This is a genomic window from Marinobacter sp. L-46, from assembly GCF_056859535.1.
In genome coordinates this window covers 1-47,446 of record NZ_JBSXOP010000075.1, presented here as the reverse complement: position 1 = coordinate 47,446, position 47,446 = coordinate 1, and the positions used below count along the sequence as shown (strand labels likewise).

At 58.5% G+C, this 47,446-nt stretch carries 45 protein-coding genes and 1 pseudogene; 28 read left to right on the top strand and 18 right to left on the bottom strand.

From position 1 onward, the window contains the following. Positions 1–126: 126 nt before the first annotated feature. A pseudogene (locus AC13DJ_RS12565) lies at positions 127–324 on the bottom strand (TetR family transcriptional regulator); the annotation flags it as partial. Positions 325–569: 245 nt separating this feature from the next. Between AC13DJ_RS12565 and AC13DJ_RS12560 the strand changes: the two are divergent. From AC13DJ_RS12560 to AC13DJ_RS12540, 5 genes are all read left to right on the top strand, one after another. After that, a complete protein-coding gene (locus tag AC13DJ_RS12560) occupies positions 570–1,838 on the top strand; it encodes an efflux RND transporter periplasmic adaptor subunit (RefSeq protein WP_482933144.1) in 1,269 nt (422 codons plus the stop codon). After that, positions 1,835–5,017 carry an efflux RND transporter permease subunit gene (locus tag AC13DJ_RS12555; protein WP_482933143.1) on the top strand — a complete coding sequence of 1,061 codons (3,183 nt, stop codon included), beginning with the start codon at positions 1,835–1,837 and terminating at the stop codon, positions 5,015–5,017. The genes AC13DJ_RS12560 and AC13DJ_RS12555 overlap by 4 nt, the downstream gene beginning before the upstream one ends. A gap of 80 nt (positions 5,018–5,097) precedes the next feature. Beyond that, positions 5,098–5,769, top strand: coding sequence for a hypothetical protein (locus AC13DJ_RS12550; protein WP_273133083.1), 672 nt, complete (start codon positions 5,098–5,100; stop codon positions 5,767–5,769). Positions 5,770–5,802: 33 nt separating this feature from the next. Continuing rightward, on the top strand, positions 5,803–6,426 hold the full coding sequence (locus tag AC13DJ_RS12545) for a TetR family transcriptional regulator (RefSeq protein WP_482933142.1): 624 nt from the start codon (positions 5,803–5,805) through the stop codon (positions 6,424–6,426). 104 nt (positions 6,427–6,530) lie between these two features. Next, a complete protein-coding gene (locus tag AC13DJ_RS12540; protein ID WP_482933141.1) occupies positions 6,531–8,108 on the top strand; it encodes a phospholipase D family protein in 1,578 nt (525 codons plus the stop codon). Between the two features lie 253 nt (positions 8,109–8,361). On the opposite strand, the gene AC13DJ_RS12535 is transcribed toward AC13DJ_RS12540, so the two are convergent. Further along, complete coding sequence (locus tag AC13DJ_RS12535; RefSeq protein ID WP_482933140.1) at positions 8,362–9,594, bottom strand: tyrosine-type recombinase/integrase; 1,233 nt, start codon at positions 9,592–9,594, stop codon at positions 8,362–8,364. Between the two features lie 246 nt (positions 9,595–9,840). After that, complete coding sequence (locus AC13DJ_RS12530; RefSeq protein ID WP_482933139.1) at positions 9,841–10,710, bottom strand: YicC/YloC family endoribonuclease; 870 nt, start codon at positions 10,708–10,710, stop codon at positions 9,841–9,843. Between the two features lie 148 nt (positions 10,711–10,858). Between AC13DJ_RS12530 and rph the strand changes: the two genes are divergently transcribed. Beyond that, positions 10,859–11,575, top strand: a complete 717-nt coding sequence (rph, locus tag AC13DJ_RS12525) for a ribonuclease PH (RefSeq protein WP_482933138.1) — start codon at positions 10,859–10,861, stop codon at positions 11,573–11,575. A gap of 147 nt (positions 11,576–11,722) precedes the next feature. On the opposite strand, the gene AC13DJ_RS12520 is transcribed toward rph, so the two are convergent. Continuing rightward, the gene (locus AC13DJ_RS12520; RefSeq protein ID WP_288371229.1) at positions 11,723–12,529 is read right to left on the bottom strand and encodes an exodeoxyribonuclease III; all 807 of its coding nucleotides are present in this window, start codon (positions 12,527–12,529) and stop codon (positions 11,723–11,725) included. Positions 12,530–12,611: 82 nt separating this feature from the next. Between AC13DJ_RS12520 and pyrE the strand changes: the two genes are divergently transcribed. Continuing rightward, entirely contained in the window at positions 12,612–13,250 is a 639-nt protein-coding gene (gene pyrE / locus AC13DJ_RS12515) for an orotate phosphoribosyltransferase (RefSeq protein ID WP_482933137.1), read from the top strand. 3 nt (positions 13,251–13,253) lie between these two features. Beyond that, entirely contained in the window at positions 13,254–13,946 is a 693-nt protein-coding gene (locus AC13DJ_RS12510; RefSeq protein ID WP_058339919.1) for a DUF4124 domain-containing protein, read from the top strand. A gap of 31 nt (positions 13,947–13,977) precedes the next feature. On the opposite strand, the gene AC13DJ_RS12505 is transcribed toward AC13DJ_RS12510, so the two are convergent. Both AC13DJ_RS12505 and AC13DJ_RS12500 read right to left on the bottom strand, forming a co-directional pair. Further along, complete coding sequence (locus AC13DJ_RS12505) at positions 13,978–14,394, bottom strand: hypothetical protein (protein ID WP_288371233.1); 417 nt, start codon at positions 14,392–14,394, stop codon at positions 13,978–13,980. Between the two features lie 143 nt (positions 14,395–14,537). After that, positions 14,538–14,888, bottom strand: a complete 351-nt coding sequence (locus AC13DJ_RS12500) for a DUF2782 domain-containing protein (protein ID WP_288371235.1) — start codon at positions 14,886–14,888, stop codon at positions 14,538–14,540. An 85-nt stretch (positions 14,889–14,973) separates the two neighbouring features. Here AC13DJ_RS12500 and polA point away from each other — a divergent pair, with 85 nt between their 5' ends. Then, a complete protein-coding gene (gene polA, locus AC13DJ_RS12495; RefSeq protein WP_482933136.1) occupies positions 14,974–17,703 on the top strand; it encodes a DNA polymerase I in 2,730 nt (909 codons plus the stop codon). Between the two features lie 86 nt (positions 17,704–17,789). Next, complete coding sequence (locus AC13DJ_RS12490) at positions 17,790–18,152, top strand: hypothetical protein (RefSeq protein WP_482933135.1); 363 nt, start codon at positions 17,790–17,792, stop codon at positions 18,150–18,152. On the opposite strand, the gene AC13DJ_RS12485 is transcribed toward AC13DJ_RS12490, so the two are convergent. The 3 genes from AC13DJ_RS12485 to AC13DJ_RS12475 form a co-directional block, all read right to left on the bottom strand. After that, positions 18,153–19,574 carry an OmpP1/FadL family transporter gene (locus AC13DJ_RS12485; protein ID WP_482933134.1) on the bottom strand — a complete coding sequence of 474 codons (1,422 nt, stop codon included), beginning with the start codon at positions 19,572–19,574 and terminating at the stop codon, positions 18,153–18,155. A gap of 155 nt (positions 19,575–19,729) precedes the next feature. After that, positions 19,730–20,851: a PilT/PilU family type 4a pilus ATPase gene (locus AC13DJ_RS12480; protein ID WP_022987596.1), complete on the bottom strand. Its 1,122-nt coding sequence runs from the start codon at positions 20,849–20,851 to the stop codon at positions 19,730–19,732. A gap of 17 nt (positions 20,852–20,868) precedes the next feature. Then, positions 20,869–21,903, bottom strand: coding sequence for a type IV pilus twitching motility protein PilT (locus tag AC13DJ_RS12475; RefSeq protein WP_288371310.1), 1,035 nt, complete (start codon positions 21,901–21,903; stop codon positions 20,869–20,871). Between the two features lie 52 nt (positions 21,904–21,955). Here AC13DJ_RS12475 and AC13DJ_RS12470 point away from each other — a divergent pair, with 52 nt between their 5' ends. The 10 genes from AC13DJ_RS12470 to AC13DJ_RS12425 all read left to right on the top strand — a co-directional run bounded on the left by AC13DJ_RS12470 (position 21,956) and on the right by AC13DJ_RS12425 (position 31,029). Beyond that, on the top strand, positions 21,956–22,669 hold the full coding sequence (locus tag AC13DJ_RS12470) for a YggS family pyridoxal phosphate-dependent enzyme (protein ID WP_482933133.1): 714 nt from the start codon (positions 21,956–21,958) through the stop codon (positions 22,667–22,669). A 61-nt stretch (positions 22,670–22,730) separates the two neighbouring features. Beyond that, positions 22,731–23,564 carry a pyrroline-5-carboxylate reductase gene (gene proC, locus AC13DJ_RS12465; RefSeq protein ID WP_482933132.1) on the top strand — a complete coding sequence of 278 codons (834 nt, stop codon included), beginning with the start codon at positions 22,731–22,733 and terminating at the stop codon, positions 23,562–23,564. A 22-nt stretch (positions 23,565–23,586) separates the two neighbouring features. Further along, positions 23,587–24,171, top strand: a complete 585-nt coding sequence (locus AC13DJ_RS12460) for a YggT family protein (RefSeq protein WP_022987592.1) — start codon at positions 23,587–23,589, stop codon at positions 24,169–24,171. Between the two features lie 218 nt (positions 24,172–24,389). Then, complete coding sequence (locus AC13DJ_RS12455) at positions 24,390–26,354, top strand: dynamin family protein (RefSeq protein WP_482933131.1); 1,965 nt, start codon at positions 24,390–24,392, stop codon at positions 26,352–26,354. 173 nt (positions 26,355–26,527) lie between these two features. After that, on the top strand, positions 26,528–27,676 hold the full coding sequence (metX, locus tag AC13DJ_RS12450; protein WP_023011736.1) for a homoserine O-succinyltransferase MetX: 1,149 nt from the start codon (positions 26,528–26,530) through the stop codon (positions 27,674–27,676). After that, complete coding sequence (metW, locus tag AC13DJ_RS12445; protein WP_288371301.1) at positions 27,673–28,275, top strand: methionine biosynthesis protein MetW; 603 nt, start codon at positions 27,673–27,675, stop codon at positions 28,273–28,275. The genes metX and metW overlap by 4 nt, the downstream gene beginning before the upstream one ends. Continuing rightward, entirely contained in the window at positions 28,272–28,721 is a 450-nt protein-coding gene (locus AC13DJ_RS12440; RefSeq protein ID WP_232902354.1) for a DUF4426 domain-containing protein, read from the top strand. Before metW ends, AC13DJ_RS12440 begins: the two co-directional genes overlap by 4 nt. A 4-nt stretch (positions 28,722–28,725) precedes the next feature. Further along, a complete protein-coding gene (rdgB, locus tag AC13DJ_RS12435; protein ID WP_288371297.1) occupies positions 28,726–29,325 on the top strand; it encodes an RdgB/HAM1 family non-canonical purine NTP pyrophosphatase in 600 nt (199 codons plus the stop codon). Between the two features lie 4 nt (positions 29,326–29,329). After that, positions 29,330–30,478, top strand: a complete 1,149-nt coding sequence (gene hemW / locus AC13DJ_RS12430; protein ID WP_482933130.1) for a radical SAM family heme chaperone HemW — start codon at positions 29,330–29,332, stop codon at positions 30,476–30,478. Next, on the top strand, positions 30,478–31,029 hold the full coding sequence (locus tag AC13DJ_RS12425; protein ID WP_022987585.1) for a hypothetical protein: 552 nt from the start codon (positions 30,478–30,480) through the stop codon (positions 31,027–31,029). The genes hemW and AC13DJ_RS12425 overlap by 1 nt, the downstream gene beginning before the upstream one ends. Positions 31,030–31,062: 33 nt before the next feature. Here the strand turns inward: AC13DJ_RS12425 and trmB are convergent, their stop codons facing one another. The 3 genes from trmB to AC13DJ_RS12410 all read right to left on the bottom strand — a co-directional run bounded on the left by trmB (position 31,063) and on the right by AC13DJ_RS12410 (position 33,751). Then, positions 31,063–31,788 (bottom strand): tRNA (guanosine(46)-N7)-methyltransferase TrmB, encoded by a 726-nt coding sequence (trmB, locus tag AC13DJ_RS12420; RefSeq protein ID WP_482933129.1) that lies wholly within the window; start codon positions 31,786–31,788, stop codon positions 31,063–31,065. Between the two features lie 97 nt (positions 31,789–31,885). Further along, the gene (locus tag AC13DJ_RS12415) at positions 31,886–33,415 is read right to left on the bottom strand and encodes a YifB family Mg chelatase-like AAA ATPase (RefSeq protein ID WP_482933128.1); all 1,530 of its coding nucleotides are present in this window, start codon (positions 33,413–33,415) and stop codon (positions 31,886–31,888) included. Positions 33,416–33,499: 84 nt separating this feature from the next. Next, entirely contained in the window at positions 33,500–33,751 is a 252-nt protein-coding gene (locus AC13DJ_RS12410) for an accessory factor UbiK family protein (protein ID WP_022987582.1), read from the bottom strand. 350 nt (positions 33,752–34,101) lie between these two features. Between AC13DJ_RS12410 and glnK the strand changes: the two genes are divergently transcribed. Together glnK and AC13DJ_RS12400 are read left to right on the top strand one after the other, a co-directional pair. Continuing rightward, on the top strand, positions 34,102–34,440 hold the full coding sequence (gene glnK / locus AC13DJ_RS12405) for a P-II family nitrogen regulator (RefSeq protein ID WP_011784068.1): 339 nt from the start codon (positions 34,102–34,104) through the stop codon (positions 34,438–34,440). 73 nt (positions 34,441–34,513) lie between these two features. Then, positions 34,514–35,785 carry an ammonium transporter gene (locus tag AC13DJ_RS12400; protein WP_482933127.1) on the top strand — a complete coding sequence of 424 codons (1,272 nt, stop codon included), beginning with the start codon at positions 34,514–34,516 and terminating at the stop codon, positions 35,783–35,785. A gap of 72 nt (positions 35,786–35,857) precedes the next feature. Here AC13DJ_RS12400 and AC13DJ_RS12395 read toward each other — a convergent pair whose 3' ends face one another. Further along, positions 35,858–36,052 (bottom strand): DUF6316 family protein, encoded by a 195-nt coding sequence (locus tag AC13DJ_RS12395; protein WP_288371285.1) that lies wholly within the window; start codon positions 36,050–36,052, stop codon positions 35,858–35,860. A gap of 91 nt (positions 36,053–36,143) precedes the next feature. Next, positions 36,144–37,025: a polyamine aminopropyltransferase gene (gene speE / locus AC13DJ_RS12390; protein WP_482933126.1), complete on the bottom strand. Its 882-nt coding sequence runs from the start codon at positions 37,023–37,025 to the stop codon at positions 36,144–36,146. Between the two features lie 139 nt (positions 37,026–37,164). Between speE and speA the strand changes: the two genes are divergently transcribed. The 3 genes from speA (at position 37,165) to AC13DJ_RS12375 (ending at position 40,449) form a co-directional block, all read left to right on the top strand. Beyond that, positions 37,165–39,075 carry a biosynthetic arginine decarboxylase gene (speA, locus tag AC13DJ_RS12385; RefSeq protein ID WP_482933125.1) on the top strand — a complete coding sequence of 637 codons (1,911 nt, stop codon included), beginning with the start codon at positions 37,165–37,167 and terminating at the stop codon, positions 39,073–39,075. Positions 39,076–39,211: 136 nt separating this feature from the next. Next, a complete protein-coding gene (locus tag AC13DJ_RS12380) occupies positions 39,212–39,814 on the top strand; it encodes a sigma-70 family RNA polymerase sigma factor (protein ID WP_288371112.1) in 603 nt (200 codons plus the stop codon). Next, positions 39,811–40,449 (top strand): ChrR family anti-sigma-E factor, encoded by a 639-nt coding sequence (locus AC13DJ_RS12375; RefSeq protein WP_482933124.1) that lies wholly within the window; start codon positions 39,811–39,813, stop codon positions 40,447–40,449. Before AC13DJ_RS12380 ends, AC13DJ_RS12375 begins: the two co-directional genes overlap by 4 nt. Before the next feature lie 43 nt (positions 40,450–40,492). Here the strand turns inward: AC13DJ_RS12375 and AC13DJ_RS12370 are convergent, their stop codons facing one another. Further along, positions 40,493–41,230 carry an SDR family NAD(P)-dependent oxidoreductase gene (locus tag AC13DJ_RS12370; RefSeq protein WP_482933123.1) on the bottom strand — a complete coding sequence of 246 codons (738 nt, stop codon included), beginning with the start codon at positions 41,228–41,230 and terminating at the stop codon, positions 40,493–40,495. A 210-nt stretch (positions 41,231–41,440) separates the two neighbouring features. Here AC13DJ_RS12370 and AC13DJ_RS12365 point away from each other — a divergent pair, with 210 nt between their 5' ends. The 3 genes from AC13DJ_RS12365 (at position 41,441) to AC13DJ_RS12355 (ending at position 44,575) form a co-directional block, all read left to right on the top strand. After that, positions 41,441–41,782 carry a hypothetical protein gene (locus AC13DJ_RS12365; protein WP_482933122.1) on the top strand — a complete coding sequence of 114 codons (342 nt, stop codon included), beginning with the start codon at positions 41,441–41,443 and terminating at the stop codon, positions 41,780–41,782. Positions 41,783–41,900: 118 nt separating this feature from the next. Continuing rightward, positions 41,901–42,692, top strand: a complete 792-nt coding sequence (gene tcdA, locus AC13DJ_RS12360) for a tRNA cyclic N6-threonylcarbamoyladenosine(37) synthase TcdA (protein WP_482933121.1) — start codon at positions 41,901–41,903, stop codon at positions 42,690–42,692. Between the two features lie 17 nt (positions 42,693–42,709). Continuing rightward, positions 42,710–44,575, top strand: coding sequence for a cation:proton antiporter (locus tag AC13DJ_RS12355; RefSeq protein WP_482933120.1), 1,866 nt, complete (start codon positions 42,710–42,712; stop codon positions 44,573–44,575). Between the two features lie 27 nt (positions 44,576–44,602). Here AC13DJ_RS12355 and AC13DJ_RS12350 read toward each other — a convergent pair whose 3' ends face one another. From AC13DJ_RS12350 to AC13DJ_RS12340, 3 genes are all read right to left on the bottom strand, one after another. Then, entirely contained in the window at positions 44,603–45,583 is a 981-nt protein-coding gene (locus AC13DJ_RS12350) for an NADP-dependent oxidoreductase (RefSeq protein ID WP_482933119.1), read from the bottom strand. A gap of 85 nt (positions 45,584–45,668) precedes the next feature. Next, entirely contained in the window at positions 45,669–46,139 is a 471-nt protein-coding gene (locus tag AC13DJ_RS12345) for an acyl-CoA thioesterase (protein WP_199456878.1), read from the bottom strand. 32 nt (positions 46,140–46,171) lie between these two features. After that, positions 46,172–47,257 carry an SMP-30/gluconolactonase/LRE family protein gene (locus AC13DJ_RS12340; RefSeq protein WP_482933146.1) on the bottom strand — a complete coding sequence of 362 codons (1,086 nt, stop codon included), beginning with the start codon at positions 47,255–47,257 and terminating at the stop codon, positions 46,172–46,174. Positions 47,258–47,446 lie beyond the last annotated feature (189 nt).

Here is a 47,446-nt window from a genome sequence, read left to right as displayed (position 1 = left end):
ATGGGGGAAAGGGGGAGTTGTGCCTGAATGCCGGAAACTGGCTAAATAATCGCCAACTTCGACCATGACCACTCGGATCTGGCACTACCAGGCTTGGTCTGCGAAGGTTGTTGGAGCACTATGAGAAATCCGGGCTAGCATGGCGTCGAAAACGTCCGATTTATTCTGGAAATGCCAGTAGACCGCTCCACGGGTGACTTGGGCGGTCTGGGCAATTTCTTCCAGCGATGCATGAGCTACGCCCTTACGGACAAAGACCTGTTCCGCAGCGTCCAGTATCGCCTGGCGTGTGTTTTCGGCTTCCGCTTTGGTTTTTCGGGCCATGGTGATTTTCCATCGTTGCGTGCATTGGCTCCGCCGTCCGGCAAGCACTTGCTATCTCATTGGATGCCATATCATGCCAAACTTTTTTGCATACATCCACGTATGAATGTAAAATATTTGAATTCTGAATCGCCTTACTCGATGAGAGATTCTCATCGAGTCTAAGCTAATATAAATTTACATTCGTACAGAAACGAATGTAAATTCTCTGTCATCTCACATCAAAAAACGAGAATCATTCGCCTATGAAAACTGCAGTTCAATTTGCCAGGGTGAGTCTTCTTACCTTAGCTTCAGGTCTGTTTCTTGCGGGCTGTGGCCAGAATGAGGTTCCGGAGAGTGCCCAACAGGGTAGTCAAGAGCCGCCCCCTCATCCTGTGGAAGTTGTTGAGTTGACACGCCAGGATGTGAGTATTGAACGATCCTACCCGTCATTGCTGCGCAGTGATGACGAGGTCACGCTGGTGGCCCGAGTGGCAGGTACTCTGGAGCAGCGCCACTTCGAGGCCGGTCAGATGGTGGAGAAAGGCGAACTGCTTTATTCCATCGAGCCTGACGTTTATCAGGCGATCGTCAATCAGCGTGAGGCCGACCTGGAAAGTGCCCGTGCGCAACTGTTCCGGGCCCAGCGTGACGCTGACCGGTTTGAGCGATTGCTGGGGCAGAACTCAGTGAGCCGACAGGATTACGACAAGGCGCTGGCCGATGCTAGGATTGCCCAGGCTTCGGTCGCCCAGGCTGAGGCCGCTCTGGCCAGTGCACGTATCGACCTGGACTACGCCAAGGTCAAAGCCCCCGTTTCCGGAATGATCAGCCTGAGCCAGATTAATGTCGGGAACTTTGTGAGCACGGGTACAGAATTGGCCACGATAACCCCATTGGATCCGTTGGAAGTGCGTTTCCAGCTGCCCCAAAGCCATGCCTTCGAGCTGCGTCGTCAGCTGAAAGGACAGGATATCGAGTCAATCACGACACGACTTCAGGTGCCGGGTAGTTCTGGCGATGAAACTGGCAGCCTGAACGGTAATTTGGACTTCCTTGGCTCCCGGGTTGACCAGGCCACCAGCACGGTTCAGGCCAACGCCACGTTTCCCAACCCGGATGCCAGCGTTTTACCTGGGCAGTTCGTGCGTATCCGCATTGAGGGTCTGAAGCGGTATGGCGTGCTGGCCGTGCCCGAAATTGCCGTTGGTCAGGGCTTGATGGGCCCGCAGATCTTTGTGCTTGATGAAAATAACGTGGCGCGCGCGCGCCCGGTGGATCTGGGTGAAGTCGCAGGCCCCTGGCAGATTATACAAGGCGGTGTTGAACCCGGAGAGCGGGTAGTGGTTGGAGACCTGGCGGGAGTTCAGCCTGGAACGACCATTGAGCCGCAGCCTTTCAAGGGCGATGCAGATTCGTTGGTGGAGGACGCCGAGGCGTCTAAAGAAGAAGCCCGTCATAGAGACATGGAAAAAGCGACAGAGGCTGAGCCTGGTACTGCCACTGAAAGCGCTGAGGACGCCTCCTCATGAATTTCTCGAACTTTTTCATCAAACGACCGATCTTTGCTACGGTTCTGGCAATCATCCTGACGATCATCGGGGTGGTCAGCTTGCGGGTATTGCCCATCGAGCAGTATCCCAGTGTTGTGCCCCCCACCGTTTCTGTTACCGCCCAGTTTCCGGGCGCAGATGCCGAAACGGTGGCACAAACCGTGGCTGCGCCGTTGGCGGAGGCAATCAACGGCGTAGAGGACATGCTGTACATGACCTCGACCAGTGCTGATAACGGCATCATGAGCCTGAACGTCGCTTTTGATATCGGCACGGACGGTGACATCAACACCATCAACGTGAACAACCGCGTGCAGGGAGCGTTATCGCAACTGCCGGAGCAGGTTCAGGCTCAGGGCGTCACTGTTGAGCTGCGTTCCAGTTCTATCCTGATGCTGGTGTCGCTGATCTCGCCAGAAGGCGATTATGACAACGTCTTTATGCAGAATTACGCCACTCTCAATATCCTGGACGAATTGCGTCAGGTGCCCGGGGTTGGTGAGGCCGAGGTTCTGGGGGGGGGTGAATTCGCCATGCGCATCTGGATGGATCCGGACAAGCTGGCGCAATACGACCTGACACCCACCGAGGTGGCGACGGCTATTCGAGCCCAAAACACCGAAGTTCCGGCGGGTAGTCTAGCCAGCACACCGCAAAGCGAACCGCGAGCCTTCACGTACACCATCACCGCGGGTGGCCGACTGAGCGACGTCAGCGACTTCCGCGAAATATTCCTTCGCACCAATCCGGATGGCTCGTCGCTGCGTCTTGAGGATGTAGCCCGAATAGAGTTGGGCGCCTCTTTTTACGCTATTGACGCAAACCTCAACGGCTCCACCATGACGCCGATTATTATCAACCAACAGCCGGGGGCGAATGCCCTAGCGACCGCGGACGCGGTGAAGGAAACCATGGCCGAGCTGGCCGAACGTTTTCCGCCCGGCCTCGAGCATGTGGTGCCTTACGATACGACGCTGTTTATTGATGCCTCGGTAAGCACGGTCATCAAGGTGTTTATTGAAGCCTTTCTGATCGTCGGTGTGATCCTGTTTGTGTTTCTACAAAACTGGCGCTTTACGGTGATTGCCATGTCGGTGGTGCCGGTGTCTGTGCTGGCCACCTTTGCCGGTTTCTACATGTTCGGATTCTCGATAAACCTGCTGACCCTGTTCGCACTGGTGCTGTCGATCGGCATAGTGGTGGATGATGCGATTCTTGTGGTCGAGAACGTTGAACGGGTATTGAGTGAGGATGACGAGATCACCGTAACTCAGGCCACCATTCGTGCGATGAAGGAGGTTGGTGGACCGGTGATTGCCACCTCGCTGATCATGGCTGCGGTGTTTGTCCCGGTTGCGTTCCTCGGCGGTTTCACCGGACAAATATACCAACAGTTCGCGCTGACCGTTGCCATTTCAGTGGCTTTCTCGGCACTTATGGCGCTGACTTTTACCCCCGCGTTATCCGCGATATTCATCAAGCACAAGTCGAAGTTAGGCGAGTCAAAGCTGATGCGCGCAATCAATACGCCGCTGCGTTTGTTCGATAGCTTCTTCGCGGGAGTCACCTCAGCTTACATGTGGGCCGTCAAGAAACTGGTTCATTTCTGGGGACTGGCCTTACTGCTCACGGGACTGGTGATTGGTGGTTCCTGGTGGCTTTATCAGACCACGCCTTCTACGCTCGTGCCGGAGACAGACCAGGGGATTGTCCTGGCGAGTGTACAGTTACCTGATTCAGCCTCACTCGACCGCACCAATGCCTACATGGATGAGCTCTCGTCCCGGATCGAAAAGATCGAAGGGGTGGAGTATGTGTCTGCGGTGGCCGGTTACGACATCCTTTCGAGTGCGGTGAACACGGCTCGGGGCGTCATGTTTATAAATATGGTTCCCTGGAACGAACGCTCCCTCACCGCGGACGAGCTGGTGGAAAAAATCATGGCGCCGGGAGCACAAGTCTCCGGAGGGTCAACGATGGCCTTCAACGTGCCGCCGATAATGGGTCTCTCCACCACCGGTGGTTTCACTGGGTATTTACAGTCATTTGAAGGCGCTGATGCCCAGGAGCTTTTCCAGGCCTCGGCAGAAGTGATGGAGGCGGCAAACGAACACCCGGCACTGCAGAGGGTATTCACAACCTTCAACGTGAATGTGCCCGGCTACCGTGCCGAAATCGACCAGCAAAAGGCGCTCAGTTACGGTGTTGCGCTGGAGGATCTGAACGCCACGCTGTCGAACACCTTTGGAAACGGCTTCGTTAACTATTTCAGTTACCAGAACCGTAACTTTCAGGTGTACCTCCAGAACGAGGACGAATTCCGTAAAACGCCGGATGACATGAGTAGTGTCTACGTGCGTGGAGGCAACGGCGAGCGAATCCCGCTTTCCGAATTCGTGACTCTTGAACGTCAGGCCAAGCCGGCGGTGGTATCCCGTTTCGGAGTTTATCTTGGGGCGCAGTTCCAGGGTGGTCCGGCTGAGGGTTACAGTTCCGGTGAGGCGATCGCTGCGATGGAGCAAATCGTTCAGGAAACCCTCGGAAGTGATTGGGGCATGGGCTGGACTGGAACCGCCTACCAGGAAAGTCAGGTGGGGAATACCGCAAGCCTGGCGATCATATTCGGCCTGATAATGGTGTTCCTGATCCTGGCTGCCCAGTACGAGAGCTGGTCGCTGCCGCTGGCAGTATTGACCGCTACACCGTTTGCATTCCTGGGTGCGATCGGTGGTATTGCTCTGCGAGGCCTCGATACCAGTATCTACGTGGAAATAGGGATGCTTGTGGTGGTTGGTCTGGCGGCCAAAAATACTATTCTAATCGTTGAGTTTGCTGAGTTGCGACGCAAGGAGCTCGGGGAGACAATCCGTGAAGCCGCTGTCAATGCCGCAGAGCTGCGTTTCAGACCTATCGTGATGACCTCGGTGGCGTTTATTTTCGGCACTTTGCCTCTGGCCCTGGCCACTGGCGCCAGTGATGTCAGCAGTCATCACATCGGCACCACGGTTGCAGTAGGTATGGGATCTGTAGCCGTTCTCGGTAGTCTTTTTGCTCCGAGTTTCTACGCCATGATTGCGGCAATTTCTGACTGGTTGGCGATAAAGGTGAAAGGAGAGTCGTCCGACCATCGGACAGTTGCTGAGTCGGGCCAGCACTGAAAGGTCAGCCGGCCTGGTTAACCGGGTCGGCTGATACTAAAAATCACAGGTTGGCGAGTGAATGCCACCAGGAGGTTGTCATGGAGTTCATTACAGAGGTCGCCCTGAGTTTTCCGGCGGTTGTGTTCAGCGTATTGATGCCGTTGGTTTTGTTGTACTGGGTGCTCGTTGCCTTACGGCTGCTGCCGTTGGAGTTGTTCGAACACGACAGCCTGAAAGGGGATTATCTTTCCAGCTCGCTGGTGGCACTGGGCTTTGCCGGAGTACCGGCTTCCTTTGCGCTTTCCGTCCTTTTGCTGTTGGCGTCAGCGTTCACTATTGCTGTCGAGGTGTTGGCGCTGCGCTGGCTAGACTTGGGGTTTTTCCGCGTACCACTGGGCCTGGTTGTCTTGTGGGGTTCGCTTGCTGTGGCGTCGCCATTGGCGGCGGGATTATGTGCGTCTGTGCGCCGCTGGTTTCATCGTCACCTGCTTGGTCATCAGCGGTGTTTGCTGGGTGAACAGGTCGAGGTGTTGGCTGAACCGGATGCCGACGGCTGGACCCGCGCGGTACTGCTTGATGACCGGGATTACGAGGTACGACTGCACGGTAAGCCGGAGAATATGCCCCACGCAGGTGATCGGCGAGTGTTGGTTAAATATGTTGCCGATGAAAACTCTTATCGCAGCGTTGACGAGACGGAGTATCGCGAGGCACGGGGACACCTCAAGAGGCTCCGGCTCGCTAGCAAGCAATCGTCCCAGGTTTTGTAGACAAGATTCAACTAGTCAACACGGTAACTTTCAATGGCCAGAAAAACCAAGGCGGAAGCCGAGGTCACGCGTCAAGTTATACTGGATGCGGCAGAAAAGGTTTTTATCACAAAAGGTGTGGCCCGGTCATCGCTGGAAGAAATCGCACGTACAGCGAAGGTCACCCGAGGTGCGATTTATTGGCACTTCTGTAATAAGTCCGATCTGTTCGATGCCATGCTCGATCGTGTGCGCCTGCCTATTTCCGCGTTGATTGATCCTACCGCCAATGCACAAACCGGTGAATTACAAGCGATCAGAAATCTTTGTGTGTACGCCTTGCGAATGCTCGTAGAAGATCAGCGCTATTTTCGTGTTTACAGCATTTTGTTCCACCACACGGAGTCGGAACGAGGATTGAAGAAGCTCGCAGAAATGGCGGAAGAATCGATTAACCTGATGACCCGGATTTTTGAAAACCATCCTCCGCACCCCTCCTTGACACCAAGACAGGCGGCACGCTCGTTACATACCCAAGTTCTCGGTATTTACTTCGACTGGCTAAGAAATCCCGGGGCCTATGACTTAGCACAGGAGTCGGAAATTCTTATTGACACTTTGTTTCGGGGTATTTGTCCCGACAGCCAGTCATTTCTGCCAGCGAAAGACAATCAATGAACAGACATTAGTGCTGCCCCACAGAGTCACGCGCGAAGCTGAAAATGCCGATCTACGGACTGTGGCGGTTGATTGGGGTTGTGAATTAAAGGCGGACCAAGTTGATGCATTGTTTTACCGAGATCGGCCCTTTATTGAAACTACTCCCCCGGGCCCGCCTGATGACCGCCTGCTTCGCCGTTATTTTTCTGGCGGGCTGTGCCTTGCCCGCCGTGAACAAGTCTGAATCAAGCGCGCTGACATTGTCAGAAGCGCAGGAAACCCGGCTGGGAAAAGCCATAGCACCGAGCCTGGCGAATCACCCGGGGAAAAGCGGTATCTATACATTAACCAACCCCCGGGACGCTTTCGCCGCCAGAGCTCTGCTGGCTAGAGCGGCCGACAGGACGCTCGATGTTCAGTACTACATCTGGCACGGAGATACTACTGGAACGCTGCTCTTGGAGGAACTCCACACGGCAGCCGACCGTGGCGTTCGGGTTCGCTTGCTGGTCGACGACAATGGCACCTCAGGACTCGACACAGAGCTTGCAGCACTGGCTTCACATCCATTGATCGAGATTAGGCTATTCAACCCCTTTGTTATCCGTTCACCAAAATGGATGGGATATGTTACGGATTTTTCCCGAGCCAATCGGCGCATGCACAACAAATCGTTCACCGCCGATAATCAGGCATCGATCATTGGCGGGCGTAATGTAGGTGACGAATATTTCGGGGCAACGGAGGGTGTTCTCTTCGCAGATCTTGATGTGCTTTCAGTAGGACCAGTCGTTAGCGATGTCTCGACAGACTTTGATCGCTATTGGGACAGCGATTCGACCTACCCCGTCGAAAATATTGTGCCAGCGGTTCCAGAGGAGGCTCTCGATCAATTCTCTACAAAAGCTTCTCTGATAGAGCGAGACGGTGCCGCTTCAGCGTACGTAAACGCGATATCTGAGTCAGAATTCATTAAGAAACTACTGGCAAGCCAATTAGAACTGGAGTGGGCTTGCGTCCGAATGGTGAGCGATGATCCGGCAAAAGGGCTTGGTTTGGCAAAAAACGAAGAGCTCCTTTCTCATCAGCTCGCAGAGATTCTGGGTGCACCGGAGAGCCGGGTTGCCTTGGTGTCTCCGTATTTTGTACCCACCGAGGCCGGTGTTGAGGCCTTTTCCGCTTTAGCGGACCAGGGAATCAGAGTGAGTATTTTAACGAACTCCCTCGACGCGACGGATGTCGCTGCGGTGCATGCAGGTTATGCCAAACGGCGGCAAGCCTTGCTTGAGGCAGGTATCCGCTTGTTCGAGATGCGGCGACTCTCCTCAGAAGTTAGCCGTAACCCGAGTGCTGGCCCTTTTGGTAGCTCAGGTTCCAGCTTGCACGCAAAAACCTTCGCTGTAGACGGGGAGCGGATGTTTGTAGGTTCTTTTAACTTCGACCCCAGGTCGTTCAACTTAAATACTGAACTCGGGCTTGTCATTGAAAGTCCTTTGCTGGCTCAGAACGTTCACCGTGTGTTTGAGACGACCATACCGTATAACGCTTATGAAGTTCGTATCGATGACGATGGCGACCTTTATTGGCTTGAGCGTGTCGGTGACAAGGAAGTTCGTCACGAGAAAGAACCCCACACCGGGTGGCTGAAACGAACCTGGGTTTATCTGCTCTCGATATTACCGATTGAGTGGTTGCTCTAATTATTATCAGTCAACTGGACGTCAATAATGAACTTTCGAAAAATCAACCGACAACCCAAAGCCTTGGTCATTCGTGGCTGCAAAGCAGCCCTGCGTTTTTTTTCATGGCATTATTCCCCGCGTTGCTCAGAGCCGAGGTCGAGAACTGGTCCTGGGATAATGACCTGCTGACCGGAACGGTCCGCCGCTACACCAGCGGCGTTCGGCTGGCGCATCTATCTGACACTGCTAAATACACAGATTCAGCTAAATGCTATTCATCACGGACGTCGTTAACCAATGACGCAACCAGCTTCTCTACCTTTATCAACGCTTTGCGACGCTCATCAAAGTAGTCATAACGGTCATAGATGCCCTCAACGCCTTTGAGCTTGTGGTTCAAACAACGTTCGGCCACATGTCCCGGAACGCCTGCGGCTGCAAGGAGGCTACGACAGGTACGCCGCAAATCATGCACGGTGAATTCTGCGATGTCCCCCATCCTGTTCTCTGGCTGCACCTCCCTGCCTGGCTCCTTACCGAATAGCTTGGAGATGGCGCGGTTCAGCGTATCCTTACCCATGTGTGGCTGCTTGCTGGTGCGCCGATTGGGAAATACGTAATCAGAACGAAAGGCTCGGACTTTGAGCTCTTCCAGCCAGGTCACGGCATGTTGCGGAAGAGGAATAACAATTTCAGTGCCTGACTTGCTGCGCTCTCCTGGGAGCCTCCAGCAGCGCTTTTCCAAGTCGAATTCTGCCCACTTAGCTTCCGTCAGCTCAGTCTTGCGTACTCCCAGAACGATCAACAGCGCGCAGGCCAGGTAGTTTTCCCGGGTAAAACTGTCTTCGTTTTCCCGGAACACTTTAAAGACATGCTTGATCTCCTCGAGGGTTAATGCCCTGTCTCGGCTTTTCTCAACACCCCCTGCATCCGTGAATGTGAAAGCAGCCGCTGGGTTATAAGTAACCAGGCCCAGCTTTATCGCGTGGTTAAACAGCTGTTTCAGGTACATCAAGGTGTCATTTGCTGTAGTCGGTCGCCCACTGTCCGCGACTTTCCGAACAATGCTGCGAACGTCCATCGGTTTGACTCCCTCGACATCGAAGCCACCAATCGAAGGCGCCACCTCTTTCACGAAAATTCTTTTCGGGATGTGCGGGTGCTTAAGACGTTTCTCCAACTCCTGATACCAGTCGTCAAATAGGTCATTCACGGTTCTGAGCGTCACCTGCTCATCCCGCTTACGCTCCTCTATTGGGTCGGTACCGTTCCGAATCTCCTTTTGAATCTCCACGGCCCGCTCACGGGCTTGTGCCAGGGTGAAGTCACCAGACTTTGCCAGCGTTAATTCGCGCCGCTTACCAGAGAGTGTGTAACGCAACATCCAATATGGTTCACCACGCTTTGGCACCATGAGGTACAGCCCGTTCCCGTCGCTGTGGCGACCCGGAGAACCATCTTTGATCAAGGCGCGAACTTTGGTCGCTGTGAGCTTAGCCATCATTCACCGCCAACGCAGTTTGCATTGAGGCCTCTAGCTCTGCGGGGTATACGCAGGGTCGGCAGGGTGGTGCGGGGAGTACACATAGATTTCTCGTACCTAAAATGGGGAGTAGACCGATTTACTCCCCATTATACCCCCCCATTTTTCGCTGGATTAAACTAGATTTTGCTAGACAACCATAGACAAACTTCTACTTTTACCCTTTATTAACAACACTTTATAAACGAATCAGGACTTCAGTGGACGCTACTCAATATTCTGCACCTGCTCCCGCATCTGCTCGATCAGCACCTTTAAGTCCACCGCTGCGCGGGTGACGGCGGCATCGATGCTCTTGCTACTCAGGGTATTGGCTTCCCGGTTCAGCTCCTGCATCAGGAAGTCCAGGCGCCGGCCGATGGCATCGTCGTTTTGCAGGGTGTCGGTGACTTCGCTGATATGGGCATCCAGGCGGTCCAGCTCTTCGGCCACGTCACTTTTCTGGGCCAGCATGACCATCTCCTGGGCCACGCGCTCCGGGTCCAGCTCTACCCTGGCTTTCTCAAAGCGATCCCGAAGGTTCTGCTCCTGGGCGGCCAGCAGCTGGGGCATCTTCTCCCGAACTTCCGCCACCAGGTTGCCCATGGTGGTCAGACGGTCCTCGAACAATGGCCGCAGGCGCTCACCTTCCCGTTCACGAACCGTCATCAGTTCCTTGACAGTTTCCGCGAACAGCCCCGCTGCCGCTTCCTTGGCTGCACTGTAATCCTTCTCCGGCAACGACATCACCCCCGGCCAGCGGAGAATATCCAGTGCGTTGATGTGGGCCGGGTTATCCAGCATACGGTTAATATGGTTGGCTGCCTCGTTCACCGCCTGGGCCATTTCATCGCTGATCTCGAAGCTCTGAACCTCGCTCTCCGCCGACTGCAGGCGCATGGAGATATCCACCTTGCCCCGCTTCAGCCCCTGCTTGCGCAACTCCTCCCGAAACCGGTTTTCCAGTTCACGGAAAGCCTCCGGCAGGCGGAAAGACGGCTCCAGATAGCGATGGTTTACGGTACGGATCTCACAGGTGAGAGTACCCCAGTCACCCCGGGTATCCTTGCAGGCAAAAGCAGTCATGCTGCGGATCATAATGGCTCCAGTCGTGTTCAACAGAGTTTCGAGTTTAACAGGCAAACGCCCGGAGCAGCGAACCCGACCAAATGCTATACTCGGTGCCCTTTCAAAACGCCCGACCGGCAACAGCCGGACATTCATCTTTAAAAAAACAGGACACACTATGCGACCAAGCGGCAGAACGCCCGAGCAACCCAGAGACGTCCGCATCACCCGCAACTACACCCGCCACGCAGAAGGCTCGGTGCTGGTTGAGTTCGGCGACACCAAGGTTATCTGCACCGCCTCGGTAGAGAACAAAGTACCGCCCTTCCTGCGCGGCGAAGGCAAAGGCTGGATCACCGCCGAATACGGCATGCTGCCCCGCTCCACCGGCAGCCGCATGGGCCGCGAAGCCGCCCGTGGCAAACAAGGTGGCCGCACCGTAGAAATCCAGCGCCTGATCGGCCGCAGCCTGCGCGCCGCGGTAGACCTCGAAGCCCTGGGCGAACACACCATCACCATCGACTGCGACGTCATCCAGGCGGACGGCGGCACCCGCACTGCTGCAATCACCGGTGGCTGCGTGGCCCTGGTAGACGCCCTGAACCACCTGGTAGCGAATAAGCGCCTGAAAAAATCTCCGCTTAAGCAAATGGTCGCCGCCATTTCCGTAGGCGTATTCAAGGGCACCCCGGTGGCCGACCTGGACTACCCGGAAGACTCCGAAGCCGAAACCGACATGAACGTAATCATGACCGATCAGGGCGGCTTCATTGAAATCCAGGGAACTGCCGAAGGCGCACCGTTCGAACAAACAGAACTGGACGCCATGCTGGCGCTGGCAAGGAAAGCGATTAATCGGTTGTTTGAACTGCAGAAAGACGCCCTGAAAGGCTAACTCAGGAGTCTGGGGTGGCGTTGTGGCAAGCCTTCCCCAGAATTTCGAAGGCCATGGATGGCCTGAGAGAAGCGCACATATATGTGCTCGTAGCGGTTCTGGGGAAGGCTTGCCACAACGGCGCCCTCCCCCAGATTAAGGATCGGCTTAAAAACTGATTTCGATATCGTAATCCATGATCACCGGCGCGTGGTCAGAGAACCGCGTACCGTCATCAATCCAGCCATCGCGAATGGTCTTGCGAATCCCCGGCGTCAGCAAATGGTAATCCACCCGGATACCGGCCTTCTTGCGTGAACCCTCGGTCTGCTCCGGCCACCAGGTAAACTGGTTGCTCTGCTTGTTGATCTCGCGGAATGCATCAATACAGCCCATCTCATCGAACAAACGATCCAGCCACGCACGCTCATGGGGCAGGAAGCCGGAAAAATCCGTCTTGTGGTAGAGCGGACTGGCATCCGTTACATGGTGAGCCGTCTGCAGGTTGGCACAGAAGATAAACTGACGACGCTTGCGCAGGGTTTTCTGCATGTGCACGCCAAAGGCTTCCATGAACTCGTCTTTGTGATCGAGAACAGTCAGATCGTCTTCACCAGTCAGCTCTTCTTCGCGGCCCAGGGCACAGGGCGCCAGTACGCAGGCTACAGATACCTTGTCGAAATCGGCCTGGATAAAGCGACCTTCACGGTCGGCCTGCTCGTTGGCAAAGCCGTACATAATGGCTTTCGGGAAGTGGCGGGTATAAATGCCGACACCGCCGTGCTCGTTCAGCTCGCCGTCGATGAAGTAGGCCTCATACCCTTCCGGAATCAGGTTTTTGTCTTCAACTTCGTAGGCACGCATCCGGTGGTCCTGAACACAGACAACATCAGCGTCCTGCTCTGCCAGCCAGTCAAAAAAGCCCTTCTCAACAGCCTGCTCCAAGCCATTGACGCTGATTGATACTACGCGCATACGTGTTCCCTGATTCGGTTTGTGTAGTATGATACCGGTTTTACGCTTTAATTAAAGATCCTATCCCGCCAGAAGCCTTGCCATGCATGACTATCAGCAAAAATTTATCGAATTTGCCATCCAGCGGAACGTTCTGCGTTTTAGAGAGTTCACCCTCAAATCCGGGCGCACCAGTCCGTACTTTTTCAATGCCGGACTGTTCAATACCGGCGACGACCTGCTACAACTAAGCAAAGCCTATGCCGCCGCGATAGAACGCAGTGGACTGGATTATGACATCATTTTCGGGCCTGCCTATAAGGGCATTCCGTTGGCTACGGTTACCGCCATGGCCCTTGCAACAGACGGTAACAGCAAACCTTTTGCCTTTAACCGTAAAGAGAAGAAAGATCACGGTGAAGGCGGTAATATCGTAGGCACCCCCTTGCAGGGTAAAGTGCTGATTGTGGATGATGTGATCACCGCAGGCACCGCCATCCGGGAGTCCATTGATATTATCCGGGCCGCCGGGGCCGAGCCGGCCGGCGTATTGATTGCCCTGGACCGCCAGGAAAAAGGTAATGGCGAACTCTCGGCCATCCAGGAAGTCGAAAAAGAATTCGGCATTCCGGTCGTCAGCATCATCCGCCTTGAACAGATACTGGACTACCTGAAGTCCAACCCGGAATTCGCCGGCCATGCGGAGAGCGTAGCCAGCTACCGGGACCGTTACGGAGTCTGATAAATGCAACACCGTGTGATCGCATCGCCGGTTCTCGCCGGTCTTGTCGCCCTGGGGCTCCTGGCCTCTGCCGGCGCGCAGGCGACCATGTATCGTTACACGGATGAAAATGGACAACTGGTGATCGGCAATACCATTCCCCAGGAAGCCACCAAGCGCGGCTATGAGATCCTGAGCGACAACGGCCGGGTTGTGAAAACCATACCCCGGGCGCTGACAGCCGAGGAAATCGCCGCGCGGGAAGCGGCCAGGCAAGCCGAAGAAGAGCGCCAGAGGCAGCTCGAGGCCCAGCAAGAGCTGGACCGGCAATTGCTGAAGCGCTTCAGCCATCCGGACCAGGCCATCCGGGCCCTGCGCCGGAAAATCCAGGAAATGAACAGCCTGATCCAGCTGAAACGCGGCAATATCAACGTGATTTCCGGGCAGCTGGATAACGAACAGAGCCGCGCCGCCGATATGGAGCGGGCGGGGCGTGAAATCCCCGAAGCCACGCTGGAGAAAATCCGCCGGCTGGAAGCCCAGATTCGTGAGGTGGAGCGGGAAATCTCAGCCCAGCAGCAAGACATCGAGTCCGTGCGCAAGGCCTACGAGGAAGACGTTCTCAGGCTGGAAGAAATTACCGGGGAAAAACGAACCATTCCCCTGAACCCGGAAAGCGAAAATGCCGATCCGGAAACAACAGAGGGCGCTCAATGAGCGCCCTCTGCTTTTACACTACTGGCCTTCATCAGGCTGAGGCAGTTTCTTTCTTGGCCGCTGGCTTACGCGCCGCAGTTTTGCGGGCAGCCGGCTTCTTGGCGGTGACTGACTTCTTGGCGTCCTGGGCCGCCTCGGCCACATCTTCAGCAGCTTCAGATACGGTATCAGCACTTTCAGCCGCTTCTTTCTCCAGCTTGGCAACCAGCTCAGCTGCGAAGTTACCGAAACGGCCGTTCAGGGAGCGCAGTTGCTCGAACAGGGTTTCGGAGTAGCCGTTATAACGCTTGCGCAGGCTCTTCACGCTGTACTCGCGGGCTTCCGCTTCCAGCTTCTCGGCGTAGTCGAACGGCTTGGAGGCCAGCTTCTTCTGCTGCTCTTCCGCGGCGTTGATGCCCTTCTCTACGATGCCCTGCAGTTGTTCCTGGTAAGATTTGAGTTTACCCATGATGACTCTCCTGACGTTTCAGACGTTCGTGATTTTCCAACTTCGGCCGGCACTACAGCGATCAGCGCAGCCGGCTTCTGGTAACTTTCACGGTCAGGTTACGGACAAAAATTAGAATGTTCATACTAGAACTGCTCAGGTAATCACCAACGGAAGATTACCCAGCTGGGAACCAGCAAGTCTGAATCCAAGCCTGAATCGGTATCCTGCACCCAGCCACCACCATCGGCAGGCACCAGGTAGTATTCCGGACCGGTTTCCGGCACCACCTTGATCTCCATAAGCTGGCCGTTGACCCGGTACTCGTAGAAGACTTCGTTCTCGCCGGGGCGGATGACAATCTCCGGGCCACCTTCGGGCGGCTGGTAATCGGAAATCACCAGCGGCTCCTGCGGAGTAACCACCGGAGTAGTATCCAGTGCCCCCTCATCCTGGGCCAGGCCCGGTACGGAGAAACAGCCCAGCAACAGGGCGGAACAGGCGATTCGTTTCATTTTCGTGGTACCCTTTGGTTCATCTTTCTGGCTAGAGTTGCACAAGCCAACCCACGCTTCAATCAGAATCCGGACCCGTTTTGACATGACTGAGAAAAAGACCCCACCCGTGGTTCTGGTAGACGGATCTTCCTACCTGTTCCGTGCCTACCACGCCCTGCCCCCGCTCACCACCAGCAAGAACCATCCCACCGGCGCCATCAAAGGCGTGGTGAGCATGTTGCGGCGGCTGGAGCAGGACTTTCCGGAATCAAAAGTTGTGGTGGTGTTCGATGCCAAGGGCAAAACCTTCCGGCACGACATGTACGAAGAGTACAAAGCCAACCGGCCGCCCATGCCGGAAGACCTGGCCATGCAGATAGAGCCGATCCACAACATCGTGCGGGCCATGGGCCTGCCGCTGCTGATTGTGCCCGGGGTAGAAGCCGACGACGTGATCGGCACCCTGGCCCACGAGGCCACCAGCAAAGGCATTGATGTGGTGGTGTCAACCGGCGACAAGGACATGGCCCAGCTGGTGAGCGACCACGTTACGCTGATCAACACCATGACCGAAACCGCCATGGACCGTGACGGCGTAGTGGAGAAGTTCGGCGTAACGCCAGAGCAGATCATCGACTACCTGGCCCTGGTGGGCGACAAGGTGGACAACATCCCGGGCGTGAACAAATGCGGCCCGAAAACCGCCGTAAAGTGGCTGCAGGCGTATAACGACCTGGATAACCTGATCGAACACGCCGGCGAAATCAAAGGCAAGATCGGTGAATACCTGCGCGAGGCTATCGACACCCTGCCCCTGAGCCGGGAACTGGCCACCATCCGCCTGGATGTGGAACTGGAATTCGGGCTGGAAGACCTCACCGAGCGGGAGCAGGATGACGACAGCCTGCTGGAACTGTTCAAGGAATACGAATTCCGCAGCTGGATTGCCGAGCTGGAAAACGCAGGATCTGCCAGCGACAAGAAAGCCGCCGCCTCTGAGCCGGAGTCGACCAAGGCCATTGAGAAACAGTACTCAGTGATCACCGAACAGGCCGAGCTCGACAAGTGGCTGGAGCGCCTGAAAGCCGCCGACCAGTTCGCCTTCGACACAGAAACCACCAGCCTGCGTTATATGGACGCTGAAATTGTCGGCGTATCCTTTGCCATCGAGCCGGGCGAAGCGGCCTATGTGCCCCTGGGCCACGACTACATGGGCGCACCGGACCAGCTGGACCGCGACGAAGTACTGGCCCGGCTCAAACCACTGCTGGAAGACCCGGCGCAGAAGAAGATCGGCCAGAACCTGAAGTACGACAAGAACGTGCTGGCCAACCACGGCATCCACCTGGAAGGCATCAGCGATGACACCATGGTGGAGTCTTACGTGCTCAATTCCGTGGCCACCCGCCACGATATGGACAGCCTGGCCCGGGAATATCTGGGCGAGCAAACCATCACTTACGAATCCATCGCCGGCAAGGGCGCCAAGCAGCTCACCTTCAACCAGATTGACCTGGAAAAGGCCGGGCCCTACGCCGCTGAAGACGCCGACATCACCCTGCGCCTGCATCAGGCCCTGAGCCCGAAGTTGAAAGAAACCGGCAAGCTGGAATCCGTCTACCGAGAGATCGACCTGCCCCTGGTGCCGGTACTGTCACGCATGGAACAGCGGGGCACCCTGATCAGCGCCAGCACCCTGCGCCAGCACAGCCAGGAACTGGCCGAGCGCATGGCGGAGCTGGAGAAGGAAGCCCACGAGGTAGCCGGCGAAAGCTTCAACCTGGGCTCCACCAAGCAACTGCAGGCGATTCTGTACGACAAGTTCGGCCTGCGGGTGATCAAGAAAACCCCGAAGGGCGCGCCCTCCACGGCCGAGCCTGTGCTGCAGGAACTGGCCCACGAGCACGAACTGCCCCGGCTGATTGTGGAACACCGCAGCCTGAGCAAGCTCAAGTCCACCTACACCGACACCCTGCCGGAGCTGATTCACCACCGTACCGGTCGGGTGCATACCTCTTACCATCAGGCAGTTACCGCTACCGGTCGCCTGTCGTCTTCTGAACCGAACCTGCAGAACATCCCCATCCGCACCGAAGAAGGCCGTCGCATCCGCCAGGCTTTTATCGCTCCGGAAGGTTACAAGCTGCTGGCAGCGGACTACTCCCAGATTGAGCTGCGCATCATGGCGCACCTGTCTGGCGACAAGGGCCTGCTGACTGCCTTCGAGCATGGAGAAGACATCCATAAAGCCACCGCCGCCGAAGTCTTTGGCGTGAGCCTGATTGAAGTCAGCTCCGACCAGCGCCGCAGCGCCAAGGCCATCAACTTCGGCCTGATCTACGGCATGTCGGCCTTTGGCCTGGCCCGCCAGCTGGGCGTTGAAAGAAAGGTGGCCCAGGAATACATCGACCGCTACTTCGAGCGCTACCCCGGCGTGCTGCGTTACATGGACAACATCCGCAAACAGGCCCACGACGATGGCTTCGTGGAAACCCTGTTTGGCCGTCGGCTGTACCTGCCGGAGATCAACGCCCGTAACAAGCAGATGCAACAGGCCGCCGAGCGTACCGCCATCAACGCGCCCATGCAGGGCACCGCCGCCGATATCATCAAACGGGCGATGATTGATGTGGACCAGTGGCTGCACGCCGAGCACCAGAATGACGCATGCATGACCATGCAGGTGCACGATGAACTGATCATCGAAGTACGGGAAGACGCCGTGGAGAAGGTCCGTGAGGGACTGGTGAAACGCATGTCGGCCGCCGCAAAGCTGGACGTACCGCTGCTGGTGGAAGCCGGCGTGGGCGACAACTGGGACCAGGCCCACTAACCCGGCGCTCGCATGGCATAAAAGCTGCATCGGCCCCGGTGTCCGGGGTAACACCCGATGCAGTGACATCCATGCGAGGCCTTCCCATGAATTCCGCAACCATTGAACGCAACTGGCTGTTCGACCCTTCCCTGTTAAAGCTGGTGCACCAGTGCCGGCGCCTGATCCAGTCCGAGTTCGGGGTAAAACTCCACCTTAACGAAGCCGACCTGGCAGAGCACCTGGCTGAATACGCTGCAAAAACCCGATCAACGCACCTGGTGTATACCTGGCAAGCCCTGAAACAACGGGTGCCCGAGTTAAGTGCGGAAACGGAAGAGGAAAGTGTGGCGCCGCGAATGTACCGGGGGCAGCCGATTGCCGAAAGCCAGCAGGTAAAGGAGTCTTCAGAAGGGGAACCCTGCCCCCGGCAGAAGAAAGTGATCTACCGGGGGCAGGTGGTGGGCTGATTAGAAGGCTTTGCTGAACTCGATCGCGGCGCTCCAGGCGCTGAGGTCGTATTCGGCGTCATAGCTGGAACGAGCGTCACTCTGGACAGTTCCATTCGGCGTCAGTGCGTATGAGCGATCACTGACCTTAGGATCCTCTTTGAACAGCAAAGTGCCTATTGCAGCATCGACAGTCCAACCACTACCGACATCACGCCACTGAGTACCCAAAGTCAGCCAGTGGCGATCAGTAGACGGAATCCGCGCTGTAACATACTGCCCAACGGGCGATTCGTCGTAAGCATAACCCGCTTTAAACGCCCAGGACTCATTTGCCTGCCAGATACCACCAACGTTGGCCTGCCAAGTATTGCTCCACTCTTCAGGAATATGAGTCAATTGATCCGGCATACCTCCCGGGCTCTTGGATGTCAAAGGCTTGCTAGAATCACGGCCATAAATATCGAGCGCTTCAAATTGGCTCCAGCGAGAATAAGTGGCACCCGCCAAGACAGTGACAGTATCCGTCAGCTGATGGCGTACACCTGCGGTAATACTCTCTGGAATAGCTAAAGGCACGAGAGCCGGCTCAGTTGAGTCAAGCGGTATCGCAGTCCCTTGCTGGATACCAGGAAGACCCGCAGGCGCATTTACTGAAACATTGGTGAATGTGGCATCGCCTTTCAGATCAAGCTCAGTACCAGTCTGAGCGCTCAATCCGAATTGGGTTCGGTCATTAAGCTCGTAAAGGAAGCCGACGCGGAAAGTCACTCCAATATCGTCGCCCTCAATATCCGCATAACCCTGATCAGTTACTGTCGGAGCCGCAGCAGGTGCCGCGAAGTTAGTTCCTGAGTTATCCATAAATTTAGTCAGTTTGCCTTCAACATACATAATGTTGAGGCCCAACCCCATGGACAATCCGTTGCCGTTATTGACTGAAACTGACGGCGTGAACGCGATTGCTGTCAGCTCAGTTTTGTCTCCAAAGAAACGACCTTTAAAGTCATCATCATAATCTGCCGCCAGACCGAACGGAGCGTGGATACCAAAACCCACATCGATGGAATCGTTAACTTCATGGGTCATGTAGAAGTTTGGCAGAACAGCAGGATCAGCAATATCACCACCTCTGGAACCATCCACAGGCCCCCCAAGCTGGTTAGTAGCCGTAGCACCCTCTTTCGCCTTAGCATCAATATCCAAAACCGCCGCACCAAAAGAGATATTGGTACCAGACAGCTGGCTCATACCGGCCGGGTTAAAGAAAACAGTGGTCGCGTTTTCAGGGTTAGCAGCGGCGCCGGCATTGGCTACGCCCATCTGACTGGCGCTTTGTTCGTTCAATGCAAAACCACCTGCCATTACGGTTGCAGGTGCCGCAACAGCGACCAGGGTAGCAAAGCGAATTGCTTTTACGAGTGCATTGGTGTTATTGTGCATGGAGTCTCCATTATTAGTATTAGTTTCGCGCGTAGGTAGTATATGCAGCACATGGCAACGGCGTCAAATGCCAAAGCTACTGATTCAACAGGCTAACCATATACGACTTTTGTATTAAATCAAAGCCCCGGGGCGGGGCTTTTTCTACTGCGGAATTAATCGTGCTGGATCGAGAGTTTGTCGACGGTAGAGGACAGCTTGTCAGCCCCCTGGGCATCCGCGCCCAATTTGATCATCAAACGCAGGTCGTTGGCGGAGTCGGCATGGGCCAGCGCATCCTCGTAGGTAATCGAGCCTTCAGAGTATAGACGGTACAAGGCCTGGTCGAAGGTCTGCATGCCGGATTCGTTCGACTTCGCCATCAGTTCTTTGAGCTTGTGTACCTCTGCCTTACGGATCAGGTCAGCCACCAGCGGGGTGTTGATCAGCACCTCGATAACGGCCTTCCGACCTTTGCCGTCCGGTGTGGGTACCAGCTGCTGGGCCACGATAGCCTTCAGGTTGAGGGACAGATCCATCCAGATCTGGTTGTGCTGCTCGGGCGGGAAGAACTGGATAATCCGGTCCAGGGCCTGGTTGGCGTTGTTGGCGTGCAGGGTGGCCAGGCACAGGTGGCCGGTTTCGGCGAACTGCACGGAGTATTCCATGGTCTGGCGGGTACGCACCTCACCGATCAGGATAACGTCCGGCGCCTGGCGCAGGGTGTTCTTCAGGGCCACTTCGAAACTTTCGGTATCAATACCCACTTCCCGCTGGGTAACGATACAACCCTGGTGCTGGTGCACAAATTCGATCGGGTCTTCGATGGAAATAATGTGGCCGCGACTGTTGCGGTTACGGTGCCCCAGCATGGCCGCCAGCGAGGTGGACTTACCGGTACCGGTGGCACCCACAAACATGATCAGACCCCGCTTGGTCATGGCCAGGTCCTTGACGATTTCCGGCAGCGCCAGGTCGTCAATCTGCGGGATCTTCACTTCGATACGCCGCAGCACCATACCGCACAGGTTGCGCTGGAAGAAGGCGGACACACGGAAACGGCCGATACCCCGGGCGCTGATGGCAAAGTTGCATTCGTGGCTTTCGTCGAATTCGGCGCGCTGCTTGTCGTTCATGGCGCCGTACACCAGCTCGCGGGTCTGTTCCGGTGTCAGCGCGTTCTTGGTGACCGGCAGAACCTTGCCGTTCACTTTCATGCTAGGTGGTACGCCTGCTGTAATGAACAGGTCTGAACCACCCTTCTCCACCATCAACCGCAACAGTTTTTCAAATTCCATTTTGCTACCTATCTATCTCAGAAGTTATCCGGCATCTTGGCCTTGGCACGGGCCTGTTCGCGAGAAATGAGGCCCTTCTGCAGCAAACGCTCCAGGCACTGGTCCAGGGTCTGCATGCCAAGGGAGCCGCCGGTCTGGATAGACGAGTACATCTGGGCGATCTTGTCTTCGCGGATCAGGTTCCGGATAGCCGGGGTACCGATCATGATTTCGTGGGCCGCAATCCGGCCACCACCCATTTTCTTCATCAGGGTCTGGGAAATAACCGCCTGCAGGGATTCCGACAGCATGGAGCGGACCATGGATTTTTCTTCCGCCGGGAATACGTCAACCACCCGGTCAATGGTCTTGGCCGCGGAGGTGGTGTGCAGAGTGCCGAATACCAGGTGGCCGGTTTCGGCGGCGGTCAGTGCCAGGCGGATGGTTTCCAGGTCCCGGAGCTCGCCCACCAGAATGATGTCGGGGTCTTCCCGCAGGGCCGAGCGCAGGGCTTCGTTGAAGCCCAGGGTGTCCCGGTGCACTTCCCGCTGGTTCACCAGGCACTTTTTGGATTCGTGCACGAATTCGATCGGGTCCTCGATGGTGAGGATGTGCTCGTAGCGGGTGTCGTTGATGTAGTCCATCATCGCCGCCAGGGTGGTGGACTTACCGGAACCGGTGGGGCCGGTGACCAGCACCAGGCCGCGGGGCACCGAGGAGATATCCTTGAAAACCTGGCCCATGCCCAGATCTTCCATAGTCAGAACCTTCGAGGGGATGGTCCGGAACACTGCGCCGGCACCGCGGTTCTGGTTGAAGGCGTTAACCCGGAAACGGGCCACGCCGGGCACCTCGAACGAGAAGTCGGTTTCCAGGAACTCTTCGTAATCCTTACGCTGCTTGTCGTTCATGATGTCGTAGATCAGCCCGTGCACTTCTTTGTGCTCCATGGGCGGAAGGTTGATACGACGAACATCGCCATCAACACGAATCATCGGGGGCAAACCGGAAGACAGGTGCAAATCCGACGCACCCTGTTTGGCCGAGAAGGCAAGCAGTTCAGTAATATCCATAGGATTCCTCGGAGGGCTTTTTCTTTTAGTCCAGAAGCGGCAAACTCACACTATGAGCAGCATAGCAGACAACATCGGGAGCGTAACCCGACGCATACAAAAAGCAACACTGAAGGCGGGGCGCGACCCCGACAGTGTGCGCCTGTTGGCAGTCAGCAAGACCCGGCCACCGGAAGACCTGCGCGCCGCATTCGAAGCCGGCCAACAGGCATTCGGTGAAAACTACCTTCAGGAAGCGCTCGACAAGATCGGTGCGCTGGACGACCTGGATGGCATCGAATGGCACTTCATCGGGCCTATCCAGTCCAACAAAACCCGGCAGATTGCCGAGGCCTTTGCCTGGGTGCACAGCGTGGATCGCCTCAAGATTGCCCGCCGGCTGAGCGAACAGCGGCCGGAGTCTTTGCCGGGCCTGAACATTTGCCTGCAGGTGAACATCAACAACGAAGACAGCAAGTCCGGCTGCACGCTGGACGAACTGCCGGAGCTGGTATCGGCAATCAGTGACCTGCCGAACATCAGCCTGCGCGGGCTGATGGCCATTCCGGACCCGGACCAGCCGGAATCGGAGCTGCGGCTGAGTTTCCGAAAACTGGCCGGCACCCTGAAAAACCTGAAACAGGACCACCCGGACGCCGGCCCGCTGGATACCCTTTCCACGGGCATGTCTGACGACCTGGAACTGGCCATTGCCGAAGGTGCCACCTGGGTTCGGGTGGGCACCGCCCTGTTCGGAGCCCGGGCGAAGAAACAGAGCCTGAGCTGACCGGCCCGGTTCCTGCTATCATCCGGATCAACGAATCCATCGACCAAGCCCGGAGTTTACCGTGAGCAACTCATCCACCATTTCCTTTATCGGTGCCGGCAATATGGCCAGTGCCATCATTGGCGGCATGCTTGATAACGGCTACCAGGCCGGGAACATCTGGGTCAGCGCGCCCGACGACAGCCACCTGCAGGCCCTGCGCGATCGCTTCGGTGTAAGCGTGACCACCGACAACCGCCACTGCGCCCAACAGGCCGACATGGTGGTGCTGGCGGTGAAACCCCAGGTGATGGCCGAGGTTTGCCGGGATATCGCCCCGGTGGTGCAGAACACCCGGCCGCTGATGGTGTCTATTGCCGCCGGCCTGGCGTCTGACACCCTGGACAGCTGGCTCGGTGGCGGCCTGCCCCTGGTGCGGGCAATGCCCAATACGCCGTCCCTGGTTGGCAAGGGCGCCGCCGGCCTGTTCGCCAATGCGGCGGTAACAGCCGAACAGAAAACCATGGTGCAGTCGGTATTTGAAAGCATTGGCTCTGCCCTGTGGGTAGACGATGAAGAACAACTGCATGGCGTAACCGCGCTGTCCGGCAGTGGCCCGGCCTATTTCTTCCTGATGCTCGAAGCCCTGGAAGCGGCCGCCACCGAAGCCGGCATTGCCCCGAAAACCGCCCGGGAACTGGCCATCCAGACCATGGCCGGCGCCGCCGAAATGGCTGCCCGAAGCGAGCACGACCCGGCGCAGCTCAAACGCAACGTGATGTCGCCCGGCGGCACCACCGAGCGTGCGATCAATACCTTTGAAGACGGCGGCATGCGAGACCTGGTGCAGAAAGCCTATAATGCCGCCTTCGAACGCTCGCAAGAAATGTCCAAAGAACTGGCAGACAAACAGTAACCGATAACGGAGACACAGCTTCATGCTGGCAGACATTGTCATTACCATCCTGCTGATCGCGTCCACCTTCTACATGACCATCGTGTTGCTGCGCTTTCTGCTGCAACTGGCGCGGGCGGATTTCTACAACCCCATTTCCCAGTTTGTGGTGAAGGCCACCAACCCGCCGCTGCGCCCCCTGCGCCGATTCATTCCCGGCTGGGGCGGCATTGACGGCGCCGCGCTGGTACTGGCCGTCATTATCCAGGCCATCACCTTCTTCCTGATCCTGGTCGCCCTGAACGGTGGCATTCCCGCCATCAACCCCATCACCCTGCTGGTGTGGGCGGTGCTGAACGTGCTCAGCCTGATTGTGAAGATCTACTTCTGGTCAGTTATCGCGGTGGTTGTGGTGAGCTGGATTGCGCCCCAGAGCGGTCACCCGGCTATCCAGCTGGTGGCGCAGATTACCGAGCCGGTAATGCGGCCTGTGCGCAACATGATGCCCTCCATGGGCGGGCTGGACCTGTCTCCGATCATCGTGTTCCTGATCCTGAACGTGATTACTGTGGTGATCGATCACATGAAGGTGGCTGCCGGCCTCGGCTCGATCGGCCTCGGGATGTAAAACAGGTCTCGAAAATACATTTTGTTACACAAAAGTCGGAACGCAGACTTTTTGAGAGCCGGAAGATCAACCTGTTGATTTTCCGGCTTTTTTATTTTGTCATCCCGGGCCTTCCGCCTTGATCCGCGACAGGTTCGGGCGCCAAAAACCGGCAAAGCGGTTATGATTAACGGCATTTAATCTGGGAGCACCCGGAAGTCGCGCAGAAGGATAAACCGATGAAAATGCAGGGAACTCTGTCGCAGCAGGTTGAGGCCTATCATAACTGGAAGAAGGAACTCATCCGGCAGATCGGCCGCTACCGGCTGTGGCTGCAGGACAACGACCTTTTCTCCGAAGACGTCAGCACCCGAATCCGTAATGGCCTGGAGCTGCTCATTGAAGATGAGCTGACCATTGCCTTTGCCGGGGAATACTCCCGTGGCAAGACCGAGCTGATCAATGCCCTGTTCTTCTCCGGCTATGGCCAGCGCATGCTGCCGTCCCAGGCGGGCCGCACCACCATGTGCCCCACCGAGCTGTTCTACGACCGCAGCGCCAACCAGAATTACCTGCTGTTGCTGCCGATCGAAACCCGCACCGGCGAACTCTCCCTGCAGCAATTGCGCAAGCAACCGGAGCACTGGGTCAGGCACGACCTGGACGAGCACGACCCCGAAGTGATGCGCGAAGTGCTGGCCGAGGTAGCCCGCACCAAGAGCGTAACGCCCCAGCAGGCCCGCAAGCTCGGGTTCGACGAGGACATGCTGGAGCACGACCGCAGCAACCCCGGCAACGTACTGGTACCGGCCTGGCGTAACGCCCAGATCAGCATTCGCCACCCGCTGTTCGAACGCGGCTTGCGCATTCTCGATACCCCCGGCCTGAACGCCCTGGGTTCCGAGCCGGAGCTGACCATCAGCATGCTGCCCCGGGCCCACGCCATTATCTTTGTGCTCAGTGCCGACACCGGTGTAACCGCCAGCGATATGGCGATCTGGAACGAGCACATCGACACCGAATACGCCGACCACCGGGCCGGCCGCTTCGCGGTACTGAACAAGATCGACGTACTCTGGGACGACCTGCAGGGCGAGCAACACACCAACGATGCCATCGAGCGGGTGCGCGGCTACACCGCTGACCACCTGGGCATCCGCCAGCAGGACGTGATTCCGCTGTCTGCCAAGCAGGGCCTGATCAGCCGTGTTCGCAATGACGATCCCTTGTTTAAACGCTCCAACATCGACCAGCTCGAGCAACTGATTGTCCGCCGCATCCTGATGCACAAGGAAGAGCTGATCACCCAGAACCTGATCAACGATCTCCTGGGGATGCTGCAGAACAGCCAGGCGGCCATGCATATCCGGCTGTCGGCCCTGGAAGAGGAACGCACGGCCTGCACCGGCGCCACCGTAGACAAGGCATCCATTGCCCGGCTCGCCGAGCGGGCCCACAAGGATTACGACTTCTACTATAAGAAGCTGATTACCCTGCGCTCATCCCGGCGGCTGATGGACTCCCAGGGCGAGATGTTGCGCAAGCTGGTGAGCGAGGAACGCTTTGAAGCCCATGCCGCGAAGGTGCGGCTGAAAATGTCGAAGAGCTGGACCACTGCGGGCATGAACGCGGCGATGGATCACTTCTTCGAGCTGCTGGAAACCGACCTGACCAACCTGCTCAGCGAGGGCCACCTGGCGGAAAAAATGGTTGGCGCCATCTACCGTCGCTACAACGAAGACAACCGGGCACGGCACCTGGAGCCGATCCCCCTGCGGGCCGGCCGCCATGTGATCGCGGTGCGGGAATTGCGCAAGAAAGCCAGGCGGTTCAGGGTCAGCCCCAAGAACCTGCTGACCGAGCAATCCCTGCTGGTTCGACGGTTCTTCAACGTGATGGTGGGTGAAGCCCGCACCCTGCATGCCCGGGTGCGGGCTGACGTGGAGCGCTGGCCCCATGAGGCCCTGCTGCCGATCATGCAGTACTCCATGGAGCAGAAGCAGTTGCTGGAGCACCAGATCCGCCGCCTGCGCGACATGGTGCGAACCGACCGCGACACCCGGAGTGAACGGGAGCGGCTGGACCACACCATTGCCGACCTGCGCAAACAACTGGAGCTGGCCGATGCCATGATGCGGCAAATCCGCAAACCGGCCCCCACCCTGTTGCAGCAGAAGGTGGTCAATATTTACGGCGCCGTCTGACATACCGGAGCCCGGGCAGCACACCCCCGGGCTCCGGGCTTTGCTCGCCGGCACCGCGCCGGTTGCAGCAACCACCCGCCGCCTTTAAACTGCAGTGCTGGCGCGTTTTTTTCCGCGCACCCCATGGCCTCTGGCCAGAACCTTGTGGACCGGATCAGGAACTCAACACACCCATGCCCGATTCCCTGCCCTCGGATTCCGTTGGCCTTGTCAGCCCGCAGACCATCCATTTTGACGCCCCGATCGACCTGGCTTGCGGCCAGTCCCTCGAGAACTACGACCTGGTGGTGGAAACCTACGGCACCCTGAATGCCGATGCGAGCAACGCGATCCTGATTTGCCATGCCCTGAGCGGGCACCACCATGCCGCCGGCTACCATTCTATGGAAGAGCGCAAACCCGGCTGGTGGGACAGCTGCATTGGCCCCGGCAAACCGATAGATACCAACCGCTTCTTTGTGGTCAGCCTGAACAACCTTGGCGGCTGCCACGGCAGCACCGGGCCCGGTTCCGTCAATCCGTCCACCGGCAAACTCTACGGCCCGGACTTTCCGGTTATTACCGTGGCAGACTGGGTAAAAAGCCAGGCCCGGCTGGCCGATCATCTCGGCATCCAGCAATGGGCGGCGGTTGTGGGCGGCTCCCTGGGCGGCATGCAGGCTTTGCAGTGGAGCCTGGATTTCCCGGAGCGGGTGCGGCATGCGGTGGTGATTGCCTCGACCCCTCGGCTCAGCGCCCAGAACATCGCCTTCAACGAAGTGGCCCGCCAGGCCATCACATCCGACCGCGAATTCCACGAAGGCCGCTACTACGAACACGACGTTCTACCTCGCCGCGGGCTGATGCTGGCGCGCATGGTCGGCCACATCACCTACCTGTCCGATGCGTCCATGGGTGAGAAATTTGGCCGGGAACTGCGGGAAGAAGCCTACAAGTTCGGCTTCGATGCCGAATTCCAGGTGGAAAGCTACCTGCGCTACCAGGGCGAGCGTTTCTCCGAAAGCTTCGATGCCAACACCTACCTGCTGATGACCCGGGCGCTGGACTACTTCGACCCGGCCTACGAACACGGCGGCGACCTGTCAAAGGCTCTGGCACCGGCACAGTGCGAATACCTGGTGCTGTCATTCAGCACCGACTGGCGGTTCTCGCCTGAACGGTCGGAAGAGATGGTGAATGCGATGATCTCCGCCCGCAAGAAAGTCAGCTACGCGGAAATTGATGCGCCCTGGGGCCACGATGCGTTCCTGATCCCGACACCCAGATACACCGACATCTTCACGGCCTACATGGACCGTGTTGCCAGGGAGGTTGGCGCATGAGACCAGACCTCGAAATCATCCAGCAATGGGTTGAACCCGGCCACCACGTGCTGGACCTCGGCTGCGGCGATGGCACGCTGCTTGATTTCCTTCAGCGGGAACGGGGCGCCAGCGGCTTTGGCCTGGAGATCAACCCGGACCGCATCACCACCTGTATGGGCAAGGGGGTGAGCGTTATCGAGCAGAACCTGGATACCCAGGGCCTGGACAACTTCGATGACGGCATGTTCGATGTGGTGTTAATGACCCAGGCCCTGCAAGCCGTTCGCCGGCCAGACAAAGTCATCGAAGAAATGCTGCGGGTAGGCCGGGAAGGTATTGTCACCTTCCCAAACTTTGCCCACTGGCGACTGCGCTGGGGCCTGGCCCTGAGCGGCCGAATGCCCGAATCCAATGCGCTGCCGTATAAGTGGTATAACACGCCCAATATCCGGCTGTGCACCTTCAAGGATTTCGAGGCCCTGTGCCGCCAGAAAGGTATTCGCATCAAAAGCCGGCGGGTGGTCGACGGCCAGCACCAGAACAGCTGGCTGGCCAGGCTGTGGCCGAACCTGCTGGGAGAAATTGCCATCTACCGCATCACACGGGAGAACCCATGATGATCACACGCACTGTTTCAAAACTGGTGTTTCTGGCCTTTGCCCTGTTGGTAGCCGTTCAGGCCCAGGCCGGGGAGAAAGATTTTGGCGACTACCAGGTTAACTGGAGCGTTTTTCCAAGCACCTTCCTGGACCCGGAAGTTGCCAAGGCCAACAAATTGCAGCGCAGCAAGGGCATCGGCATCGTCAACATTTCCATCATGGCCGAGAACGAACACGGCCAGCCTGCGCCTGTGGGTGGCCAGGTTGAAGGCCAGGTGTCCAACGACATCCAGCAGGTAAACTTCCTGGCGTTCCGGCGCATCCAGGAAGGCGATGCGGTGTACTTCATCGCCCAATACCAGTACCGGTCCGGCGACCTGATGACTTTCAACATTACCGCCCGCCCCACCGGCCACCAGCAGGACCTGCCGGTGCGGTTTTCCCACACGCTGTTTAACGACTGAGCCTATGTCACAGAAACTCGTCATCGCCAGTAACAACAAGGGCAAGATTGCCGAACTGACCGACCTGCTCGGCCCACTCGGGCTTGAGCCCGTTGCCCAGGGCGCGCTGGGCGTGGGTGAAGCTGAAGAGCCGGCGGTCACCTTCGTGGAAAACGCCATTCTCAAAGCCCGCCATGCTGCCCGGGAAACCGGTTTGCCCGCACTGGCGGATGACAGCGGGCTGGCAGTGGATGCCCTTGGTGGCCAACCCGGTGTGCGCTCTGCCCGCTATGCCGGCGCCAATGCTTCCGATGCCGACAACGTGCAGGCCCTGCTGACGGCCCTGAAAGACGTACCGGAAGCACAGCGCAGCGCCCAGTTCCACTGTGTGCTTGTGTACCTGCGCCACGCCGACGATCCCACACCGGTTATCTGCCACGGCCGCTGGCCCGGCAGAATTCTGGCCGAGGCCCGCGGTGAAGGCGGCTTTGGCTACGATCCGCTGTTCTACGCCCCCGAATTCGACTGCAGCGCCGCCGAGCTGACCCGGGAGCAGAAAGGCAGTGTCAGCCACCGTGGCCGAGCCCTGGCCAGCCTGCTGGAACAGTTAAAGGCGGAGGCCTAACGGCATGACCGCCACCTCCCCCGTGGCGGTCTGCCCGCCCCTGAGCCTGTACATCCACGTACCCTGGTGCGTGCGCAAGTGCCCCTATTGCGATTTCAACTCCCACGCCATCCGGGGTGATATCCCGGAAGCGGCGTACCTGCGGGCCATCCTGGAGGACCTTGAGCCCGACCTTGCCTACCTGCGCGGCCGCCCCATCGAAACTGTGTTTATCGGTGGCGGCACCCCGTCACTGATGACCGGCAACTTCTACCAGCAGCTGTTCACGGCCTTACGCCAGCGCATGGACTTTAGCCACAACGCCGAGATTACCCTTGAGGCCAACCCCGGCACCCTGGAAGCCGGCCGCTTTGAAAGCTTTCGGGAAGCCGGCATTAACCGGTTGTCGATCGGTGTGCAGAGCTTCAACCCGGAGCACCTGAAAACTCTGGGCCGTATCCATAATGCCCAGGCCGCCCACGAGGCCATCGAGGCGGCCCGGGCCGCCGGTTTCGATAATTTCAATATCGACCTGATGCACGGCCTGCCAGGCCAGACCCCGGAACAGGCGACAGGCGACTTGCGAGAGGCCCTGAGCCACAACCCCGCTCACTTATCCTGGTACCAGTTGACCATCGAGCCCAATACCGAGTTCTTCTCCCGGCCACCACCGCTGCCGGATGACGACCGGCTTTGGGCGATCTACCAGCAGGGCTCGGAGTTTCTGCATGCTGCCGGCTTCACCGACTACGAAGTGTCTGCCTGGTCCCGGCCCGGCCGGGAGAGCCGCCATAACCTGAATTACTGGTTGTTCGGCGATTACCTGGCCCTGGGTGCAGGTGCCCACGGCAAGGTCAGCCTCCAAGACGGGCGCATCATTCGTTACTGGAAAACCCGGCAGCCGGACGCCTATCTGAACCGGATCGGCAGCCGCACTTCAGGCACCGAAGCCATCGAGCCGGAGGACCGGGCACTGGAGTTCATGATGAATGCCCTGCGCCTGAAACAGGGAGCTGATGAGCAACTGTTCAGTGAACGAACCGGTTTACCCCTGAGCACGGTTGCGGTACAACTTGGGTCATTAAGAAAACAGAGTTTGTTGATCCCGCACCGGATTCAGGCAACGGAGCAGGGGCAGAGGTATCTGAACAGCCTGCTGGAGCAATTTCTCTGATGGTTACCGTACAGCGTCCACCGTTCCTGCCGGTAAAACCCATGCGTTCGCCCATGAAGGCGTCCCTGGTGCTGGCCGTCGGCCTGTTTCTGGTCATCGCGGTGCTCAACCAGTCCCTGAAAACCGAAGCGGCGCCCCAGGGCATTTTCAGCTTCCAGCTGGCGGCAACGGCTGAACAGAGCGGTGCCATACTGCAGAGTTGGGGGCAGGAGAACCTGGCTTTCGCCAAGCTCTCGCTGTGGCTCGGGCTGCTGTTCACCGTGGCCTGGCTGGCGTCCCTGCTTCAGCTGACCCGGCACTTTACCCGGGACCGGCCGGGTATCCGGGAACGCAAGGTGGCGCGCTGGGTGCGGGTACTGTTTGTAATTGCAGGGTTGTGTGACGTAGCGGAAAACTCGGTGCTGCTGAACAACCTGGCAACGCCGACCGATGCCATGAGCAGCTCCGCTGCGATTCTCGCGCTGGTAAAGATTACCGGAGTGATGCTGGGTATTGCGGGATTGGTGGTGATCCGGGCGGCGCGCCGGCACCCCCTCAGCCAGCCTGGCTAAGCAGCATGGCTGAGGAAACGCCGGGGCAGCAGATCAGTTGGTGCGATAGAACAGCAAGTCCCACACACCGTGGCCGAGCTTCTCGCCACGCTTCTCGAACTTGGTGATCGGGCGGTCATCCGGGCGCGGGGAGTAGCCACCCTGCTCCTGGGTGTTGGCGAAGCCTTCGGCATCGTTCATCACTTCCAGCATGTGTTCCGCGTAGTTTTCCCAGTCTGTGGCCAGGTGCAGCACACCACCCACCCGCAATTTGTGACGGATGCGCTGAATAAACTCGGGCTGGATCAGGCGGCGCTTATGGTGCTTCTTCTTGTGCCACGGATCCGGGAAGAAGATCATCACCCGGTCGAGGGAGGCATCCGGCAGGCACAGGTCGATCACATCATTGGCGTCGATGTTGTAGACCCGCACGTTCTCCAGGCCACGGTCTTCCACATCTTTAAGCAGTGCGCCCACGCCCGGCAGGTGCACTTCCACGCCGATAAAATCCTGCTCCGGCGCGGCTTCGGCCATATCCGCCAGCGACTTGCCCATACCGAAGCCGACCTCCAGGTTCAGCATGTTGTCGCGGCCGAACACCTCGCGGGGGTCAATCATGCCGTTGTCGCGGCTCAGGCCGTACTTGGGCCAGCTGCGGTCAAAGGCCTTTTTCTGGCCTTCAGTCATCCGGCCCTGACGCAGTACAAAGCTGCGCACACCACGGCGGGTGGTAATCGGGTTTTCGCCGGAAGTGTCCTTCGGGTCGTTCTGGTCGCTCATCTGTTATCCTCACGCGCCTTCGCGGATGTGTTATCAGGAAATTGCCGACAGTTTAACAGACTCCGCGGGGCCAAACCTGCTCCCGGACAGGTGAAGCTCAGGCTGAAACCACAGGGCCCTGATTCTGCTGGCGATCAAGCTGACGGTAGCCCAGGGCTTCCATAAGATGGTTGCGGGCGATGTCCGGCTCACCGTCCAGGTCTGCCAGGGTGCGGGCCACCCGAAGAATCCGGTGCAGGGCCCGGGCCGAAAGCCCCAACCGCTCCATGGCGGCCGACAACAATTTTTCGCTGCCGGTATCCAGCTGGCAGGACTGGTGCAGCAGATTACCTGACAGGGCGGCATTCAGGCTCCCCCGCTCCGTTTGCGCTGCCCGGGCGTTCAGCACCCGTTCCCGGACGCTGGCACTGCTTTCTCCTGCCTCACCGGAGCCCAGCAGCACCTCGCTGGTCTGCACCGGCACCTCCACATGCAAGTCAAAGCGGTCCAGCAACGGGCCGGAGATCTTCGAGCGGTATCGCATCACCTGCGCCGGCCCGCACTGGCATTCAATGGTGGGATGGCCGCTGTAGCCGCAGGGGCACGGATTCATGGCGGCAACCACCTGGAACCGGGCAGGAAAGGTTACCTGCCGGGCAGCCCGGCTGATGGCAATCTCGCCGCTTTCCATCGGTTCCCTCAGTACTTCCAGTACCCGCCTCTGAAATTCCGGCAGCTCGTCCAGGAACAATACGCCCCGGTGCGCCAGGGAGATTTCTCCGGGTCGGGGGCTGCTGCCTCCGCCCACCAGGGCCACCGCTGAGGCAGTATGGTGCGGCGCCCGGAACGGTGGCTGGCGCCAGCCACCCGGCTTCACCGGCAAGCCCGCAACGGAATGCACGCTGGCAACTTCCATGGCCGCGGCATCATCGAGCGCGGGCAGAATGCCGGGAAGCCGGCTGGCCAGCATGCTTTTGCCGGTGCCCGGCGGGCCGAAGAACAGCAGGTTATGACCACCGGCTGCGGCCACTTCCAGCGCTCTCCTGGGTACCTGCTGGCCCCGGACATCTGCCAGGTCGGCGCCGGCATACTGCCCCTGCGGCTCAGGATCTTCTGCCCGGGGCACCGGTACCAGCCGCGCCCGGCCCGACAAATGCTCGCACACCGTCAACAGGTGACTGGCCGCCAGCACATCGCCGTTACTGGCCAACGCGGCTTCATCGGCGTTGTCCTGGGGCAGCAGCAGTGAACGCCCCGCCTCCCGGGCCGCCAGCACCGCCGGCAATATCCCTTTGAGCGGCCGCAACGCACCATCAAGGGACAGCTCGCCAATACACTCGAGGTCTTTCAGGCTTTCGGCAGGAACCTGGCCGGAGGCCGCCAGGATACCCAGGGCAATGGGCAGGTCGAAGCGGCCGCCTTCTTTGGGCAGGTCGGCAGGGGCCAGGTTTATGGTGATACGGCGGGCGGGGAATTCAAACCCGGCATTGAGCAGCGCACTGCGCACCCGGTCCTTGCTTTCGCGCACACCGGTTTCAGGCAGCCCGACAATCGACAACGCCGGCAAACCACCGGACAGGTGAACTTCAACGGTAACGGCAGGGGCAGACACGCCAATGCTGGCGCGGGAATGGACAATAGCTAGCATGACAACCTTCCTTGGTAACAGACAAATGGCCCCCGGTTACGAATCGGGGCCGCCGGGCAGGCATCCTGCGCCCGGCTGTTTCATTTACGACTGCAGCTTCTGCTCCAGTTCGGCTACCCGCTTTTCCAGCGCTTCGACTTTCTCGCGGGTTTTCATCAACACCGCCTGCTGGGCATCGAATTCTTCCCGGGTCACCAGTTCAAGGCGGGACAGCACGGTCATAACGGTAGCCCGCGCCTGGGTTTCAAAATCTTCCCGGGCGGCACGGGCCATGTCGGGAACAAACTGGCCAAACTGGCCCTGCAACTGTGCAAAGAAATCCTGTGGCCCTTTCATCGAAAACCTCGCATATAACACTTCGTTCAAATCGGATTGCCGGCCAATTCAGACTATTGGCCATGGGGTAACCGGGTTTGCGGGAGTGTATCACACCGCCGGCCCTGCCATACTGTACCCGGTCGGCATTATAATGGCCGCCGGATGGCCACCGGGCCTGCGCATTTTTGGACCGCAGCCCCGCAGCACGCACCACAACGGTGCAGGCGCTTGCGCCATTCTGGAACCAGGTATTTTTAACTTATTGATAACAAATACCTTTTTTGCGTTGGCACACCCGATGCTATAGACCTCGTACGCAATCCGCACAATTGATGTGCGAGGTGGCAGCATTTACCAAGGAGAAAGCAATGAAACTTGTGACAGCGATCATCAAGCCTTTCAAATTGGATGATGTCCGTGAGGCACTATCCGAGATTGGCGTTCAAGGCGTAACCGTTACTGAAGTTAAAGGCTTCGGACGGCAGAAAGGCCACACCGAACTCTATCGTGGCGCGGAATACGTAGTGGATTTCCTGCCCAAGGTGAAAGTTGAAATCGCCATCGGCGACAACCTGCTGGACCAGGTTATCGAAGCCATCACCAAGGCTGCCAATACCGGCAAGATCGGCGACGGCAAGATCTTCGTGACCGAACTGGAACAGGCGATCCGTATCCGGACCGGCGAAACCGGCGAAGAAGCGGTGTAAACCCGGCCTGATCCCCGAATCAGCCAACGCAAAAAACCTATAAACCTGAAGAGCCTTGTGCGGAGGGCTTCCTATGGAAACCAATCTCTTTCACCTGCAGTACGCTATAGATACCTTCTATTTTGTTGTGTGTGGCGCATTAGTTATGTGGATGGCGGCTGGCTTTGCCATGCTCGAATCCGGCCTGGTGCGTGCCAAGAACACAACCGAAATCCTGACCAAGAACGTGGCCCTGTTTGCCATCGCCTGCACCATGTACATGGTATGCGGCTACGCCATCATGTATGGCGGCAACGTGTTCCTCACCGGCATTGCCGATGTGGATGTAGACGGCGTTCTGGGTGACTTCGCTACCCGTGAAGACGGCTTTACCGGCGGCTCCATCTACTCCGGTGCAGCAGACTTCTTCTTCCAGGTGGTGTTTGTGGCTACCGCCATGTCCATCGTCTCCGGTGCGGTTGCCGAGCGCATGAAGCTGTGGGCCTTCCTGATCTTCGCGGTGGTCATGACCGGAGTAATCTACCCGCTTGAGGGGGCATGGACCTGGGGTGGTAAAGACGTGTTCGGCCTGTACAACCTGGGCGACCTGGGCTTCAGCGACTTCGCCGGCTCCGGCATCGTGCACATGGCTGGTGCTGCAGCTGCCCTGGCCGGTGTTCTCCTGCTGGGTGCCCGTAAAGGCAAGTACGGCCCCAACGGCGAAATCCGCGCCTTCCCGGGTGCCAACATGCCGCTGGCTGCCCTGGGTACCTTCATCCTGTGGCTGGGCTGGTTCGGCTTCAACGGTGGCTCGGTGCTGAAACTGGGCGATATCGCCAGCGCAAACTCCGTAGCCATGGTATTCCTGAACACCAACGCTGCCGCCGCCGGTGGTGCCATTGCCGCCCTGCTGACAGCACGCCTGATGTTCGGCAAGGCTGACCTGACCATGCTGCTGAACGGCGCCATCGCCGGCCTGGTGGTGATCACTGCCGAGCCGTCCACTCCCAGCGCACTGACCTCCACTATCTGGGGTGCACTGGGCGGTATCCTGGTGGTACTGAGTATCGTGACCCTGGACAAGCTGCGCATCGACGACCCGGTCGGCGCCATCTCTGCCCACGGTGTGTGCGGTCTGCTTGGCCTGCTGCTGGTACCGGTCACCAACGGCGACGCCAGCTTCACCGGCCAGCTGATCGGTGCCCTGACCATCTTCGTCTGGGTGTTCGTAATGAGCCTGATTGTCTGGGGCATCATCAAAGCGGTGATGGGTATCCGGGTAACCGAGGAAGACGAGTACGAAGGTGTGGACCTGTCGGAGTGTGGCATGGAAGCCTATCCGGAGTTTGTCAGCGGCAAGCAGTAATCCCGCTGCAAACCCAAACGCAAGAGGGGCGCCGGTTGGCGCCCCTCTTGTTTTGCTGGATGATTGACGGAACTAACCCACTCCCTGAAACAGGGCATCTTCGGCATGGCGAAGATACAGCAGCAATTCCATCTCCGCTTCACGTACATCGTCAAAAGGCCCTTCTACCGTGCCTTCCCGGGTCTGGAAATACCATTGTCCGTTCACCAACGAAAATCGTTCGCTCCGGAACCAGTGACGCTCCTGTTCACCACTACGGATGTCCATAACAACTCCTTCTGCCTGCCAAACGGAACACGGCCATTAGATGACCATTGCAACCAGTTTAGTCCAGGCACAAAAGCTGTCCAGTGATTGATCAACCCTCTCCCGGACGAACCTCGTCTTCCAGGGCATCCAGCATAAACTGCGGCATAGCCAGGGCACCGTGGTGAATGCCGGCGTTGTAGTAACGGGTTACGAACGGGCGGTTGTTGGCGTCTTCCTCACGGAAATACTTCAGCGGGTTATCCTTGCTGCCCATGGTGCAGCTCCACCAGCCGGTGGGATAAACCGGCTGCGGGAACGGCAAAGTCTGCACGTGGCCGAAGCCGGCCTTGCGCATATCGGTGTGGATATCCTTGATGATGCTGTCGGTATGCAGCAACGGCGATTCACTTTGCTGAACGATGATGCCGCCATCGCGTAACGCCGCCATGGCATCGCGATAGAAATCCAGGGCAAACAGGCCTTCGGCCGGGCCGACCGGGTCGGTGCTGTCGATAATCAACACATCGATGCTGTTGGGCTCGATGTCCCGCATCCACTGGATACCGTCACCAAAGAAGAAATTGGCGCGGGGGTCTTCGTTGGCTTCACACAGCTCAGGGAAGTACTTTTCCGACATGCGGGTTACCCGCTCGTCGATTTCCACCTGCCAGGCTTCTTCCACACCCGGGTGCTTGAGCACTTCTTTCAGGGTGCCACAGTCGCCACCTCCCACAATCACCACTTTTTTCGGGTCTTTGTGAGTGAACAGGGCCGGGTGGGTCATCATCTCGTGGTACAGAAAGTTGTCCCGGGTGGTGAGCATCACGCAGCCGTCGAGCACCATCAGGTTGCCGAAGGTTTCGGTTTCGTAGATTTCCAGCTTCTGGAACGGGGTCTGTTCCTCGTGAAGCTTACCTTTAACCTGCAGGGAAAAGGCGGTGCCCTGGTCCTGGAATACCTCGGTAAACCAGCCTTCGTTCAATGCTGTCATGTCTGTCTCCCACTGTGTGCCACTGCATTGCGCCCGGGCATCTGAAAAGAGGCGTATTGTAGGGGCAGCGGTCAGCTCCTACAATGCAGCCTGACGCCGCTTTGCCGGCCACCCCGGGTTTCCTGACAGGATAGCAACAATGGCTGAAACCACCGCATCGCCGGCCCACAAGGTTTACAACATCGCCCACTGGAGCGACGGCTATATCTCCGTCAATCCGCAGGGTCAGGTGGAAATCCGGCCAGACCGCGGCCGGAGCGAGGCCAGCATTAACCTGCCAGACCTCACCGCCTCGCTGGCCGATGCCGGCATTGCCCTGCCGGTGCTGATCCGCTTTACCGATATCCTGCACGACCGGATCAACAAGCTGTGTGGCGCCTTCAACAAGGTGACCGAAGAGCACGGTTATCAGGGCCGTTATACCGCGGTGTATCCCATCAAGGTGAACCAGCAGCGCCGGGTGGTGGAAGAATTGCTGGCGGCTGAACCTGCCGCCTCGGCCAACCAGGTGGGGCTGGAAGCCGGCAGCAAGCCGGAGCTGATGGCGGTGCTGGCGTTATCGCGCCAGAGTGGTTCGGTGATTATCTGCAACGGCTACAAAGACCGGGAATACATCCGCCTGGCGCTGATCGGCCAGAAGCTGGGGCACCGGGTATTCATTGTGGTAGAGAAGCAGTCCGAGCTGCCACTGATTCTGGACGAAGCCAAAAAACTCGATGTAGCCCCGCTGATTGGTGTGCGGGCCCGGCTGGCGACCATTGGCAAAGGTAACTGGCAGAACACCGGCGGTGAAAAATCCAAGTTTGGCCTGTCAGCAAGCCAGGTGCTGGATGTGGTGCACACCCTGAAACAGGCCGGCGCCCTGGACACCCTGCAACTGCTGCACTTCCACCTGGGCTCGCAGATTGCCAACATCCGCGACATCCAGACCGGCCTGAAGGAATGCGCCCGCTTCTACAGCGAGCTGCGCCAGCTGGGCGCGCCCATCGGCACCGTGGATATCGGCGGCGGCCTGGGGGTGGACTACGAAGGCACCCGTTCCCGCAGCAGCTGTTCCATGAACTACACGGTGTTCGAATACGCCTACAACGTGGTGCACGTGCTGCAAGCAGAATGCGACCGCCAGGGGTTGCCGCATCCGGACCTGATCAGCGAGTCCGGCCGGGCCCTCACCGCCCACCATTCGGTGCTGGTGACCAACGTGATCGACCGGGAAGAACCGGACCACCGTGAACCCGCAGCACCCGCCGAGGAAGCACCGGCGCCCCTGCAGGACCTGTGGCGGGATTTGGAAAGCCTTAACGACGACGATTCCCCGCGCTCCCTGGCCGAGATCTACCACGACGTGTTACACGCCATGACCGACGTGCACGCCCAGTTCGCCCATGGCCTGTTGTCACTGCAGGAACGGGCCCAGGCAGAAACCCTGTACACCAGTTGCTGCCGCCTGCTGCGCGGCCAGCTGGACAGTGCCAACCGTGCGCATCGGGAAATCATCGACGAACTGAACGAAAAACTGGCCGAGAAGCTGTTCGTCAACTTCTCCCTGTTCCAGTCCCTGCCGGACGTGTGGGGCATCGACCAGATCTTCCCGGTGATGCCGATCAACGGCCTGAACCGGCCCCTGAACCGGCGGGCGGTCATCCAGGACATTACCTGCGATTCCGATGGCCGCATCGACCAGTATGTGGATGGCCAGGGCATCGAAACCACCCTGCCCCTGCCGGAACATAATCCGGATGAGCCGCTGCTGATGGGCTTTTTCATGACCGGCGCCTACCAGGAAATTCTCGGCGACATGCACAACCTGTTCGGCGATACCCATTCGGTGGATGTGCGGCTGGACGAGCAAGGCCACTACCGTACCGGAGAACCCATCATGGGTGATACGGTGGCCAAGGTGTTGCGCTACGTGAATTTCGAGCCGGATACACTGCTACAGGCTTACCGGGAAAAGTTCCGGGCCAGTGCACTGGAGCCTGCGTTGCAGCAACAACTGCTGGATGAACTGACAGCAGGACTGGAAGGTTACACCTACCTGGAAGAATAACCGGTCACATTAATTTCCCGCGGAGCAATCCGAACCCTTCGGGCTGGCGTAAAAGCACTCACTGACAACACTGTGGTGAGTGCCTAGAATGATCAGATTAGCCAGCTCAAATCATGCGACCGTCAAGGAGCGTCCGGTGACGACACTGGATCAGCAACCCGCCAAAGCCGAGGGCCGGAGCAAGGACCCTTGGGGTGCTTTGCTCGAAAAAGTCGGCAAGAGCCAGGATCGGGCGGCGTATCACGCCCTGTTCGAGCACTTTGCACCGCAGATCAAGTACTACGCCATCTCCAACGGACTGGCCAGCCACGCCGAGGAGCTGGTGCAGGAAGTCTTTATTTCGATCTGGCGCCGCTCCTGCCTGTATGACTGGAAAAAAGCCGCCGCGTCCACCTGGATTTTCACCATAGCCCGTAACCAGCGCATCGACATGCTGCGCAAAATGCAGCGCACCAGCGCAGAAATGGCGGTGGAAACCGAAGATTTGTGGCAGATTCCCGGCGAGAACGACGATGAACCGGTAACCTCCTTGCACCGCCTGATGTCTGAGCGGCGCATCCGGGAATCACTCAGCCAGTTGCCGGAAGAACAGATTACCGTGATTGCCAAGGTGTATATGGAGCACAAATCGCACCAGATGGTGGCCGATGAACTTAACATTCCCCTCGGCACGGTGAAAAGCCGGGTGCGCCTGGCCTTGAACAAGCTGAAAGTGATTTTACAGGACCAGAACGTATGACACGGCACCACCCCGACAGCCTGAGCCTGATGGAGTACAGTGCGGGCAACCTCACGGAGCCCCATGCCCTGTGCATCCGTTTGCACCTGGACCAGTGTGCTCACTGCAGAAGCCGGGTAGACACCCTGAACAGCCTGGGCGCCGTGATGATGGCCGAACAGCCCAAAGTCAGTGTGTCTGATACCAGTTTCGAGCAGCTGATGTCCCGTATCGACAGCGCGCCGGAGCCGGTTTCCCCAATCGCAGAAGCGCCGCGCATGAGCCCGCTGCAGAAGCTGCTGGGCGACGACATCAACGACCTGCCCTGGAAACGTCAGCTGAGTGATGTCAGCGTACTGGACATCACCGAGAAGTTCCCCGGCCAGGGCGAACGTGTGGTGCTGCAAAAACTGGTAGCAGGTGGCAAGGCTCCGGCCCACACCCACCGAGGCACTGAAACCACCATCGTGCTGCAGGGCGCTTTCTCGGACCAGAAGGGCGTGTTCAATCAGTGGGACTTCGTCGTGCTGAACGAGGAAGACGAACACAAACCGGTAGCCGTTGGCTGCGAAGACTGCATTACCCTGTCGGTTCTGAGCGCACCGCTGAAGCTTACCGGCACCTTTACCCGCCTTTTGAACCCGTTTATTCGATGACCTTTACCGCCGCAGCCCGTCTGTGGCGGCTTTTTCCCTGCTTTTACCAAGGCAAATCGCTACCGTCCCAGCTGATAAAGCGGCCGTTATCCTGCTCCTGCAAGGCTTCAATAACCCGGAACAGATTGTCTGCCGTACCCTCGGGCTCGTGCACCGTCAGGTTCGCCAGAGACTGGCTGAACGGTTCACTCAGCCCCGACCGGGTGGTTCCCGGGTGCAGCGCCACGCAGGCTACAGGCCGATAACGCCGGGGCAGCTCCACCGACAGGTTTTTCACCAGCATATTCAGCGCCGCTTTCGAGCAGCGGTAGGCATACCAACCCCCCAGGTGATTATCGCTGATGGAACCCACCTTGGCTGAAATGGCGGCCACACGGGTCAGCTGCGGCCCCCGGAACCAGGGCGCCAGCGCCTCCACCAGAAGCCCGAACCCGACACAGTTCACCTGAAAGGCCCTGGCCAGATTATCCGCCGTCAGATCCTCAAGGCGCTTTTCCGGAAACATCCGGTCATCGTGCAACAACCCGGCGGCGTAGATCAGCCGGCGAATGCCGCCGGAATCCACCAGCGTTTGTGCCAGCGCCTCATCGACCACCAGCGGTGCCGCAGACTCTGCGTCCCAGGGGCGCAACTGCAATCCCGGCCGCTTTCCCATGGCTTCCGCTGCCTTGGCCGGATTCCGGCAAAGACCGATCATCGGTTGCTCAGGAAACTCATCCAGATACTTCAAGGCCAGTGCCTGGCCAATCGCGCCGGATATACCGGCAATGATGGCTGCCATTGTGCTCTCCCCAGTTGTGATCAGAATTGTGATGAAGGTTGCGATCAATCAGATTCATTCCAACCATACGAAAAAACCATCCAATCGGGATCGCCTGCAGCAAACCAAAACATTCAAACAGCCGTATGAATAACCACATCGACTTTGTACCCACCGTGCAAGGCGAATACCGGTAGCCCCGAGCTACCCACCGATAACAGGAGAGAGTCCATGCAATATCAGGCACCTGCCAATGATCTTCGCTTTTTGCTGTTTGATGTCCCTGGTGCAGACAAGCTGCACGAACTGGAAAAATACGCCGATGCCACGCCCGACCTAATCTCGGCCGTGATCGACGAAGCCGGCAAACTGGCCGCGGAAGTGATCCAGCCCACCAACCAGGTTGGCGATCGCCAGGGCTGCAGCTACGACCCGGAGACCAAGCTGGTCAAAACCCCGGATGGCTTCAAGGCCGCTTACGACAAATTCGTGGAAGGTGGCTGGCTGCTGAAAGACATCCAGAGCGGAAAGGACAGCCTGATGGCGCTGTCGGATGAGCACTGGGTGGCCTGACTGATCAACCTCACCAACCCTTCGGCCGCGCCCTGTGCGCGGCTTTTTTTTGGTTTTTTCGGCAATGGGCCATGACAAGGTACAATGGCGCCCTTATTGACACACCTGCGGAGGCTTGATGACCGCCGACGACTACCATTTCCGCTTCGGCGGCATAGAACGCCTTTACGGCCGCAAGGCCCTGAACGCTTTTCGCAATGCCCACATCGCCATTGTCGGCCTCGGCGGCGTGGGTTCCTGGGCGGCAGAATCTCTGGCGCGCAGTGGCATTGGCACCATCACGCTGATTGATATGGACGACATCTGTGTCTCCAACACCAACCGCCAGTTGCACGCGCTTCAGGGCCAGTATGGCCGCACCAAGACTGATGCCATGGCAGAGCGGTTGCGGGCCATCAATCCCCAGGCGGATATCCGGGTGCACTTCGGGTTCCTGACCACTAAAAACGTGGCCGAACTGATCACCGAAGACATGACCGGGGTGGTGGATGCTATCGACAGCGTGAAAGCCAAGGCGGCGCTGATTGCCAACTGCCAGCGGCGCAAGATTCCGATTGTCTGTGCCGGCGGTGCCGGTGGCCAGATGGACCCGACCCAGATCCAGGTGGCCGACCTGAGCAAGACCACCCAGGATCCATTGCTGGCCAAGGTTCGTAATATGCTGCGTCGGGAATACGGCTTTTCGCGAAATCCCAAGCGGCGTTTTGGCATTGAGGCCGTATACTCTCTGGAGCAGCTGACGTATCCGGCCGCAGATGGCGAAGTCTGCCTGCAGAAGCCGGCCACCAACGGCCCGGTACGGTTGGATTGCGCCTCGGGTTTTGGCGCCGCCAGCCCGGTGACCGCCAGCTTCGGATTCTTTGCCGCTTCCCGGCTGCTGAACAGAATTGCACGTAAAGCCAATCTCTAACCAACCGGAAGCCGTTTATGGCCGTTAGCACCACTCTGATCCTCGCAGGTATAGGCGTTACGTCTCTGATTTGCCAATGGGCGGCCTGGCGGATGCGCATGCCGGCCATACTGTTTCTGCTTGCCGGCGGCATCATCGCCGGGCCGGTGACAGGCTTTCTGCACCCGGAAGATATCTTTGGCGATATCCTGTTTCCGATGATTTCCCTGGCCGTGGCCATCATTCTGTTCGAGGGCAGCCTCACGCTTCGGTACGAGGAGCTCAAAGGCCACGGCAAGATGGTACGCAACCTGATCCCGGTAGGCGCCCTTGTTACCTGCATTATCGGAACCCTGGCCGCCCGGTGGATCCTGGGCGTCTCCTGGGAGGTGGCCCTGCTTTTTGGCGCCATTTCCGTGGTCACCGGGCCAACGGTGATCGCGCCGCTGCTACGGGCAGTGCGGCCCACTTCCAAACTGGCCAATATCCTGACCTGGGAAGGCATTATCATTGACCCGGTCGGCGCCCTGCTGGCGGTACTGGTGTTCGAAGGGATTGTGTCCTGGGGCCAGGGCAACGTATTCAGCCACTCCCTGTATATTTTCGGCAAAACCCTGCTGGTGGGTTTCCTGATCGGTGCGGCTGCCGGTTACCTGAATGGCCTGGTGCTTCGCAAGCACTGGATTCCCCAGTACCTGCACAATGCCGGCACCCTGACCTTCATGCTCGGCGTGTTTGCCATTTCCAATGAGATGGCCCATGAGTCCGGCCTGTTGACCGTGACGGTAATGGGCATCTGGATGGCCAATATGAAACAGGTGCCCGTAGACAGCATTCTGGAGTTCAAGGAGTCCCTGAGCGTACTGCTGATCTCTGCCCTGTTTATTATCCTGGCCGCCCGGGTAGAATTTACCGCCATTGCCGACCTGGGCTGGGGCCTGGTGGCAGTGCTGGCCTGCCTGATGCTGGTGGCCCGCCCTGCCAGTATCTTTCTGTCGGCCATCGGTACGTCCCTCACCTGGCGAGACAAACTTTACCTGAGCTGGATTGCCCCCCGGGGTATCGTGGCAGCTGCTGTCTCCGCCCTGTTCGCTTTCCAGCTGGAACGGATCGGCTATGAGAGCGCCGGCGTGCTGGTGCCGTTGGTGTTCATGCTGATCATTACCACGGTGGTGATCCAGAGCCTGACGGCGCGGCCGGTCGCCAAGCTGCTGGGCGTACAGGAACCACCGGCCCATGGCTTCCTGATTCTGGGTGCCAACCCGGTAGCCCGCTTGATTGCCCAGGCCCTGAAAAAACATGAAATTCCAGCCATGCTGACCGATACCAACTGGGAAAACGTGCGCCAGGCCCGCATGGAGAACCTACCGGTGTATTTCGGCAACCCGGCTTCGGAACATGCTGCGAAACATATGGACCTGACCGGTATCGGCAACCTGCTGATCCTGTCTCCGTACAAACAGATGAACAGCCTGGCCACATATCACTTCCTGGACTGGTTCGGCGAGCACTCGGTATTCGGGTTGACGGAAGGCGACCAGGACCAGCGCGCCCGCCTGCAAACCGCCGGCAAGGTGCAGCAGACCCGGGGTCTGTTTGACGGTGTGAGCTATGCCAAGCTGGCCAGTCTAGTGAGCCAGGGCTATACGGTGAAGACCACCCAGCTGAGCGAGGAGTTCAGTTACGAGCAGTTCCTGAACCAGTACCAGAACGAAGCCCTGGTGCTGTTTGTGATGGACGGGCGGGAACACATACATCCGGTGAAAGCGATGGATGACCTGGAACCGGAAGACGACTGGGTTCTGATCAGCCTGGTGCCACCACAGCCCCAGAAAGAACGGAAAGAGCGGGCATCCGATACCGACGACCAGAAAGCCACCAGCAACGGAGAGCAGCAGGCCTGACGGCCTGCTGCTCCCGGCGGGGACACATCAACGGCAGTCGAGCACCAGCTTGCCCCGCACGTGGCCTGCTTCCAGCAGGTCGTGGGCGTCGCGGGCCTGCTCGAGCGGGAATACCCGGTCAACGTGCACCCGCACATCGCCGTCTTCGATCAGCTCGGCAATTTCTTCCAGGTGGAAAACATCCGGCCGGGTTTTCATGCCATGGGCTCTTACGCCCATGGCTTCCGCGGCACTGACCACCTCATCGGCGGTCACCGTGGGAATGGTCACCAGCACACCGGATTCCGACAGGGTCTGCAATGACCGCTTGCCGGTTTCACCACCGATCAAATCCAGCACCACATCCAGCCCGTAGCACTCGTCCGCAATGTCGGTGGTGTGGTAATCAATCACTTCATGCACGCCCAGCTCGGCCAGGAAATCCCGGTTGCTGGCAGACGCTGTGGCAATCACATGGGCACCGCGCTCCAGGGCGAACTGCACGGCAAAGTGGCCAACGCCTCCAGCCCCGGCGTGGATCAGGATCTTCTGCCCGGACTCCAGCCCGGCCACTTCAAACAACGCCTGCCAGGCCGTCAGCGCCGCCAGCGGCACGCCCCCTGCGGTAACCAGGTCCAGCTCTTCCGGCACGATGGCCAGTTCGTCAGCCCGGGCCACGGCATACTGGGCATAGGCCCCGCCAGATTCGGCAAAGCCGATCATGCCCATCACCCGGTCCCCTGGAGCCAGGGTGGTCACGTCATCAGCCACGGCCACGACTTCACCGGCGGCATCGTAGCCCGGGGTCCATGGCATGCAGCCTTCGATCTGCGTGGCGACAAAACCCAGGCCTTTGCGGGTTTTCCAGTCGATGGGGTTCAGGCCGGCGCCGTGGACTCGAATCAACACTTCGCCTCCGGCGGGCACAGGTACCGGAGACTCCGTTACCTGCAGAACATCACTGCCCCCAAACCGGTCATAGACCACGTGGCGCATCGGCACAGCGTCAGTTGCTTCAGAGGATTCCATGGGTGTCTCCAGACAACAATGAGTCAAGCGCCTGAACAGGCGCGCAGTTTCAGCTTCAGACTAGCAGAATTTCACCCGGCAGGCTTTATAGGGGCAAACCACGACCACCCGGCACCAGGGCACCGGATAGGATTTCGGCAAAGGCTTTCGGTGCCCGGGACGGCCGCTGGCTCTTCATATCCACGCAGGCATGGGTTGAAAGCCCCCGCAGCAGGGTTTTGCCATCGGCCACGCGAATCAGCTGGAACTGGCGTGCCGAGCGGAACCGGCCGTCCCAGTCCGTCAGCCAGGTACCCAGCACCAGCTCGTCGCCGGCATTGGCAGACAACAGGTAATCCACCTCGGTGTGGGTGATGGCCATGGCCTTGCCGGTTTCTTCGTGCAGGGCCCAGGTCATCCCCAGGCTTTCGATGTGGGCCCAGCTGACGTCTTCCATCCAGCGCACGTAGACCACGTTATTGGCGTGGCCGAGGCGGTCGGTGTCTTCTTCCCGCACGGTGATGGGCAGGATGAACGGATCCGGCAGATCCCAGTTGTGTGCTTGTGACTCACTCATGGCTGTTTCGTCGCTCAAGGCTGTTTCATCGCTCAAGGCTGCTCCCCCAGACCGGAAATAGCCTGCAAAGGTAGCCGGCCGATGCGGTCATTGTGAAGTGAACCAAAGTATAGAAAGCCGTCGTGCGGGTTCACCGAGGTGATTTCCTGCAAATGGCTGCCGGTGGTGTCGTGCAGGCTGGTGAGCATACGGCCGCGGTCATCAAAGGCCACTACCAGTCCGTATTCCTCCGGCTCGGGCTGGAAACCGGCAGGCAGGCGGGCAACCAGGTTCTTCATCCAGGGCCGGCGGTGCATGGCGTCCACCTGGGGGTTACGCAGGGTCGGGAAGGCAACCCAGTAACGGCCCTGCTCATCCACGGCCAGGTTGTCCGGAAAACCGGGCAGGTTGTCAGCAAACACTTCGGTACGGCCGGCTTTCGGGCCGTTGATCCAGTATTTCAGGATGCGGTATTTCCAGGTTTCATTTACCAGCAGGTAGTCACCATCCGGAGACACCGCCACGCCATTGGCAAAATACAGGTTACGCAGCAGTACTTCGGTTCTGCGGGTTTTCGGGTTGTAGCGCAGCAAGCGACCGTGAGGGCGCATTTCCAGCAGGTCCAGGATGTAATCCGGCTGGCGGAAGCGGGAGCTGGCATCGGTAAAGTAGATACGACCATCCGTGGCGACAACCACATCGTCGGTGAACCGGAACGGTGTGCCTTCCGCCTCCCGGGTGAGCACGGTAATCTCACCGTCCGGCGCTATCGACAGCAAGCCCTTCCAGGCATCCGCCACAATCAGGTTACCCTGGCGGTCAAACACCATGCCCAGTGGCCGGCCTTCGGTCTGCAGCCAGGTTTCCACCCGGCCGTCAGGAAATACCCGAACGATTTTGCCGTCCTGGGTGCCGGTATAGAGCACGCCGTTAGCATCCACCGTGGTGTCTTCCGGGCCGTACACCTGGCCCCGGGCCAGCAGATCGGCCTGTCGCAGCTGGTTATTGGGCGCCAGGATTCCGGTCAGGGCCGGGGGTTCGGGCGGCTCCCAGGCCTTGCTGTCGACAGGAGATGGTGTCAGCAGAAAGCTGCCCACCAGCACAAAAAGCACCAATAGTCCGGCCAGTAACCATTTCATCATGCACGCCCGATCCGTTTTATGATTTTTCGTTTGGGACCATTCACCTTAGTTGCGGTAGGAATGCCTCTCACGAGGCACCCCCCGCACAGATCCGTACGTGCGGTATTACCGCATACGGCTCCTGCCTCGGGTGACGACGGCGAAACCGCTCGCTGGGCCAGGGGTGGAGGATACGCGGTAGCGGGA

What these genes read in the sequence shown, in the direction of transcription:
- AC13DJ_RS12555 (WP_482933143.1), top strand. Translation starts at nt 1,835, where the DNA reads ATGAATTTCTCGAACTTTTTCATCAAACGACCGATCTTTGCTACGGTT.
- speA (WP_482933125.1), top strand. Translation starts at nt 37,165, where the DNA reads ATGGCTGAAACCACCGCATCGCCGGCCCACAAGGTTTACAACATCGCC.
- AC13DJ_RS12505 (WP_288371233.1), bottom strand. Translation starts at nt 14,394, where the DNA reads ATGGGTAAACTCAAATCTTACCAGGAACAACTGCAGGGCATCGTAGAG.
- AC13DJ_RS12425 (WP_022987585.1), top strand. Translation starts at nt 30,478, where the DNA reads ATGGTTACCGTACAGCGTCCACCGTTCCTGCCGGTAAAACCCATGCGT.
- AC13DJ_RS12520 (WP_288371229.1), bottom strand. Translation starts at nt 12,529, where the DNA reads ATGCGCGTAGTATCAATCAGCGTCAATGGCTTGGAGCAGGCTGTTGAG.
- AC13DJ_RS12350 (WP_482933119.1), bottom strand. Translation starts at nt 45,583, where the DNA reads ATGGAATCCTCTGAAGCAACTGACGCTGTGCCGATGCGCCACGTGGTC.
- AC13DJ_RS12415 (WP_482933128.1), bottom strand. Translation starts at nt 33,415, where the DNA reads ATGCTAGCTATTGTCCATTCCCGCGCCAGCATTGGCGTGTCTGCCCCT.
- rph (WP_482933138.1), top strand. Translation starts at nt 10,859, where the DNA reads ATGCGACCAAGCGGCAGAACGCCCGAGCAACCCAGAGACGTCCGCATC.
- AC13DJ_RS12540 (WP_482933141.1), top strand. Translation starts at nt 6,531, where the DNA reads ATGCATTGTTTTACCGAGATCGGCCCTTTATTGAAACTACTCCCCCGG.
- AC13DJ_RS12455 (WP_482933131.1), top strand. Translation starts at nt 24,390, where the DNA reads ATGAAAATGCAGGGAACTCTGTCGCAGCAGGTTGAGGCCTATCATAAC.
- AC13DJ_RS12550 (WP_273133083.1), top strand. Translation starts at nt 5,098, where the DNA reads ATGGAGTTCATTACAGAGGTCGCCCTGAGTTTTCCGGCGGTTGTGTTC.
- speE (WP_482933126.1), bottom strand. Translation starts at nt 37,025, where the DNA reads ATGACAGCATTGAACGAAGGCTGGTTTACCGAGGTATTCCAGGACCAG.
- AC13DJ_RS12485 (WP_482933134.1), bottom strand. Translation starts at nt 19,574, where the DNA reads ATGCACAATAACACCAATGCACTCGTAAAAGCAATTCGCTTTGCTACC.
- AC13DJ_RS12530 (WP_482933139.1), bottom strand. Translation starts at nt 10,710, where the DNA reads ATGATCCGCAGCATGACTGCTTTTGCCTGCAAGGATACCCGGGGTGAC.
- AC13DJ_RS12560 (WP_482933144.1), top strand. Translation starts at nt 570, where the DNA reads ATGAAAACTGCAGTTCAATTTGCCAGGGTGAGTCTTCTTACCTTAGCT.
- tcdA (WP_482933121.1), top strand. Translation starts at nt 41,901, where the DNA reads ATGACCGCCGACGACTACCATTTCCGCTTCGGCGGCATAGAACGCCTT.
- AC13DJ_RS12500 (WP_288371235.1), bottom strand. Translation starts at nt 14,888, where the DNA reads ATGAAACGAATCGCCTGTTCCGCCCTGTTGCTGGGCTGTTTCTCCGTA.
- AC13DJ_RS12480 (WP_022987596.1), bottom strand. Translation starts at nt 20,851, where the DNA reads ATGGAATTTGAAAAACTGTTGCGGTTGATGGTGGAGAAGGGTGGTTCA.
- AC13DJ_RS12510 (WP_058339919.1), top strand. Translation starts at nt 13,254, where the DNA reads ATGCAACACCGTGTGATCGCATCGCCGGTTCTCGCCGGTCTTGTCGCC.
- polA (WP_482933136.1), top strand. Translation starts at nt 14,974, where the DNA reads ATGACTGAGAAAAAGACCCCACCCGTGGTTCTGGTAGACGGATCTTCC.
- AC13DJ_RS12370 (WP_482933123.1), bottom strand. Translation starts at nt 41,230, where the DNA reads ATGGCAGCCATCATTGCCGGTATATCCGGCGCGATTGGCCAGGCACTG.
- AC13DJ_RS12345 (WP_199456878.1), bottom strand. Translation starts at nt 46,139, where the DNA reads ATGAGTGAGTCACAAGCACACAACTGGGATCTGCCGGATCCGTTCATC.
- glnK (WP_011784068.1), top strand. Translation starts at nt 34,102, where the DNA reads ATGAAACTTGTGACAGCGATCATCAAGCCTTTCAAATTGGATGATGTC.
- trmB (WP_482933129.1), bottom strand. Translation starts at nt 31,788, where the DNA reads ATGAGCGACCAGAACGACCCGAAGGACACTTCCGGCGAAAACCCGATT.
- metW (WP_288371301.1), top strand. Translation starts at nt 27,673, where the DNA reads ATGAGACCAGACCTCGAAATCATCCAGCAATGGGTTGAACCCGGCCAC.
- rdgB (WP_288371297.1), top strand. Translation starts at nt 28,726, where the DNA reads ATGTCACAGAAACTCGTCATCGCCAGTAACAACAAGGGCAAGATTGCC.
- AC13DJ_RS12470 (WP_482933133.1), top strand. Translation starts at nt 21,956, where the DNA reads ATGAGCAGCATAGCAGACAACATCGGGAGCGTAACCCGACGCATACAA.
- AC13DJ_RS12355 (WP_482933120.1), top strand. Translation starts at nt 42,710, where the DNA reads ATGGCCGTTAGCACCACTCTGATCCTCGCAGGTATAGGCGTTACGTCT.
- AC13DJ_RS12375 (WP_482933124.1), top strand. Translation starts at nt 39,811, where the DNA reads ATGACACGGCACCACCCCGACAGCCTGAGCCTGATGGAGTACAGTGCG.
- AC13DJ_RS12400 (WP_482933127.1), top strand. Translation starts at nt 34,514, where the DNA reads ATGGAAACCAATCTCTTTCACCTGCAGTACGCTATAGATACCTTCTAT.
- AC13DJ_RS12365 (WP_482933122.1), top strand. Translation starts at nt 41,441, where the DNA reads ATGCAATATCAGGCACCTGCCAATGATCTTCGCTTTTTGCTGTTTGAT.
- AC13DJ_RS12535 (WP_482933140.1), bottom strand. Translation starts at nt 9,594, where the DNA reads ATGATGGCTAAGCTCACAGCGACCAAAGTTCGCGCCTTGATCAAAGAT.
- AC13DJ_RS12440 (WP_232902354.1), top strand. Translation starts at nt 28,272, where the DNA reads ATGATGATCACACGCACTGTTTCAAAACTGGTGTTTCTGGCCTTTGCC.
- pyrE (WP_482933137.1), top strand. Translation starts at nt 12,612, where the DNA reads ATGCATGACTATCAGCAAAAATTTATCGAATTTGCCATCCAGCGGAAC.
- hemW (WP_482933130.1), top strand. Translation starts at nt 29,330, where the DNA reads ATGACCGCCACCTCCCCCGTGGCGGTCTGCCCGCCCCTGAGCCTGTAC.
- AC13DJ_RS12475 (WP_288371310.1), bottom strand. Translation starts at nt 21,903, where the DNA reads ATGGATATTACTGAACTGCTTGCCTTCTCGGCCAAACAGGGTGCGTCG.
- AC13DJ_RS12410 (WP_022987582.1), bottom strand. Translation starts at nt 33,751, where the DNA reads ATGAAAGGGCCACAGGATTTCTTTGCACAGTTGCAGGGCCAGTTTGGC.
- AC13DJ_RS12340 (WP_482933146.1), bottom strand. Translation starts at nt 47,257, where the DNA reads ATGAAATGGTTACTGGCCGGACTATTGGTGCTTTTTGTGCTGGTGGGC.
- AC13DJ_RS12545 (WP_482933142.1), top strand. Translation starts at nt 5,803, where the DNA reads ATGGCCAGAAAAACCAAGGCGGAAGCCGAGGTCACGCGTCAAGTTATA.
- AC13DJ_RS12490 (WP_482933135.1), top strand. Translation starts at nt 17,790, where the DNA reads ATGAATTCCGCAACCATTGAACGCAACTGGCTGTTCGACCCTTCCCTG.
- metX (WP_023011736.1), top strand. Translation starts at nt 26,528, where the DNA reads ATGCCCGATTCCCTGCCCTCGGATTCCGTTGGCCTTGTCAGCCCGCAG.
- AC13DJ_RS12395 (WP_288371285.1), bottom strand. Translation starts at nt 36,052, where the DNA reads ATGGACATCCGTAGTGGTGAACAGGAGCGTCACTGGTTCCGGAGCGAA.
- AC13DJ_RS12460 (WP_022987592.1), top strand. Translation starts at nt 23,587, where the DNA reads ATGCTGGCAGACATTGTCATTACCATCCTGCTGATCGCGTCCACCTTC.